This window comes from Tumidithrix elongata BACA0141, from assembly GCF_036349135.1.
In the GTDB taxonomy this organism is placed as follows: domain Bacteria; phylum Cyanobacteriota; class Cyanobacteriia; order Pseudanabaenales; family Pseudanabaenaceae; genus Tumidithrix; species Tumidithrix elongata.
Map to the genome: position 1 here is coordinate 1 of NZ_JAZBJZ010000042.1, position 42,043 is coordinate 42,043.

A 42,043-nucleotide genomic window follows, 5' to 3' on the forward strand; every position below is an offset into this window, starting at 1 on the left:
CTTAAACGATGAATGGCTTTTTTTCTCTATTTTCTAAAACTGTCCGAAGTATTGACATAAGTATCACCTATAAAACCTAGCAGATTCCTACGCACATCAAAATCCTATGTTGCAGACATGACTTCAGATGAAAAAGTCAGATTAAAAAGTCTATAGATAACTTCCGATCGCAAGTCTGGCTCGTGATTACTGCCTGAATATCGACTCCAGTTCGTTGCGTAAGGATTTCAAATTGCCCACTCTGGCAACAACGAGGCTTTCACCGCCTGCGTCCGACAGTCTTTCCCGCCAAAGCCCCACACGTTCGGGATTATTTACCCAAAAATCGACGATCGCTTGCACGAGGCGATCGAAGTCCCAGCCTCTCTGGGCAGGCACAATTTCTGCCGATTGGATAAAGGCATCTAGCGTACAGCGATGGGCGCCAAGATACTCTACACCCTCATGGGTAGATTTTTGGATTGCTTCCTGTTGATGATTAAAGAAATAAAGAATCGGCGACACACCTAAAATTTCAAATGTGTATTCCATATTTATCTCCTAATAGCTAAAAGGTAAATTGAGAAGGAGTAATTCCTAAATTACCCCACTGACAAATCCAATAGAATTACTTTACCAATAAGACTAAAATGCTGGCACTCTTAGGCTTAGACTGCTAACTTTTAGGATTTATTAGTGCTTAAATCATTCAACATTTAAAACCAAAAATAAGTTCCTATAATTACAATTTTTAACCTTTATTTCTAGCTTTTCACACCCGCCCCAGCATCCGTAGGAATTATACCAATTTCCTCAATATTTGCGACAGATCAGGTTTTAGATTCCGCGCTGAGCGCGGTTTTTTCAAAATGGTATTACATAACGCTGTAATTCCCGCAGGGAATGCTTAGTTCCTAAAGTTATACAGATTGTTGAGCGACATATGGCATACAATCGCTACGGAATTATTGATTTTGCGGCGGAACACATCCCTAAGAGGGGAATCGTGTACTTCTCAATTCCGCGATTTCTGGTAGGCTCAGCCCAGTCGCACGAACAATGGCATCATCATCGAGCATATCCAGCAATTTCCCAGCCATTTCTAGCTTTGCCTCTATTTTGCCTTTCTCTAATCCTTTTTTCTCTCCTTGCCCCAACGCCTTTACGATCGCGTTACGCTGATCTTGAATAAAGAATTCTTGATGTTCTAAATCGTCCAATTCTTCAGGTGAGAGATTCCCTTCCCTCGCAAATTCAAACGCCTGCTTAATCTCTGGTACTAGATTCATACTCTCTGGTACAACATCTAAATCTCTGGCGTGCTTGAGAAAATACAACCACTTGTCCGCCAAAGTTTCTAGATCGGAGATCGCTTTATGGAACTTTGGCAGCTCTACAAACACTAATTCAAGATCGTAAATAGGATAATCAATCAAAAAGTCTTTCTCTTTTAAAATGAACCGAGAAGTTAAGCGATCAAGTTCTGGGAACATCTGAAAATCTGTAATCGTGAGCGCAATCACAGGGTTGAGTAGCGAATAGGATTGCCCGACACCAAGTTGAATGGAATAAGTTTTTGCCGCGTTGTAAAGAATGCGTTTTTCAAATCCTTCGATATTCAATACCTGCATTTCGATAATTACGCTTGTACCGTTATCGAGTTTGGCTTTGACATCGAGATAAGTATCTTTAACACCTCGGATGCGTGGAGCTAAATAAGGATTGAGAATTTCTAGTTGCGTGATAGTCTTCTCACCATTGTAAAGCAGGGCATTCAAAAAACCGATCAAAACATCATGACTTTGTTCGGAGCCAAAGATTTTCTTGAATGCAAAATCAGTTTTAGGACTAATAAATCTCATATTCTCATGCCAAGATTGCCCAACTTCATTTTAGCAAAAATTCATCCTTTGATGCCAGCGCCTGCGTCAGTGGAAATTACATAGCGTTGCAAAAAGATAAAAAACACAAAGATAGGAATAATCGAAATCACCGAGCCAGCGGCAATCAAACGCCAATCTTCCGAAAAGGCACTGGCTAAATTTGCCACACCCAAAGGTAATGTATAGAATTCTGGCTTGTCTACGATCACCAAGGGCCAGAGAAAATCGCCCCACATGGCGACAAAAGTAAAGACCGCTAAAGTGGTGAGGGCGGGACGGTTTGAGGGCAGCATCACATGCCACCAAACTCCCAAACTAGAGCAACCATCCATGCAAGCCGCTTCTTCTAATTCTTTAGGCACGCCTTGAAATGCTTGCCTGAGTAGAAACACCCCAAACGCCGAAACAACATAGGGAAAAATTAAGCCAGCATAGGTATTTTTTAGGTTGAGCTGTACTGCCAAAACATAAAGGGGAATCATCGTAATTTGAAATGGGATCATACTTGTCCCCACGATCGCCCAAAAGAAAAATGCCTTACCTTTAAAGTCATATCTTGCCAGTGGAAATGCCGCAAGAGAACAAAACAATAAATTCAAAATAACGGTGATACTTGCTACGAAAACACTATTCAACAAATAGATATGAAAGGGATTGTTTTGCCAAACCTTAATAAAGTTATTAAACGTAGGATGCGCAGGAATTAGTTGCGGTGGAAACCGAAAAATATTTTCATCGGGAGATTTAAAAGCCGTACTAACCAACCAAAGTAAGGGTGCGATCGTGACCACAGCAATCAAACTGAGTAACAAATATCCCCAAAATTTCTCTATATAGGAACTCTTGAAGTTAAATAATTTTTTCTTACGCAGATATCTATCCATTTAGGCACGAGTACTAGGGGAAACAAATTTTACTGTCAAAATTGAGATCGTAAAAATAATCAGAAATAAAACGACACCGATCGCGGAAGCATAGCCCATTTCTAAGCTGTCAAATCCCTTCTCAAATAGATAATAAACCACCGTTTTGGTACTATTCGCAGGACCGCCTTTGGACATGATATAGACCTCTTCAAAGATTTTCATCGAAGCGATCGCCGAGAGAATTGCCACAAGAATAATGTAGGGCTTTAGCAGGGGCACGGTGATATCAAAATGCTTTTGCCAACCATCCGAACCATCGATCGCAGCGGCTTCGTATAAATCTTTAGGAATTGCCTGTAGCCCCGCCAGATAGATCACCATGTAATAGCCTAAACCTCGCCAAACCGTCACCGCAATAATCGAAAAAATTGCCGTCCGCGAATCTGTCAGCCAAGCAATTTTGATCGTTTGAAATGAAATCAGCGAAGCGAAGTAATTTAAGATGCCATTCTGGGCGTAAACCCACTTCCAAGCAATGCCCGCCACAACCACAGAGACAACCACAGGAAAATAATAAATCGCGCGGAAAATCTGAATTCCTTTGAGGGCTTGATTGACTAAAATCGCCAAAATCAATGGCAAAACCACCAAAAAAGGCACGGCAAACACTAAATAAACGATCGTGTTGTAGAGAACTTGCCAAAATAAGCGATCGCGCCACAACAGATTGTAATTCTTCCATCCAACCCAATTGGGACTGCCCACAAAGTCATAACTGGTGAAGCTCAAGTAAACCGCTTGAATCACGGGCAAAAACGCAGTGATACCGAGCAGTAACACGGCTGGCAACAGAAAGAAATAAGGCGTCCAGTTAATATTCCTAAGTTTCTGCTTAAAGCTATTTTTTTTCGGTTTCACGATCGTGGGGCGTTGAGATGGGCAAGGCTGACGTCACTAGATGCTTAAGGCAATCTTACACGCACAATTCTCTGGCGATCGCGCTGCGCAAGGCAATCGAAAATTTTGATTTATGTTGGGATTAAATGTCCCATAAATATTGCTAATATGTTACATACCGAAACAAAAGTAAATACTAGCAATCATCCATTCAATAAAGGCAGCACGAAAGATATGACAGGTTTTATTAGGGGTTTATTCAATAAAAAGAAAGCAGATAAAACGGAGACAACTGTTTTATCAAGCGTGGAGTCTGAAGATTCAAATGCCTTTTTCTTAGATGCTGATTCGGCAAAGACTTACGGGGATATTGACTACATGCGTACAGCCAAGAGTGTAAAAAAATCCTTCCCTAAAATGGGAAATAGTACCGAAGGGGCTGAGTTGATTGAAGCGGTTTCTTCTATGGAGAAATTAGAGCTTACGAGTGGTGAATCGGCTACCTATGCCTCTAAAAAGGAAGCTGAAGCGCCTAAAGCAAGCGATCGCCGTACGATCTCTTCAGATACAAGCATGGACATGTTCCGCAATATGGCAAAAGATATCAAGAAAAAGTAATCTAGCCGAGAATTCATAGCCCCCTCATCTCACCAGTAGGGGGTTTTGTTTTGCTTGCTTTACGCACCACCCAGCGCCTTACAGTATTTTTGACCTAGAAAAATTGTTTGATGCTGTCAACTATATTTTCCAACAGTGCGAGACTCAATTAGCTGCTTACCTCAACGCGGCTGCTTGATAATGTGCGATCATAACCCATGCAAACTTCTTAGAAAAATCGTTTACTTGGGGGTTGAGAGCTAACACCCAATCGCAAAAAAGTTAAATCTATGGAATATTTACAGGCATTTATCCTTGGGATCGTGCAGGGCATTACGGAGTTTTTGCCAATTAGCAGCACCGCCCATTTGATTGTTTTTACGAAAATCTTGGGTTGGGAGCAGGTTGGCGAGAAAGCCTTTGTGGACGCAATTCAACTCGGTAGTGTTTTTGCCGTGATTTTGTATTTTTGGCTAGATATACGCCACATTGTCACGGGTGCGATCGCCGCCTATCGTGAAAAGGATTGGCAAAAAGAAGAGTGGAAGCAGATTGTTGGCATTGCGATCGGTGCGTGTCCGGCCTTGATCGTGGGCTATTTATTTAAAGATGTGCTACCCAAGAGCATTCTAGTCATTGGGATCGCCTCGATTGTGATGGCATTGATCTTAGGGGCAGCAGAAAAGTTTTGCTCTCGCAAACGGGGCTTTGACTCTTTGCAAATTCAAGACGGAATCCTGATCGGTTTGGGGCAGACCCTAGCATTAATTCCGGGCGTGTCGCGATCGGGCTCAACCCTGACTACAGCATTATTTTTGGGGCTGAAACGAGCTACCGCTGCAAGATTTTCGTTTTTACTAGGTATCCCCACGCTCACCGTGGCAACGGTATACGAGTCCTATAAGGTTTTAAAAGATCTCAAATCCTTTGGCCCATTGGTGGTCGGAATTGTTTCATCTTTCATATTTTCATATCTTGCGATCGCTTTTTTGATGCGCTTCCTCAAAACCCAATCTACATGGGTCTTTGTGTTTTATCGTCTCCTGTTTGGAAGCGCGTTGCTGTTATGGGTTGCTTAATTTCAAAAACGCTAAATTTAAAACCATTGCAGTAAGCTAAACCTACGTTCGTAGCTGGTATTTGTAGCTGGCATTTTTATTAAGCATGCAAAAAACTTATAGCAATCCTAAAAGAGTTGTAATAAGAGAGTGTCTGAGAAGTCTAGTATTTCGTATAAATTTCTACTTTTACTCCCCTTAATCCCCCCTTGCAAAGGGGGGAAACTTAAATCCTCCTCCTACCCTGCGGGAAGTCGCTTCGCGGAAGTGTGCAAGGGGGAGCTAGAGGGGGTAAAAACTTCTCTAACACGCTCTAATTTGTAGCAGGCAAGATGCCTGCCTGTGCGGAAGCCTGTACTACGTTCATAAACAACTAAAGATCGCTATAGTTCTGGGATACATTCATTAGGTAGAAATGCATATTCAGTTTAAGTAAGTCTGAATAATTCTAGGGATTCAATTTAGACCTAGTTACAATGTCTGAAGTTAGTGGGTAGGTAATTAAACTGATTATTTGTAAGTATGCTAAATCTTGAAAATTTTCCTTGGCTGACTTTCACAATTATCTTCCCGATAATTATGGCTCTGCTGATTCCCCTCGTACCCGACAAGGGGGATGGCAAGATAGTTCGCTGGTATTCATTAGTCGTCGGTCTAATTGACTTTTCGGTGCTGGTTTACGCCTTTTGTACGAAGTACGACTTCTCTAAACCAGGGCTACAGCTATCAGAAACCTATGCTTGGGTGCCACAGATCGGACTAAATTGGTCGGTGGGTGCAGATGGTCTTTCGATGCCCCTGATTTTACTTACTGGCTTTATCAGCACATTGGCAATCTTGGCTTCTTGGCCCGTAACCCTCAAGCCGAAATTATTTTATTTCTTGATGCTTGCTATGTTTGGCGGACAAATTGGTGTGTTTGCCGTTCAGGATATGCTTCTGTTCTTCTTTATGTGGGAGCTCGAACTGATCCCTGTCTATTTGCTGCTGTCAATCTGGGGTGGCAAAAAAAGGTTATATGCAGCCACTAAATTTATCCTCTACACCGCAGGTGGTTCTCTCTTCATTTTGGTAGCTGCTTTAGCCATGGCATTTTATGGCGATGTCCCCACCTTTGATATGAGAGCATTGGCTGCCAAAGACTATCCTCTCACATTCCAACTCTTTGCCTATGCTGGCTTCTTGATTGCCTATGGGGTGAAGTTACCAATTTTTCCTTTACATACTTGGTTGCCAGACGCTCACGGCGAAGCTACTGCCCCCGTTCACATGTTGCTGGCAGGGATTTTGCTGAAGATGGGTGGTTACGCACTATTGCGGATGAATGCTGGCATGCTTCCTGATGCCCATGTTTACTTTGCGCCTGTTTTGGTGATTTTGGGGATCATTAATATTATTTATGCTGCCCTCACCTCCTTTGCCCAACGTAGTTTGAAACGCAAGATTGCCTATTCGTCCATCTCACACATGGGCTTTGTCTTGATTGGGATTGCTTCCTTTACCGAACTAGGAACCAGTGGCGCCATGCTACAAATGATCTCCCATGGTCTGATTGGAGCCAGTTTGTTCTTTTTGGTAGGAGCTACCTACGATCGCACCCATACGCTGATTTTGGATGAAATGGGTGGGGTTGGTCAAAAAATGCCCAAGATCTTTGCCATGTTTACGACTTGCTCTTTGGCTTCCCTAGCCCTACCGGGCATGAGTGGATTTGTCGCCGAGGTTATGGTCTTTGTGGGCTTCGCAACCAGCGATGCTTACAGCGATACATTTAAAGTGGTAACGGTGATCTTGGCAGCCGTGGGTGTAATTCTCACACCCGTGTATTTACTATCGATGTTGCGCGAAATCTTTTACGGCGCTGAGAATAAGGAACTTATTTCTCACGAGGAACTGATTGATGCAGAGCCACGGGAAGTATTTATTATTGCTTGTCTGCTCGTACCGATCATTGGTATCGGACTATATCCCAAGTTGATGACGCAGGTTTATGATTCGACGACATCCAGTCTGGTATCAACGCTTCGGGCGGCGGTTCCAGCTTTAGCCAATAAACCCGTGGGAAGTCCCTTAGGATTTTTGCAGCCCAGCTTAACTCACAATACAGCGACTCTTGTTGCACCAGCGCTCTCGAACGTAGAATAAAGCAAACCTAGAGACTATTCTCGCTTTATACCCCCCCCACGGGGGTATTTTGCTTTATTTCGCACCTATGGTAGCCATCAATGTTCTCTATCGGCAATAAATTTCAAGCAAGCACTTAGCACAGTGGAAAATCAGAATGTCATCAGAATCGCAAAAAAATAAAGTGGTGGTGGTTGGAGCAGGTTGGGCAGGTTTAGGCGCGGCCCATCACCTTGCAAAACAGGGCTATGATGTCACGCTACTTGAAGCAGGAGCCTACCCAGGAGGATTAGTCGCAGGTTGGAAAACGAGCGGCGGTCGCTCTGTCGAAGCGGGTATTCATGGCTTTTGGTATCCCTATAACAATATCTTTGGTCTGGTTGAGGAGTTGGGTATCCATCCATTTACGCCTTGGACGCGTTCCGCTCAATATTCTCCTGCGGGACTAGAAGTGGAATCTCCCATTTTTCAGGATCTCCCGCGATTGCCAACACCCCTAGGTACGTTTCTTTATACCAGTTTTAAACGATTGCCCCTCAGCGATCGCCTCTCTGCCTTACCCCTGCTTTATGCCTTATTAGATTTTGACAATTCCGAGCAAGCTTGGCAGCGTTATGACGGAATGACAGCGAGGGAACTGTTTAAACAGTATGGGGTATCGGCTCGCTTATATCGCGAATCGTTTGAGCCGATGTTACTAGTTGGGCTGTTTGCCCCTGGCGAACAGTGCTCGGCAGCGGCAGCTTTGGGAATGCTCTATTACTTTATTTTGGCGCACCAAGCAGATTTTGATGTGGTGTGGTGTCGCGGGACGGTGGGCGAAAAGATCTTCCGTCCTTGGTGCGATCGCATTGAGAAGGCGGGCGGGCGAATTCTGACAAATCGTAGAGTTACAGATGTAGTTCTGAAGCCTCAAGGGGAATCGAGTCAGCCCTCTATTCAAGGAGTCGTTTGCGGCGATGAAGTATTTGAGGTTGATGCTGCGATCTTTGCAGTTGGGATTACGGGAATGCAAAGAATTATTTCTGCGAGTCCTTCTTTGCAAAGCCTTAAGGAATTTAGAGATGTGATGAACTTAGGCGCAGTGGATGTCTTGGCAACAAGGTTGTGGTTCGATCGCAAAATATCTATACCTCGCGCCTCTAATGCCTGCTTTGGCTTTGATACGACAACGGGCTGGACGTTTTTCGATCTAAATGCTTTACACGATGAATATCGCGATGAGTCTGGAACTGTAATTGAAGCAGATTTCTATCATGCCAATCAGTTTTTGCCCCTAAATAACGATCGGATTGTATCAATCGTGCAGAGCTATCTCACCACTTGTATTCCTGCGATCGCAGACGCAAAAGTAATTGACAGTAGTGTGATTCGCTTACCCCGTGCCGTTACCCATTTTTCTCCCGGTAGCTATCCATATATGCTGCGAGCAAAGACCAGCATTCCCAATCTTTATATGAGTGGAGACTGGATTGTCAATCGTCATGGCTCTTGGTCGCAAGAGAAAGCTTTTGTCACAGGCTTGGAAGCCGCTAATGCCGCGATCGCCTACTTAGGTGACGGAAACCCAGCCCAAATTTTGCCAATAGAAGCTGACGAACCCCATATTCAGTTGGGACGATCGCTCAATCAAATTGCTCGAAATACGATTGGAGCCCTATTTCCTAAGTTCTGGCTCCCCTAGCTTTTTAGAAATGCGATCTATCGGGATGAAGTGAGCGATCGCGATCGCAACGCAAACTTTGGCGCAATAATGACTTTAACCAGTAAAGGTAGAGCATTATGGAAAGCGAATAGGCGATCGCTCTCAATCATGCAAATACTTTTTAACAAAATCTTGTGGAGTTAAACATTCAAATTCTCCAGTTTCTTGAGCTAGACTCCGAATCAACTTATGATTAGCCGAAATAAAACATTGAGATTTACCTTTGCTTGCTGTCAAATAGATTCCCACATCTTCACGAGGAATAATGCCTAATGCTTCAACTCTTGCCAATTCCTCAGCTTCAAGAGAAACATTATGGACATTAAAGTTTTGCCACATATTTGCTACAATTTGACTACCCCAATCTTTGTTTTTTAAGCGTTTAGAAACTCGTAAAATCTGATCGAATAGTTCTTCAGAAACTACCACTTTAACTGAGTTCGTTCTCTTTTTGTCAAATCCCGCCCATAATAAAATCTCCCATTCAGAACTCAACGAATCTGCAACACCAATGATGTAAATATTAGTATCAAGAAAGATACGATTGGGGAAAGTCTTCATTGAGGTTTAAAACTTTCTCTTTCATTTGCTATTTCTTTCTTAACTTCTTGGACTAGTTCAATAATCTTTTCCCTAGAGTCATAGCCAGATTCTTTCAATGATTTTTGCACTGACTGCTGTAAATCTTCTAAAGGAATCAATGGTAAATTCGCCGCAAATTGATAGGGGTTTAAAACGGCTGATTCAATTAGGTATTTTAATTCAGCTTCAAGCGATCGTCCACGCTGAACTGCTTGCTTTTGTAGCTTTTTGATAACAATAGGATCTAGGTCTGTAATGATTACTTTAGTCATATTGTTAGACACAGAAGAAAGGCTGGGTATGATTTGAGTATAGCATCGCAAAATCAATCTAGTTCGACTGTGTGAGTGAGCTAGTTGGCGATCGCGATCGCAACGCAAACCAGACATTGGCGCAATAATCGTTTTATTAGTTGAGGCAAATCATCATGAAAAGCGATCTGGCACAAGCTAAAAAAGCAGGCCAATCACCTCTCCGCAAAAGAAATAACAGATGGAGTCTCTGGATTAGATTGCTGATTTATCCACCTATGGCTGTAATTGTTGCTGCGTTGATTTTGCCGTCTTTTCTTTGCAAAGCTAATAAAGCCCATCAATCTGGGGCGCGAGCCTATGTAGGTGCATTAAATAAAGGGCAACAAGCCTACTTTACAGAAAATAGGAAGTTTGGTTCTAATATTGACGTGTTGGGCGTTGGGCTTAAAACCGATGCGGAAGATTACATTTTCTCTACTCGTGTAGCCACAGTAAAATCAGCCAAAGAACAATCAGCCTTAAATTACGGTATTTCTAAAAAAGCAGACTATCGTAGCTATGTTGGTGCAGTCTTTCTCTCGCAGGTTACCGCATCAAGTGATGTGACAACTTTAGCGATTCTCTGTGAGGCAAATGCTCCTGGAGATACAAAACCACCCGATCCGATCGTGAAAAATGGAATTCCTACTTGTGGAGCCAACACCCAGCCCGTAGGACAGTAAGCCAAGCTACCTGATTAAAGTTCTATTGTTCTCAAAAGCTATCGCTGGCAAACATAAGTGCGATCGCAACACAAACCAAATTTTGGTGAAATCATCGTTTTGTCAGTTGAGGTTTATTGCAATGGATATCGATTACAGAACAGCTAAAAAGGGATGGGACATCTGGATTAAATTGTTAAGTGCTATATCTTTTGTAGGAATTGTTACTGCGATCGCGCTACCTTCATTTCTAAATCAGCCTTGCAGCTCTACGACATCTAAAGCAATAAAATTTGTAGGTGCATTAAATAAAGGACAACAAGCCTTCTTTAAGGAAAATAACCATAAATTTGGCTCTAGTATTGATGTGTTGGGAGTAGATACTAAAGTTGAATCAGTTGCTTATGATTATTACTCTATTGGTGTCAAATCAAAGGCGGCATTTAGTTATGCTATTTCCAAATATCAAGGGCTACGAAGTTTTGTTGGTGGAGTTTTTGCTGTGCCTGTTCCAAACACAAGTGGTGTAACAACTTTAGCGATTCTCTGCGAGGCAAATGCTCTAGGAACTATAAAGCCATCTGAGCCATTCATGAAAGCTGGAGTTCCTACTTGTGCGCCCGACACCCTGCTTGTAGGAGGAAATCCCTGTCAAGCAGGGAATGTTTACACGACCATTGAAGGCGTTTCTACTTGTGTGCCCGAAACCTAACTTGTAGGAATGAGATCGATTGGTATACAAGCCTGCGATCGCGATCGCACCGCAAATCAGACATTGGCGTAATAATCGTTTTATTAGTTGAGGCATATCATGATGAAAAGCGATCGGACACAAAGCAAGTCTGAAGAACAACTAGAGCCAAATAGCTTGGATCTACCTGTAGATCCTACTTCCGAGGAATTGAAAAGTGATATAGCTCGCCAACAAAAAGCAAGCGTAAAAGCCAGAGCGATTGGATGGTCGATTTCTTTATCTCTAATCGCTGTACTTGGCGTGATCGCGATACCTTCATTTCTGAATACACCCTGTAAAGCTAAGCAAACTGAAGCAAGAACATACGTCGGTTCTTTAAATAAGGGACAACAAGCGTATTTTACAGAAAACAGCAAGTTTGGTTCTAATATTGATGTGTTAGGAGTGGGTATAAAAAATACTACGCCAAATTATAGTTACTCTACTCATGTAGCTACATCAAAATCAGCATTTAGTTACGGTATTTCTAACAATGCAGACCAACGAAGCTATGTTGGCGCAGTTTTTGCCGTGCCTATTCCAAAAGCAAAAAATGTAAAAACTTTAGCGATTCTCTGTGAGGCAAATGCTCTAGGAGCTATAAAACCGATCGATCCATTCATTAAAGATGGAATTCCTACTTGTGGAGCCAATACGCAGTCCGTAAGCGAGTAAGCCATGCTACCTGATTAAAGTTCTATTGTTCTCGAAAGCGATCGCTGGCAAAGATAAGTGCGATCGCGATCGCAACGCAAACCAAACTTTGGCGCAATAATCGTTTTATTAGTTGAGGCATATCATGATGAAAAGCGATCTGGCACAAGCTAAAAAAGCAGACCAATCACCTCTCCTCAAAAGGAATAATAGATGGAGCTTGTGGATTAGATTGCTGATTTATCTACCTATAGCTGTAATTGTTGCTGCGTTGATTTTGCCGTCTTTTCTTTGCAGAGCTGATAAAGCCCCAACATCCGAGGCGCGAACCTATGTGGGTTCATTAAATAAAGGACAACAAGCCTACTTTACAGAGAATAGCAAGTTTGGTTCTAATATTGATGTGTTAGGAGTTGGGCTTAAAACCGATACGGGAAAAAATTACATTTACTCTACTCGTGTAGCCACAGTAAAATCGGCAAAGGAACAATCAGTTTTTAATTACGGTATTTCTAAAAAAGCAGACTATCGTAGCTATGTTGGTGCAGTCTTTCTCTCGCAGGTTACCGCATCAAGTGATGTGACAACTTTAGCGATTCTCTGTGAGGCAAATGCTCCTGGAGATACAAAACCACCCGATCCGATCGTGAAAAATGGAATTCCTACTTGTGGAGCCAATACCCAGCCCGTAGGACAGTAAACGATGATACCCGATGTACTAAAAGGTTTTATGGTTCTCGTGTTTGTCTTCATTCCCTTGGAGAGAATGTTTGCGCTGCACGGGCAGAAAATCTTTCGGGTGGGTTGGCAGACCGATCTAACCTACTACTTTACGGGGTACTTTATTGGCAAGGGTGTCCTTCAAGTTCTCTTGGTTTTCTCGCTACTGAGTTTGCAGACAGTACCTGTTCTATCTAATCTCGTGGCTTCACAACCTGTATGGCTGCAATTTCTCGAAGCAGCGGCGATCGCTGACTTTTGCTATTACTTTGCCCACAAACTTCTCCATACTGTCCCTTGGTTGTGGAAATTTCATGCCGTACACCATAGCACAACGCACCTAGACTGGCTGGCAACCGTGCGCGTGCATCCATTCGATCAGGTGTTTACCAAAACCTGTCAGATCGTTCCACTCTATTGCCTCGGCTTTTCCAGTGAAGTCCTCGCAGCATATGCCTTGTTTTGCAGTGGAATCGCCTTCCTGATCCATTCCAATATACGCATCCAGTTTAGATTCCTTAAGTGGTTGATAGCCACACCCCAATTCCATCACTGGCATCATGACGATTCTCCAAAGTTCTATAACAAAAATTTTGCCGCCCAATTTCCTTTTATAGACTTGCTGTTCGGCACGCTCTATATACCCAAAGATAGAATGCCAGAGCGTTACGGTCTAGAGATTTCTGTTCCAACCAACTACTTCAAACAATTGGTCTTTCCATTTAAAATTCGCAGACATTTTCCGTTCCTTAATAAATCACAACTATGAAACTCAATCCTACTCTTATCGCCGCTATACTGCTCGGTGTTACGGTTATCGGCACGGCTGGATTTATCAGCATTGGTGCAATTACACACAGAATGGATATTCCCACATTCATTTCCAGTTGGAGTACACCCCAGATCTTAGTCAGCGACTTGGCTCAAGGAAAACTAAAGCCCGTTCTGCTGATTGACGTGCGATCGCCCGAAGAATTTGCCGAAGATCGCATCGGTCGCAGCCAACTGGTTCCCCTGACAGAAATCGAGACAGGTTTGGGGATAAGCCAAGTCCAGAAAATCGCCCAGCAATACGAACAGAAACATCAAACCCAGCCCACGATTGTTCTCTATTGCACGTCGGGGATGCGATCGACAAAAGCTTACAAACTACTGGCAGGCACAGGCTTAAAATTTGTAGTCCTAACAGGTGGGATCGAAGCATGGCGACGCGACATCCCAGCCGTAAAGGATGCTGGAATTTTTGCAAAAGTAGAATAGCTGGAATAGCCATTCGTTATTAACCTATAGCTTCGACTCCACTCAGACAGCGGCAATCGAGATTCCAGATTGTAAATTCTACCTACACTAACACCTCTTGTTTGGGAAGGTTGCTAAGCCTTGTCGTCAGTGCGATCGCGACACCCGCTAATAAGAGCGCGATCGCTGCCATCAGAATCGCATTGGGGAAGGTAATCATTTGAGCAGGTTTGGGGAATAGATAGCCAAATAAAGCAGATGCTCCAGAAAAACCACCAAAATACATTCCTATACCTAACCCACCCCATCGTTGTGGCATGATAGTTAGCGCCAGTGGAATCGTTCCGTTAAACACAGCACTCATACATGCCACTAGGGCAATCGCGATCGCCACAACGGCAAATTCACCATGACTGATAGATAAAAGTCCCAAACAAGCCGCAGCAAACCCCAAACTCACAATCATGACAGGGGTGTTGCCAAATCGAGTCGCGATAAACCCTGAAGTGATCGCCAATACTGCTAGAGCAATCGAAAGCGAACCCATAAGAATATCTAGATTTCCATTAGGAACTTCCACCTTCAATATTCGAGGAAAAACTTCTCCGAAGATTAACCTTGCTGCGCAGCCGATGGCTACCCCACTCGCTCCCAATAGAGTCGAGGTCAAAAATGGTGGAGGAAGTTCCTTGGGCTCTTTCTCTCTAGTTACTTCAGGGGATTCCAAGGAGTTTAGATCGGGTTGAGGTGCGATCGCTTGCCGATCGACAACCATTCGCAAAACCGCAATCGCTCCTATTAAAACCATAGAACCAATGGTGAATGTCAGTGCTGCACCAAGACTAAGAATAAACTTAGAGGATAGCGATCGTAAAGAGCCAGCAATGCCGCCAACAAAGGTTAAAATGCTAGCAGCTTGAGGCAGGTTCGTGGCAAAGGCAAACTTACCCAACAGGCACATGGCAGGGCTGCGAAAGACCGTCATCGCGATCGCCCAAGTAATAATCACACCCAGAAAAATCCAGCGTGTCATGTCACTAGCTCCACCAAAAATCACTACCGATGGAATGGCAATAAATAGTACTGAAGCAAGGATTGCCCCAAATGTGACAAATGGAAGTCTCGTGCCAAATTGATTTTGTGCCCGATCTGACAACCCTCCCATGAGCGGTTCCATCAGCACTGCGATCGCACCTTCGATCGCAAATATCGCACCAATCACAGTAGGTAAACCTATCTCTTGCATGGCAGCAGGCAATCCAACCTGCTTCAGCAATTCGGGGAGATATAGCCCATAAATTACCCAAGCCATTGTAATGGCACCTTGGATGGATGCAAGCCCCCAAACCTGTAACCATTGGGTTGGAAACAACTGTGATATGTTCATAAATATTTTTTGTATCTTAAATCGTTGACTAGACTAGCTTCTACCCCAAAATGTGAAACGCTAGGTAAATCAGTCTGGGAAAAGTATCGATCGTAGCTCTCTAATTTTCCTTTGCACTATAAAATACCTTTACTCGACTATATAAAGATAACTGGTCACAAAAACCTATCAAATCTTCTAATACATTACAGTAGCTCGATCTCGTAGCTCGATCTCATAGATTTGTGATGGCTTCTGCTTGCTCTGATTGTGCCATGTGGCTTTAAATTTAAGTAGTGATATTTCCCCCCTTAGCTATGTCTCAAAATCTTCCAGACAACTCCAAAGATCGTCATGTTCAAGGAACATCTAGCGATGATATCCTTCATGGGACAGATCGTGATGATGTTATTTTTGGCTATAGCGGTAACGACGTAATCACGGGTGGCAAAGGGAATGATACCCTCTATGGGGGTAAAGGGAACGATTTTTATATCTATCATCCAGGGGATGGATACGATCGCATTGAGGATGAAGAAGGGACAGACACTTTGATTTTAAAGGAAATCTGGCGCAATGAAGTGACGCTCAAACTGCGCGAAGATGGCTTTCATATCGTGTTTTACAAAGGCGAGCCAATTGTAGAGATGCGCGGCGTTGACTACGTGCAAACCGAAGACGGTTGTTGGAGCGTAGAGAGACAGTGGGGACTGTGAGGTTTTTAGTCGTCAGTTTTCAGTAGTCAGTTTTCAGCGATCGGTCGTTCTGGATTCCAAATAACCGATAACTACTATTCCCCATCGGGTTTTCGATCTAAGCAACTAGATTTTGTAGCATTACGAGCGGCATCGCGGAAGGTTTGGATGCCTTCAACCGTATTTTCGTGCCCGCAGTAGGGACAATAGACAATTTCGCCAAGCTGGGGCTCAATGTCGGCACGGCTCCACCACTGCGTGCAGCGATCGCAGCGAAAATGATATAAAAACTCAAGAGAAACTTTCATAGATCGCTCGCACCAATCACAACTGTTTTGAAGCTTGCAATTCGTTGAGTTGGAGGTTTTGGCTGCGAATGCGGCGCGAGAGCAAGCGAATAATATTTACGGCAATACCCGGTGTTTCGTCGATCGCTTCGTAAAGTTGCTGTTGTGTTAAAACTAAGCATTCACAATAGGCAACCGCTGTCACCGAAGCCGAGCGAGGCTCCGCATCAAACAGAGACATTTCACCGAAACAACTCCCTTTGTCTAAAATCGCTAAATCTTTATGCCCCAGGTGTACGCGTACGCGCCCCGCAATGACGATATAGAGCGACCGTCCTTCCTGTCCTTCCGCAAAAATCGTTTTGCCAGCAGGAAACGAGATCTCGTTCATAATTGAAGCTAGGCGTACCAAAAAGTCATCTCGCAATTCCTTAAAAATTGGTACACCCCGCACAAGTAGCAGTCGATCAATACTAGTTAGCATCGTTTCTCCCCGTCAAACTTGAACGCGAGTTCGGAGCTTGTAACTCACTGTTTGGATTAATATCGTTCACATCTGCCATACCCATTTCCCACCCGAGGTAATGGGCAATTGCTTTGGTTTGACTGCGGATTCTCCCTGATAAAAAGCAAATAATATTTACAGCGATATCAGGTGTTTCGTTAATTGCTTCGTAAAGCTGCTGCTGGGTTAGAACTAAACAAGAACAATTGGTAATTGCTGTAACCGATGCCGAACGAGGCTCAGCGTCAAATAGAGACATTTCTCCAAAACAGCTACCTTTCTCTAAAATCACTAGGTCTTTATTACCAATATGCACTCGTACCTTCCCCGCAATTACGATATAGAGCGATCGCCCTTCTTGCCCCTCTGTAAAGATCGTCTTGCCTGCTGGAACTGCGATCTCATTCATAATCGAAGCTAGCCTTACTAAAAAATCAAGACGTAATTCTTGGAAAATGGGTACGCCTCTCACCAGTAATAGCCGATCGATTCTAGTTAGCATTATCCCTCCCGATCGCCCCCAAAGGCGGGGAAGGATCTTGCAGTTGGTTGGCTTGGATGTTCCCATCAACAATATTCAAGCCAAAGTAGCCAGCGATCGCCTTGGCTTGGGCTCCCACCAGTGAATTTCGATCTTGGGTTAGCATGGGCAACATTTTTTGCAGCGATCGGGGTGATACCACCTGTAAATAAGCCAGTACAGCTTCTCGGACAAACCCAGTAGGGTGGCTCAAGCATTGTAGAGTAATTTCCGCAGGTAAGCTCCATAGCTGGCTTCGTCCGACATGAAAACAGCAAGCCAAGGTCCAATCAGAAAAACAGTAGCTAATTTCAATTAGGTTGCGCAGGCGCTTCACACTGGACATGGGTTGGTAGAAGTAAACTTCTGATAAAATTCTTAGTTTTTCCGCGATCGAGCGTTTATCTAACACGGATAGAATAATCTGCTTTTTACTCAGGTCAACGGTGTTGTCCAAAATTTCAATACCCCTTGCTAAACTCCCTTTCGATCCAGACATAATGTTAAAAGCAGCAGCTTGAATTGCCGATGGCGTATAGAGCAATTTCATCAGTAAAAATAAGCGTTCTAAGCTATCTTCAACTTCAGCCAGTAGCGCTTCTTTGAGCAGTCCAGCCTCTAAAGAAGCAATTTGCTCGGCAGGGATATCTTCGATGCCTACCCAAGCCTCTGCCATCACGATCAGCTCTTGCTCGACCATTTGCTCAACACCATTACGCCCGATCAGCTCTAGGACAGTTTCAATCCCCACTTCTTTGGGAATGCGGATTAGCGTACGCAAAATTGTACGCCGATGCTTGCCCCAAGATTTGGATAGAGAATTTGCCAGCACTGAGACAGCTGCTGGAGTACCGATATCGCCCATGATTTCCCATGCACGCAGCCTTACATTCTCAGGGCTAGAATAATTTTCAGTTAAGCCGACCAAAGAATCTAGCGCATAATCTCCTAATTCTACGAGGGCATCATAGGCAGCTTTACGGGTGGCTTTGTAGTGCAACCCTCGAATTATTGAGGGAAAGTATTCGGAAGCACGGGTGGCAGCGATCGCTTGTAATAAGGCACAACGCACCTCTATGGATGAATCTTGCAATAATTGCGGCACATAAAAGCGCAAGGATTGCATGTAGGTAGCTTCTGCCAAAGCGCGACAACCCAACACCCGCTCGGGTTGGTGGGGACTAGTAATCATCTGCCTTAGGGTATTGGTTGCCTCAGCAACTTGTGGGGGCGTACCGAGGCGCATCATCAGCGCTACAGCCGTGCCTCGAATGATTGGATTTTGCTCTGGGCCTAAGTAGGATCGCAAACTATTAACATTACGGTTATGTTCGTCGGCAAGTAATACATAACGCAGACATAAAGATTGTACCTGTGGCGAAACATTGGGCGATTGTAATAAATCCTTGACATTTCTGAGATAACGAATATCTGGCTTGATCAGCATTGCCTCTAGACTTTGCTTTTGAATATCAGGAGCCATCTGGACTAGCAAAGGAGCAAGGGACTCACCGACAGTCTGGGGTGCAACCTGTGAAAGTAACTCAATACAGACCGATTGATCGAGATCTGTTTCTGCCCGAACCAGAGACTCCGTTACAGCCCGACGTACTTCCCGAATATCGACTTCTGTGAGGCTAAGTTGCCCCCGCTCTACACTCTGAATCAAAAGTTGCAGATAGCCGCGCCGCAATAACCAAATAATACAAATCCAGATCGCTGCAACCACCACTACCAGTCCCGCAAATAAACGGGCGGATACTTCCACATGTACGCCTTGCTGATGTAGGACTTGACTCACGAGCCAGATCAAAATTCCTGCCCCACCAATCGAGAGCGGATCGGCAATGCCACGGACTAGAGACTGCACGCGGCTGCGAAACTGGTCGGGCACAGCTTGAAATAGGGTCGGTGCAGTTGAGGCAACAATCGTAAAGCGAAATAGCTCGTCAAAAAACTTGAGAATGACAAAGCCGATCAGCAAACCAAAGGGGGCAAAGCCTGCCAGCAAACCAGTGATCACCGTACCAATTGGCGGTATTAAGACTGTGAGAAAAACGCCTAAGCGCTCAATAATGCGACTAGAGCCAAACAATTGTAAGCTCAGCTTAAAGATGCCCATGACACCGCCAAAGATGCCAACAAATTGGGCGATCGCTTCTTCGCTTTTAAGTTGAATTTCTAGCTGGGCGTAATACTGATAGTCAATCAAGAAAAACAGAATTTGGGCAGCGATAAAAAAGCCAAACAGCAAGGTTACGTAGCTTTGGAGATTACCTTGCAGGCGGCGGGTTGATAGCTCCCCATCCTCAGTATTGCTGTAAACTGCATTGGGAAATGCTTGGCGATAACGGGCGCTGAGATAAAAAAGTAAAAAAGCCCCTAACAGCAGCATTGTAAATGCAGCCAGTGTGACTCCAGAAATGCCAAAGATGTGAATGATTAATGGCAAAGAAAAGCCGCTGACGATTTCGGCAATAATAATGCCCGTACTAATCAGGGGGAAGGCTCGTTTGATTTCTCGAATGTTAAATAGCTGGTTAGCGGCAATGTCGTTGTTGATCGTGCCCAGTACATAGACGGCTTCGACCCACAACCTTAGTGAAAATATCGCCACCTTAAAGAATATGCCTGACTGATGTAAGCCAAACCATCCAAAAGGTAAGGGAAATGCCAGCAGTAAGGCTACCCCTAACATGACTCGCCGCAATGGCAGATGTTTTTGGAGCCAAGAATAAAATACACCAAGACCCGTGACGATCGCGGCGGTTGCCATATAGACCCAAGTGAGATTTTCAGCGCCAAATTCACCTAAAAATAAGGCGGCACTGCTTGCTTCTAGCCATACTGCCCCGATCGAAGTTGCAGCATAAAACAAGAACATGAGTAAGGTGCGTTCTGCTTCTTCAGGACGCAGATTGACCCATTTCAAGACTCGGCGTGATAGAAGTTCGGGGGTGGGACTAGATGCCGTGTTCATGCTGCTTACTGTGTGATTTTTTCCTAGATATGTTTCTAAACTTGCTTCTAGATTAGTTTCTAGACTGATTTCTAGTAAGTAGACACTAGCTTTGCCATAGATTAAAGAATACAGAGTATCAAGGCTACATATATTCCAAATATTTTGACGTTATGGTACTACAACAGACTTTTTTTGTTTCTCATTAAGCCGTAAAAGTTTTCCATTTGTTTTGTGAGGGCAAGTTTAGCCCGAATCGTTAATTGTTTAGCAAGTATTTCCTAAATATCGCTCCTAGATCCCATGCCCGAAAAAACTGATTTCTTGTCTATTTCCTCTGTTTCTCAAGGACATCTCAATGTTTGGATTACCTGCCAACGCAAGTTTCAACATCTATTTATTGATGGCTTAAACTTGTCTGCAACGGAACAACAGGACAAACGGCTGTTGGGGGAAAGATTTCACCTGTTAATGCAACAACGAGAACTGGGACTGGATGTAACAGAACTTGCAGAAAGCGATCCCAAGTTGCAAAAATGGTTGCTGACCTTTTTAACCGAGCCACCCACCACGATCGCTGGCGATCGCCTGTGCGAACACCGCCGTACCTTAGAGCTAAATATTCAAGATCGCGCCCAAGCACGTTGCTATGTAATCACGGCAATTTATGACTTGCTCATTTTAGGCGATCGCAAGGCACAGATTTTAGATTGGAAGACCCACGCCCGTCCCCTATCGTTTGCTACCCTGCAAGCAAATTGGCAGACGCGCCTTTATCTATATATCTTGGCAAATACCAGTGATTACCTCCCCGAGCAGCTATCCATGACCTACTGGTTTGCCAATACTGCTGAATCTGTAGCGATCGCCTATGACAGTCAACAACACCAGCAAACCCACCAAGAATTGCTGCGCATACTCTCAGAAATGTCAAAGGTTATGCCTGATGTCACGCCAGCGATCGTCAAGCCCCACTTTGAGCAACTACCTTTAGGCAGCGATGAATGTATGAGATGCGAATTTGCCTATCGTTGTCAGCGCCGAGAAACGATGGGCTCAGAAGAGTTACTCGCAAATAGTTTAGAAGCATATCCAGAAGTGGTGATTTAGTCTGGCGATTCTAATCTAGTCTCGCTACACAAGCTAAGTGCGCAAAGGTGGGCTATTCTTTAACCCTCTTTGAACATACAACCCATATTTCGCTTTGGTTAGAGAATAGGTTCCTGCGTAGGATGAGAAGTAATTCGCAAAGTGATTTAATAGGTTGCGTTCAGTCTTATGTTTACCTTTACTGCCATCTATCTATGAAACTTTCACAACTTGCGGTTGGACTCTCAAACTGTCAGTTAGACCTGCAAGGAGACGATCCTGAAATTACGGGTGTCGCCGCCATCGATCGGGCGCAAGCAGGCGAAATTACCTTTTTAGGTTCATCTAAATACCTAGCAGAGATCGAGCGTACCCAAGCCAGTGCGGTGATTTTAGATCTCAATACCCCCTGCAAACTCCCCTGTTTGCGTACCAACAATCCTCGGTTGCTATTTGCCAAAGTACTCGAGCGGTTTCACCAGCCCCTTAAGCTATCTGTAGGGATCCATCCCACGGCAGTTTTAGGAGAAGGCGTACAACTCGGAAAAAATATTGCGATCGCCGCAGGCGTCGTGATTGGCGATCGCGTCACGATCGGTGATGGGGTATCGATCTTCCCAAATACCGTAATTTATGATGACGTGGCGATCGGTGCGGACACTACGATCCATAGCAATTGTACGATCGTAGATCGTACGCAAATTGGCGCAAATTGTCTGATTCATCCCGGAACAGCGATCGGGGGCGATGGCTTTGGTTTTGAACTACAGGCGGATGGCAGTTGGTACAAAATTCCTCAGACGGGTTACGTGATTTTAGGGGATAAGGTGGAAATTGGCTGTCTAACTGCGATCGATCGCCCTGCTGTGGGCACGACACGTATTGGCACAGGCACAAAGATCGATAATCTCGTCCAAATTGGGCATGGGGCGAATATTGCGCCTCACTGTATTTTGGTGTCTCAGGTTGGCTTAGCGGGTGGTGTGACCTTGGGACATCATGCAGTTTTGGCAGGACAGGTGGGCGTTGGCGATCGCGCAGCGATCGGTGAGGGAGCGCTGGTGGGAGCAAAATCTGGTGTGATCAGCCATGTCGATGCGGGGGCAAAAGTATTAGGCTTTCCTGCCATACCCGAACGAGAACGGAAGCGCATTATGGTTGCAGAACTCCAACTTCCAGAGATGTTACATACAATTCGTAAATTAGAGAAGCGTATTGCTGAGTTGGAGAGAAAGATAGAAGGAGGGAACTAGCCAAAGATCTCGGCAGGGTCAGCGGAATGGACTTTACGCAGAGAGATAAACCCAGAAATACAACACATGACAACAGTCAGTGTTAAAACAAACCAGACTTTCCACCAGTTGTCACTATTCATAGAAAGAGGCAAACGGGTGGCATTTCTGGTTAAGTCGTAAAGAAGCGTGCAGATGATTAATCCGGGGATAAAACCTAGAAAAGATAATGCAAAGGCTTCTTGGATCACGACCTTAGAAAGATAGAAGTTACTATAACCCATTGCCTTGAGGGTGGCATATTCGGCCATGTGATCGGAAACATCGGTATAGAGAATTTGGTACACGATCACAATGCCTACGATAAAGCCCATGATCGTGCCCAATGTAAAAATAAACCCGATCGCCGTGCTCTTTTGCCAGTAACTCTTTTCAAAGTTTCTAAACCCCTCCATGGTCAGAATGCGGGTATCGTCAACTGCAACATCAGCAGCTTCTTTAATATCATCAAGAGTCAAATCTTTCTTATCAATCGCAACACGATCTGGATCGGAAGGAACCTGCTTGACTCTCTTGCCATCGGCTTTGAGATGCCCTTTTTTTGTTAATACAACCGTTTCACCAGGTAGACCTTTGACAATATCTGCGATCGTGTTGAATGGAGATGCATTGGGCTTCAGGTTGATCAAGGCAACATTAATTAGCCCTGCTTTACGTTTATCTAAAATTCTAAGAAAGTTGGTGTCGCTGGTAATGATTGCCCCATCAGCCGCAAAAGATGAACCTAACTCAAATAGACCACCTATCTTGATTTTTCGGTTATCGATCTCTCTTGTTACGATATTTTTGCATTGAAAAGCCTCAGCCGTATAGAGAGTCTTTAGAGCATCTACACCGCACTCTGAAACGATTGGACCAAACTCAATACGCGAACTGCGATCGAATAAAATCACATCCTGCTGTTGAACCTGACTCATCCCCTCTACAGTTCCTGGCATCTTAAACACATTCGCCGCAGGGTTCGCGCCCAATACAAGGATATTGCGGGTTTTACCTGCTGGGTCTTCTTTGACTTTCCATGCGGACAAGCCAATGTAAAGCGCATTGACCGACTCGACACCTTCATACCTTAGAGTTTGGTACATCCGCCGTTGTGAAAAATTGCGCATTCCTACGAGATTCGTCGATTGGGGGCTAATTAAAACAACATCCCCCACCAAGCTACTTTGCAAGCGGATGGCACTGGTAAACAGGGCGTCTTGGAAGCCGACCTGCATAAACATCAGCACTACGGCAAAGGTAATACCCGCGATCGCGACCAGTAAGCGACTTTTCTCGTAGGTTAGTTGCAGCCAAGCAAGCGGAACAGCAAAGATCATAACTTTCAGGTTTTGCGATAAGAATTACAAGTTGCTAGGATCTTCACCTAGTTCTAGGAGTCTGGCAGCTAGGCACTACTGTGTGGTGGCGGTTTGTTTCCAAGGGTTCACCATCATCAAAAATTAAGTCTGTAGGAGGTGGAGTTGGTTCCCAACCCAAAATAACTTCAGAGGGCAAAACTTCTGATTGCGTAGTAGGTTGTATCGTAATTTCTACTGACATACGAAACATCTCCTTGTTTGAGTGAGCGCATCTAGCCTGAATTTAGCGCGTGTTGATCTTGACAGAAATTTGAGAATTGGTCAGTCCAGATACCTTTTTACTATCATCTAAGCGAATTTTAACTTCGATAATGCGTACATCGGTCTTAGCCGCAGGGTCAGTCCCCAGCACATCATTTTTAGCAATGCGCAAACCGATCTGCTCGACCGTGCCTGAGATTTCACCCTCAAAAGCTCTACTGTTAGAAGCGATCGTGGCTTTTTGCCCAATCTTGATTTTGTTGATATCGGTTTCGTACACTTCTGCTACAGCGTACATTTGCTGGGTATTGCCTAGCTCTACCACACCATCTGAGCCGACTACCTCACCAACTTTAGAATGAACTTTCAGCACTTGTCCGCTAATGGGGGCACGAACTTGAGACAAATCTAAATCGACTTGGGCACTTTTCACTTTAACAATGGCTGACTGCAACGCTGCCTCTGCAACACGAATATCCACTGGTCGGACTTCGGCTGTACTGCTGAGTAGTCCCTGGGCCTGTAAAAATTGTTGCTGCGCTTGGTTGAGCTGTTCTCCTAGGGATTTGACCTTAATTGCAAAACTATCCAGCGTAAAAGCTGAGGCAGCACCCTCTTTATAGAGAATCTCATAGCGCTTGTAGTCAATTACAGCCTTGTCAAATTCCACCTTGGCCCGTTCTACATTTGCTTTTGCTGCCAAAACATTACTCTGTTGCGCTTGAATGTCGCCTGACTTTGCCCCAGCTCTTACCTGTTCTAACTTTTCTGCTGCCTCCTGCGCTTGACTCTGGGCTTGCGCCAAAGCTGCTTGGTTTTTAAAGTAACTGTCGAGAACGGCAATGACATCGTCTTGCTTGACTGTATCGCCTTCTTTAACCATCAACCGTATAATACGAGAAGTGCCCAAGGCTGATGGCGAGGCAACTTTAATTACTTCACCCTGTGGCTCTAAACGTCCCAAAGCACTGATGGTCGCATCTGCTTCAGTTTTAGTTTCTAGGACTTTTGTGTCTCCCGCAGATGGCTGCGGCTTACTGCCGAGCAGCCCGATCGCATACCAAGTTCCCAGCCCCAAGGATGCAGCACCCAAAAGGATCAGGGGAATAAGCCATTTATTCCTATTTTTGGGCAAAGAAGGGGTAATCTTGCTATTAGGGAGAATTCCCGTTGGCTTGGTGGGCTGAATTTCTGACGGACTGTCGTTTTCGCGCTCAATCTGAGTATCCAAGTAGCACACTCCTTTGACTTAGGTGAGAATGTATTAACACACAACCACTGTTTTTTGGAACAGATTGATTGAAACTACTACATTTTAGTCAATCTCTTAAACAAACTAATTTGTCACTCATGAGTGACAAATTAGTTTAATCATAAGTTAAGTCATTGTTTTTTGCGGATTAAAATACTTTGTCTATTCAGTAAATCGCCCATTGATTAGGTCTAGGTTGTGTACTCAGCATTGATCTTGACGTAGTCGTAGCTCAGATCGCAGCCCCAAGCAGTGCCGACACCATCCCCATCCCCCACACTGACTGCAATCTGAACCGTAGGATTTTTAAGATAGTTACTGGCGGCGTTGCGATCGTAATCTTGGGGCGATCCATCTGCCATCATCACAAACTCGCCAAGGTGAATATTGAGCTTGTTTTGATCGAAATATACACCCGATCGCCCTGCGGCGGCGGCAATTCTGCCCCAGTTAGGATCGCGACCAAACACGGCTGATTTAACCAGCGAGGAACCCACAATGGTTTTGGCAATTTGTCTGGCGGCAGCTTGGTCAGAGGCTCCACTGACAGTCACTTCGATCAAACAGGTTGCACCTTCACCATCCCGCGCGATCGCTTTGGCAAGATAGACACCCACTTCTGTCAACATCGCCTCCAATTGCTTTGCTTCAGGGGATGCGGCATCCGTAATTTCTGGAGCGCCAGACTGACCGTTATTGAGGGCAACCAGCATATCGTTCGTACTGGTATCGCCATCGACGGTGACTTGGTTAAAGCTATTGTCCGCGACGCGGCTTACCATGTCTTGCCAAAGTGCGGGCGCAACCGCCGCATCACAGGTGACAAATGCCAGCATCGTCGCCATATTGGGATGAATCATGCCCGAACCTTTGCAGATTCCTCCAATCCGAATTGTATGACCCGAGATCGTACCTTCGAGAGCAATGGACTTGGTGACGGTATCGGTAGTCACGATCGCTTTAGCTGCATTGTCTCCCCCCTCTGCCGAGAGTGCCTCAGCCACCTTCACAATTCCTGGGCGCATTAAGTCCATGCGTAGTTGTTTGCCAATTACGCCCGTGGAGGCAACCATTACCCCTTCTTCAATCCCCAAAGCTTTTTGCACGAGTTCGGCACATTCCACGGCATTGCGCCAACCTTCTTCGCCAGTGCTGGCATTGGCTTGCCCCGCATTAACGAGAATGGCTTTTACCTTTACGCCTGATTGCAATACTTGGCGATTAAAGTCTACGCAAGCAGCCCGAACGCAAGATTTTGTAAATACGCCTGCGGCGATCGCGGGCACATCAGAGACAATCAGTGCCAAATCGGGCGCACCGGATGGTTTTAGTCCTGCTGTGATACCTGCGGCTTTGTAGCCTTTTGCTGCCGTCACATTCCCAGAAATCTCACGCCACTCTGACATAGGTCTTTACTCAAGAATTTACAAAGGTCTATCAGATTATACGCAAGCCTGAAAAGGCGAATGAATCAAAAATATCAATCAGGAATCTCAATCTCCAGTAGGCTGCAAACGCCGTACAAAATCCATATCCGTAAAATAACCAGTTAAATTACGAATAGATTAGACTAGGCAAGCGATCGCAACCTACTGAATCGCAACATCCTTGAAATAAAAATGTCAATAACCCCAGTTCACCCAACCCAATCGATCGAGTGTCTAACTCATGGATAATCTGCTGAAAGATCGACCCATCGCCATGGGTGTTTCTGGGGCATCAGGTATGATCTATGCCGTCCGATCGCTCAAGTTTTTACTCGCAAATCACTACAGGGTAGAACTCGTTGCCTCTAAAGCCGCCATCATGGTGTGGCAGTCCGAAAATTTAGGCGCAATGCCCAGTAATCCCAAGCAGCAAGAACAATTTTGGCGCGATCGCTGTCAAGAAAATAGCGGTCAGCTCACCTGTCATTCTTGGTCTGATGTCGGGGCTAATATTGCTAGCGGTTCATTTCGGACTTTGGGGATGGTGGTCACACCATGCAGCATGGCTACCGTGGCAAAAATTGCCCATGGGTTAAGTTCGGACTTGCTCGAACGGGCTGCCGACGTTCATCTCAAGGAAGGTCGTAAGTTGGTGATCGTGCCGAGAGAGACCCCCCTGAGCTTAATTCACCTCCGCAACCTTACCGCCCTAGCAGAAGCAGGCGCGAGGATTGTGCCTGCGATTCCCGCTTGGTATCATCAGCCGCGTACAATTGAAGATCTGGTAGATTTTGTGGTGGCACGCACCTTTGACCAGTTAGATATCGATGCCGATATCATTAAGCGTTGGCAAGGCAGAACCAGTTCAGATCCCGTCGATTCAGTCGATCCAATTCATGCAATCTCAGCTATCCCTCAAGATCGGCGAATAGAGGAATACACTTAGAACTATGGCTAGAGATCGATTCGCTAAAACCTCACTCCCCATCGGTCGCCTCATCCTTTTAGGTTGTGCGATTACCTTCTTGGCTGCGATATTTATCCAGAACTTACAACCCCTGGTTAGCATATTCTTCTTGGGGCAAGCTACAATGCCGATACCCCTTAGCCTAGCAATGCTCGTCGCATTTATCAGTGGCGCGATCGCAGCAGCAGCGATCAACTGGATTGCCGATTGGTTACGTCGTCGGGCGATCGCAGCAGTAAGAGATGAGTACGAAGAAGATGATGACGAGGATTACGAAGAAGATGACGAGGAAACGGTTAAATATGGAAAGACAAATCAACAACGGGAAACCACTCGAAAAGCGAACAATGATTTTCTTCGGTATGATGACGACGAACAGGTAATTGATGTCAAATATATAAGGGATATCGAGCGTCCAGATGATTTTTAATCTTCCTGTTGGCTGAAAGAAAAATATGAAGGGACAAGTATTAAAAGGGCGTTACAAGATCATCCGCGACCTAGCAGAGGGGGGGTTTGCCCAAACCTATCTTGCTGAAGATCTACAGTTGCCTATACCGAAACATTCAAAATGTGTGGTTAAGCATCTCAATCCCAATAATAAAGACCCGCTATTTACCAGTAAAGCGCTAGAACTATTTAAAATAGAAGCAGAAACACTGCAAGCGCTTGGAAAACTCAAGCACGATCAGATTCCCCAGTTATATGCTTCCATTCAAGAAAATGATGAATGGTATCTCGTTCTAGAATTTATTGACGGGCATCCAATTAGCAAAGAGATTCCACCCGGCAGTCAAATGGCTGAATCTAGAGTCGCCAAACTAGTTAGGGATGTTTTAGAGATTTTAGTTTTTGTGCATAGCCGTGGTGTAATTCACCGTGACATCAAGCCTAGCAACCTGATCAGACGACATGATGACGATAAAATCGTTCTAATTGATTTTGGGACGGTGAAACAGGTGCAAGTAGAAGCGAACGATATCGATAGCTCCCATAAAGGAACCCTGCCAATTGGAACCCCTGGATATATGTCTATCGATCAGTCCCATGGAAAATCTTCTACCAATAGCGACATCTTTGCATTGGGAATGGTGGCATTACAAGCATTGTCGGGAATGCATCCTAGTCAATTTTTGCGCGGAGACTTTGGTGAGATCGAATGGCGCTCCCATGCCAAAGTTAGCGACGAGTTTGGGGCAATTCTTGACAAAATGATCAGCTACAACCCTAAACTTCGCTACCAAACGGTCGATCAAGTTCTCAATGATTTACAGCACCTACCCTATTTACTCTTGTTGCAACCTTTCGATCAAAATTCCATTCAGTTATCTCCATCTCCCTTGCCAATCTCTTCTGTTCTGCCCAGCAATACTAAACCACGTCCTACTTACAACCCTTGGCAAATCATAACGGGTGTTGGGGTATCTGTAATTGCCGCGATCGCAGTGATCAATTTCTTAAATCCCCCTTCCCCTCCCAAAGAGGTAGGAAGTTCCAATCCAGTTGCGAGTTCCTCTTCTACTTTTGCACCTGATAATAATAGCTCACCTGCTAGTATTGCCAAACCTCAGTTACCAAAGGAGGCAGTGGACTACGATCGATTACGGAGCTATCTCAAGCAAAGCAACTGGCAAGCAGCCGATGCAGAGACCTACAATCTTATGCTGAGACTTGCTGGGGATAAATCCTATGGGGATGGAACCTTCCACCCAGATGAGTTAAATAATCTTTCCTGTGCAGGCATCGTTTTAATCGATCAACTTTGGCTTCAAGCCAGTAATGGCAATCTGGGTTTCACTGCTCAAAAAAAGATTTACGAATCAGAAGGAAAAGATTGGCAAAAAATGTATAGTAAGGTGGGTTGGCGATCGCTCACAGGTGAGTGGTTGCTCGATACGCGCTACGATCGTCAAAAATATCGCTGGGAATATGTAGACGGGCGTCTGCCCAATTTCCAAACACCTCCACCGGGGCATTTACCTTTTGTGTTTAGAGAGGAGTCAGGACAAAGTCTCAATAGAAATATTTTTTTACAGAAATGCTTCTAGGCAAAGATTTATACATTGCAATTTTAAACCCTCTGACTCCAAACTCACTGCCCCCGTTTCTCATGGAGCAAGGGATCGAAGACTTTGACGTTATTTACAACTCTAGGAGATCGTTCCCATGGCTTATGTATTTCTACTCGTGCCCCTGATAGTTCTATTGCTGGTCTGGTACTTACTCAGCAATCGTCCTCGTAAAGTGACAAAACCATTGATTCCAGAGGAGTTTGATACAGGTCGGGGACGCAGATTGCTTGTGCTTCTCAAAGGAAATGTGCCGTCAGCAAAACGAATGATTGAAGAGACGAGAAGTAAGCATCCTGGGAAAGATCGTGAATGGTGCATTGGCCAAGCGATCGCTGAGATAGAAAGAGATCGCAAATAACTGCTTATTTAGCCTCCTCGCGATTAATATTGTGTTATTTTAACTTTTTCAAAACCTCTCTTGCCATATTTAGATAGTCTCGATCGCGATTTAAATCAAGGGTTTTAGGTACTAAGGGTATCGCTTCGGGTTTAACTTCAATCGTGACTTCGCTATTCCCTAACTCCGCCAACTGCTCGGGTTCAAGACTAGGAGAGTCGGAATTGCTGGGAAGCAGAACTCTAGGAGTATGCATTAGATAGATAATCCGATCGCCATTTTCCCAAGTAATATTTGCAGGGACGATTTGCAGGCGTTCCTTTCGTTCAAACAAGAGAGGGAGTATGGTTCCAGTGTTAAATAGTTGGTTAAAGCGGCTGAGTTGGCGATCGAGTTCTTCTGTTTCAAGCGTAACTTCACCAATCCGAATTTCTCTTTGGCTGACATATTGGTTCCAAGTCTTGATCGGAACGCGACTGCCAAACGCCTGCTGAATCTCGGAACCATTGACTTCCTTTTTGTCTCCATCTTTTACATAGACAGCAAAAACCTTGGGCGGACGAAATTCTTCTACAACCAACTGCGAAATCACCAAATTGATATCGGTATTCACCGTCAAAGCCAAGAAAGTGCCGACCGAATCTAGCCCTGCCTCTGCCAAGGCTTTGGCATCAAAACCATTACTGACAAAGGCAGGAATATTCTGGGCGATCGCCAATTTACAGGATTCAGCACTGGTATCGACCAGCGCCACCCGCTGACCGTTGTTTTGAAACAGTCGCGCCACCAAAATCCCAATCGGATTACTGCCAACAATCACCAATCCTGAAGTCTCCAGTTCGCTCAGTCGCAGTAATTTGGCGATCCATTTTGCCGTTAAGCCCTGTAAAAATACGGTCATGGCGATCGTGAGAAACACCAACGCTTTGATCGAGTCTCCGCCATTGACGCCGCGATCGGTTAGCAAAATCGCAAATAAAGAAGCCACCGAAGCTGCCACAATGCCCCTAGGGGCGCACCAAGCTAAGAAAGCTTTTTGCCGCCAACTAAAACTGCTATTCCACGTACAAACCAGAATATTGAGCGGACGCACCACCAGCATCATCAACAGTACCGTCTGTACGCCCCCCCATCCCAGAGCAAATAAACTCGGAATCGAGAGATTGGCTGCCAATAACACGAATAGAACTGATACGGTCAGTACGGTTAACTGACTTTTAAACTTTAACAACAGCCTCTGATCGGGAATCGCGGCGGCTCGGACGACAATTCCTGCGAGTACCGCTGTTAACAGCCCCGATTCGCTTTGAATCATTTGCGCTAACCCAAATAGCCCCAAGACAGCAGCAACCACGACCGAACTTTTGGTATCTTCGGCAAGAAACTGCGATCGCTTTAAAAACTGACTCAGAAACCATCCCCCTGCCCCGCCGATTGCGCCACCAATGCCAAGCCGCACCACCAAGCCTTGAACCACCTCTGAAGCATTGGCGTCAACATTCAAGACAACATCTAAGACCACCACGGCAAGCACAGCACCAAGGGCATCGATCAGCACTCCCTCACCCTCAAGAATCGTGGCGAGTCGTCGTTCGAGCCCCACCTCTTGCAAAATTGGGTTGATCACCGTTGGACCCGTAACTACCACCAAAGCCGCATATAAAAACGCGATCGGCCAAGGAAATTCGCTCAACCAATGGGCAGCAACGCCACCCCCCACCAGGGTAATTAAAGCCCCCACCGTAACCAGATTGCGGAGGCTGGCAGAAACCTTGCTCAGTTCTCGCAGTTGTAAGTTTAGCCCCCCTTCAAACAAAATCAGCGCGACCGAGAGCGAGACGATGACTTCAAGCCCATCGCCGAGCAAACGAGGATGAATGATATTTAAGCCATTGCCCCCCAAAGCCACGCCAAAAATCAGCAAAAACACGATGCTTGGTACTCTAAAAAAGTTAGCAACCACCTGTGCTAAAACTCCAGCCCCAATTGAGGTGATAATTAGCAGTGTGAGAGCAAAAGACCCTTCCATCAGTCTGTGCGTTGGTATTTGGTCATTAGGCTGAGGCAGTCAATCAATTCATTTAAAAACAATTTTAGGGATGGTTGCGATCGCGGGACTAACGCCAACAGATAAACTCGGTCAAGTTATGTAGCCTTAACATATCTGATTGCGATTCATTTTGCCAACTTTCTCAAGCAGGTTGTTGTTGCCATCCTCAATCAGTTATGAAGTTTTAACGAACACGAGATTTCCATCTACAATTCTCCATATTGTTACAAACTAATACTTAAAATCTATGAATAAATGCCATTTTAGAATGAGCTTAGTCGCGATCGCTGCGATCGCTTTCTCTACAGGTTGTACGCCTAAACCTTTAGCCAACAGCACGCCCAGCCCATCTCTAGCCAGCCCATCTCCAACTAGTACAGATGCAACCGTACCCAATCTCAACAAAGCCTACGAATCCTCTGGCAAACTTTACAGCAATTCCGTAATGAGAGGGCAACAAGCATTTTTTCTGGAGAAAGGTAAGTTTGCTAGTACAGTCGATGAACTCGGGCTAGGCATTAAAACCGATACGGAAAGTTATAAATTTGAGGTAGCTGAGGTCAAACCCAAACAGGTCAAAGTCACAGCTACTGCGAAAAAGCCTGAAATCAAAAGCTATACTGTTTCAGTATTTGTGGTTGGGGAAACTGGCAATGAATTGACCATGGGGATTGTCTGCGCCACCGATCAGCCCTCTCAAACCCCACCCGAAGTTTCTACTCCACCAAAGTCAGCCACGGATGTACTCACTTGTCCTACGGGCTCGTCCGCCGCAAATTAAGCTGTTGAGAATCGTCTAGGGTAGATTTTTTAGATTGATCTATTTGCTATCCTAGCTACAGTCACATCTCATAAATACCTCGCGCTAAACTTCCATGACTCAGACACCACTCAAACCCAATGCTCAGCCCAACTCCCTTGCTAGCCGTCCCGATGCGCTAGGGCGATTTGGTGTTTTTGGTGGGAAATACGTGCCAGAAACCCTCATGAGTGCGCTGAGCGAACTAGAAACAGCGGCGAAGTTTTACCAAAATGATGCGAGCTTTACACAAGAGCTAGATGGTTATTTGCGCGATTATGTGGGCAGACCCAGCCCTTTGTATTTTGCCGAACGGCTTACGGCTCACTATGGCACTGCCCAAATTTATCTAAAACGTGAAGATTTAAACCACACAGGTGCGCATAAAATTAACAACGCCTTGGCACAAGCCTTATTGGCATGCCGCATGGGTAAAAAACGCATTATTGCCGAAACGGGTGCAGGCCAGCATGGGGTTGCCACAGCTACGGTTTGTGCCAGATTCGGGCTTGATTGCGTGATCTACATGGGCGTACAAGATATGGAACGCCAAGCCTTAAACGTATTTCGGATGCGTTTGATGGGTGCTGAAGTTCGTCCCGTCTCGGCTGGCACCGGTACGCTTAAGGATGCCACCTCAGAAGCCATTCGCGATTGGGTGACGAATGTAGAAACAACCCACTATATCCTTGGTTCTGTTGCAGGCCCTCATCCCTATCCCATGCTGGTGCGCGATTTTCATGCCGTAATCGGTCGCGAAACCAGAAAGCAATGCCTTGAAAAATGGGGTGGATTGCCAGATATTCTACTTGCCTGCGTTGGCGGTGGTTCCAATGCCATGGGCTTATTCCATGAGTTCGTAGATGAAAAGACAGTGCGCTTAATTGGGGTTGAAGCCGCAGGGGAAGGAGTGGATACCGAGAAACATGCCGCAACCTTGACCCACGGTAGAATCGGAGTTTTGCATGGAGCCATGAGCTATTTGCTCCAAGATAGCGATGGTCAAGTCCAAGAAGCCCATTCCATTAGTGCAGGCTTAGATTACCCCGGTGTAGGTCCAGAACATAGCTATCTCAAGGATGCTGGCAGAGCCGAATACTATAGCGTCACCGATGCCGAAGCCCTCGTCGCTTTCCAACGTCTATCTCAACTGGAGGGAATTATCCCTGCCTTAGAAACCGCCCATGCGATCGCTTATCTAGAAACCCTCTGCCCTCAACTCACCGCCGACCAACGAATTGTACTCAACTGCTCTGGACGTGGTGATAAAGATGTAAATACGGTAATTCAGCACTTAAAGCTGGAATAAATCAGCTAAAGGTTCTACATTGAAAGAATTCAATTTGGGGACAGTCATGGGAAGACTGCCCCCAAATTGGATTTGGACTAAATCAATATCGAACCTGGCGCATAAATCCCCTGAGAAATGGCGCGATCGACAAGAGAATTCGCTCCAATAATCGTGTTTGCTGGAATATTCGCATTTGCGCCGACCTTGACGCGATCGCCAATATAGCAAGGAGATGCCAATGTCGCTTGAGGGTTGACTTCCGCCGTCTTAGCGATCCAGATTCCCTGTTCGGTGGACTCATTAGATTCAGAAAGTCCAAAAGGCATCGCTCCTTCTAGAATATCCACATGTGCTTGACAATATTTTTCTGGGGTTCCCAAATCCATCCAATAACCATCCCAGACAAATCCCATCATCTTCAATCCTTGAGATAATACATTTGGAAATACTACCCGTTCAAAACTCAGCGGTTCTCCTTGAGGATAGGCATCAAAAATGTGAGGTTCCAAAATGTAGGTTCCCGCATTAATCGTATTGATGCCTTGCGCCAAAAATTCCACGGCTTGGGCTGCTGTGGGCTTTTCTCGAAATGCTTGGACTTGGTGATTTGGATCTATCTCAACCAAACCAAAAGGTGTGATGTCTGGAACCCTTGTCAGGGTGAGCGTAGCATCAGCTTGATTAGCCTTATGGAACTTAATCACTGCGTTTAAGTCTAAATCGGTAAGTACATCCGCATTAAACACAATCAGAGACTCGCCCGTTAGGTAGGGCTCTGCCAATTTAATTGCGCCCGCTGTATCTAAAGGCGTAGATTCTTCGATGTAGCGAATTTTTACGCCAAAGCGATCGCCTGTTTCAAAATAATCTGTGACCTGTTGGGCTTGATAATGCACATTCAGCAAAATGTCGTAGACGCCTGCATCTCGGCAGCGATCGATCATCCATGCTAAAAATGGTCGATCTAAAAGAGGTAGCATTGGTTTAGGACAGCCATAAGTCAAGGGTCTTAGGCGTGTTCCTTTGCCTCCGGCAATAATGATCGCTTGCATAGTTATTGGCTTGCAGTATATGTTACTAGTGTGAATTATAGAATTAGGTTGTGTTGAGTGACGAATAGACCTAGGTCAGAACAGCAAACTGGAGGTCAGGGTATTACGCCCCTGCAAACAGTTCACACCCTCAGGCAGACTCCTCAGTCGCCGATTGAATCTCTATCCTCCCAGTCAATTCAACGACCAATGCCGCAGCCAGCCATAAAGCCTGTTGAGCCATCTACGCAATCAGACTCGGGATTCCCCCCCTTTACCGAAGCGAAAACCGAAGCCGCGTTCACCCCTAATTTTTCACCATTAGAACAAAATCCGTCTAATCAAATAAAACCCAAGCAGCGCAAAATTCCTTGGGGGAAAATTACACTTGCCACGATCACCGCGATCGCAGTGGGTGGGGGCATTCTTTTAGCAAAATTTGTCCCAATCAATAATCTGGACTGGATGGGGCTGCTCAAGGGACGTAACCCCGAAGAAGTCTTTGTTGAAGCCTTGGGTCGCAAACTAGATCGCCCCTTGCAGATCTTAGTCTTAGGGATCGATCGCGTCCCCGGGGCTCCCCTCGATTCGCCAGAGTCTTTTAACGGTCGTAGCGACACCATGCTACTGATTCGGTTTGACCCCTACGATCGCTCTCTCACCATCCTCTCTGTCCCTCGCGATACGCAAGTACCCATCCCCGGCGCAGGACGCACAAAGATCAATGCTGCCAATGTTTATGGCGGGGCAGCTTTAGCCAAATCAACGGTGTCAGAGACGCTCAATGATGTCAATATTGACCATTATGTCCGCATTGATACAGCAGGTTTAGTCGATTTGGTCGATGTCTTGGGTGGCTTGGAGGTAAACGTTCCCAAGCGCATGCGCTATGTCGATAAGACGCAAAAACTCGACATCGATCTTTACCCCGGCGTGCAAGTGCTGAATGGCAAACAAGCAGAAGGATTTGTACGATTTCGCCATGACGAAGAAGGGGATATTGGGCGGATTAAGCGACAACAAGTTCTGCTAAAAGCGCTCAAAGCCAAATTAAGTAACCCAACCCTCGTCCTAAAGCTCAACGATCTGGTGACGGTGCTGCGGCGACATGTGGATACCGATCTGAGCTTTGATGAAATGTTGGCACTGGGGACTTTTAGTCTCAGCCTCAAACCCAACCAAGTTCAATCTTTCACCTTGCCCGGCAGACCGAGCGACCCGAATGAATTTCGCTACAGCTATTGGATTACCACGCCTGAGCAAGCTGCTCAAGCGATCGACGGCAAATTTCAGGTCAAACGTCAAGACACTTCAAATAGTCAGTCAACTAATTGAAACACCCATGACAAGCCCCCCCATTCACCCTGGAGAGATTTTAGCAGATGAGCTTGTAGAACTAGGATTGAGTGCATCTGAACTGGCGCGATCGCTTCATATTCCCACCAACCGTGTGACTCAAATTTTAAACGGACAAAGAGGCATAACGGCTGATACTGCTTTACGTTTGGGGCGATGGTTTGGTACGGGTGCTGAATTAGGGCTTAATTTGCAAAAGTCTTATGAATTGAGATCGGCTGAGCAGTTAACAGGAGAAGAGATTCAAAAAACGATTAAGCCTCGTTTGTCTTTGAATAATCAGCAACCAATGCAAGTTTAGTGAAAATGAAAAGGGGGATCTGAGGCTAGTATGCATGGTAGTTTTGGAGAAAAGTTTTTATCAAACAGCAATTTCATAGGGAATTACAGTTAGTCTCCGATCTCGATCTGCCGCAAAGGCAAAACAGGCTTGGATGTCTTCTTTTTGTCGCATACTAGGTTAGTAATATTCAGTCACAATCCAAAGTCATCATTTGCTATGGCAACGATCAATAGTAACTATCTCAAACTCAAGGCGGGTTATCTTTTTCCAGAAATTGCTCGGCGGGTAAATGCATATGCCGAAGCAAATCCTGATGCCAAAATTATTCGGTTGGGCATTGGCGATGTCACAGAGCCACTTCCTGAAGCCTGCCGCACGGCAATGACGCTAGCCGTTCAAGACATGGGCGATCGCGCTAGTTTTAAAGGCTATGGGCCAGAGCAAGGCTATGCTTGGTTGCGAGAGAAAATTGCTGCCCATGATTTCCAAGCGCGAGGCTGTGCGATCGATGCCTCTGAAATTTTTATCTCGGATGGCTCTAAGTGCGATTGTGGCAATATTCTCGACATTTTTGGACATGACAACGCGATCGCGGTAACTGACCCCGTTTACCCTGTGTATGTAGACACGAATGTGATGGCTGGTAACACAGGGGAAATGAATGACAAGGGCGAATATGGCGGCTTAGTCTATTTACCAATCTCAGCGGAGAATGACTTTGTCGCCGAGATTCCCTCTGAGAAGGTTGATTTGATTTATCTCTGCTTTCCTAACAACCCTACAGGGGCTACCGCTACAAAGGAATATCTAAAGGCGTGGGTTGACTATGCCAAAGCCCATGGTTCGATTATCTTTTTTGATGCTGCCTACGAAGCCTTTATCACCGATCCAGAACTGCCCCACTCGATTTATGAGATAGAAGGAGCGAGAGACTGTGCGATCGAGTTTCGTTCCTTCTCAAAAAATGCAGGCTTTACTGGAACTCGTTGTGCGCTTACCGTTGTGCCTAAAACCTTAACAGCCAAAGCCTCTGATGGTTCGGATGTGGAACTATGGAAACTCTGGAATCGTCGTCAATCCACGAAATTTAACGGAGTTTCTTATATTGTCCAGCGAGGCGCTGAAGCGGTCTATTCTGAAGCAGGGCAGGCACAGATTAAGGCATTGATCGGTTTCTATATGGAAAATGCCAAGATAATTCGCGAACAACTCACCGCCGCAGGGTTAGCGGTCTATGGTGGCATCAATGCCCCCTATGTTTGGGTAAAAACGCCCAATGGCTTATCCAGTTGGGACTTTTTTGATAAGTTGCTACAAACAGTAAATGTAGTGGGAACTCCCGGCTCTGGTTTTGGCGCCGCAGGGGAAGGCTATTTCCGCATTTCCGCATTCAACAGCCGCGAAAATGTAGAAGAAGCGATGAAACGGATTCTAGACAAGTTGAAGTAAGTTAAGAACCTCTCTCCTAGCCCCTCTCCTTTAAGGAGAGGGGAATAAGATCTAGGTGAATTCTTTTATCTAGCCCAAAAATAATTTGTAAGCAGGGTTTTCGTTCTCATCCCAATAGTGATAGCCAAGGGTATCGAGAAATTCATGCCATGCTTCCATCTCATGGGGTGGCACTTGAATGCCAACCACAATGCGCCCGTAGTCAGCACCGTTATTGCGATAGTGAAACAAGCTGATGTTCCAGTTGGGACTCATGGAATCGACGAACTTCATCAAAGCTCCCGGACGTTCGGGGAACTCAAAGCGATAGAGTAGCTCGTTATGGGCAAGAGGCGATCGCCCACCGACCATGTGACGCAAATGTAATTTCGTGAGTTCGTCATCGGTAAGATCGACAGTTTTAAGCCCGCTAGCTTCAAAGGTTTCTAACATCTTGACCGCATCCGCCCGATTCTGAATTTGCACCCCTACAAAAATATGGGCTTCCTTCGCATCGGCAATGCGATAGCTAAATTCGGTGAGATTGCGTCTGCCAATACTTTCACAAAACCGCCGCAAACTTCCAGGTGACTCGGGAATTGCCACAGCAAAAATTGCTTCGCGATGTTCCCCTAACTCCGCTCTCTCTGCTACAAAGCGAAGGCGATCGAAGTTCATATTAGCGCCACAGGCAACGGCAACAAGGGTTTGCCCTGTGATTTGTTCGCGTTCTACATAGGCTTTTGCCCCCGCGATCGCTAAAGCCCCCGCAGGCTCTAAAATGGAGCGCGTATCTTCAAAGACATCTTTGATTGCCGCGCAGATATCATCGGTTCCCACCAGAATGACTTCATCCACAAATTGCTGGCACAAACGGAAGGTTTCCACACCGACTTCTCTCACCGCCACCCCATCAGCGAATAAACCGACTTGAGGTAGACGCACCCGATGTCCTATTTCTAGCGATCGCGACATCGCATCGGAATCGATCGGCTCAACCCCAATAATCTTAATTTCAGGACGTAATTGTTTGACATAGGCAGAAATCCCAGAAATCAAGCCCCCTCCCCCGATCGCAACAAAAATTGCATGAATTGGCTTCTGGCATTGCCGCAAAATTTCCATACCAATTGTGCCCTGCCCTGCAATCACATCGGGGTCATCAAAGGGATGAATGAAGGTCAGTCCTTTCTCGGCTTCTAGTTTTCGAGCATAGGCATAGGCGTCGTCATAGGTGTCACCATGCAAGATCACCATACCGCCGCGTGCTTTGACAGCATCGACCTTGACCTGCGGCGTGGTCATGGGCATGACAATAATCGCGCGCGTTCCTAGCTGACGCGCAGAGAGGGCAACGCCTTGGGCATGATTTCCTGCTGAGGCAGCAATTACCCCTTGTGCCAAGAGTTCGGGCGTTAACTGAGCCATCTTGTTGTAAGCACCCCGCAACTTAAACGAAAATACCGACTGCATATCTTCGCGCTTGAGCAAGATTTTATTATTCAGTCGGGCTGATAGGTTGGGAGCTACCTCTAGGGGTGTCTCTTGGGCAACATCATAGACACGGGCAGTCAAAATTCGTTTTAAATAGTCAGAGGACATGACAAACAGGGGAGAAAGTGCCGTAGGGGGATAATCATTTTACTCTACTCCAGTGTATGACTGAACCCATCGAAGAACCCAAATAATCACCGCGATCGCTGGTCTTTTTCTAACAGCCCACAAACTTAACGAGCAAGCATTCTATTCAGGAATATCACTGAAGCGATCTCTGTATTTTTTTAGCAATGCTTCGGCTTGTTCTTTCGCAATTTTCTCTCGCTCAGCGATCGCTTCTGCCTGAAATCTAGCTTGTTGTTCTAGCGATCGCTCTTGCCCCTCCTCAGCATACGTCGGAACTCTCTAAATGCTTATCTATAGCGTTCTCAATCAAATTGGTATAATCTTTACCAGTTTGAGAGAATCTCTTTCGGTTTGTGAGATTGGCGATCGCTCCAATAAACATGGGAAATACTCCAATTACAGGAGCATTTGGAGTAATTGCATTACCTTTCAAAATTGCGCGTTCAGTCCCCCCGTAAGGGTTCTTTTAAACCATATTAATCTAGAGGTTATTATGTCAGATTTAACAAATGCATTAGATCGAATAATGGTTCAACTGATAAAGAAAGAGCTATCTATTACTGAATGCTTTCAGCAAGGTTTGACATATTCTACAATTCAGGAGTTAATCCGTGGTTACGAATTCAAATTCTCCGAAGAGGTATACGAACTATTTCAATGGTATAATGGTATCGCCTCCAAATGTCTAGAGAACAATATACTTTATCCAATGTTTGATAATTTTAATTCATTAGAAAGAGCGTTAGCTTTGTATAACAAGTTAGTAGAATTAAATAGTCCAGAATTTAAGATATGGAATATTAGATGGCTCCCAATCTTCAGTCTGGATATTAAAGAGCATCATTTCGTAGATTGTAGCGAAAGTAACTCAAAAGTATCACCAGTATTTAAGTACTTTATGGAAAGTGGGAGTTGGATGAAATACTCTAGCCTTACCAATATGATGTTAACAATAGCTGAATGTCATGAATCAGGTATTTATTCAGTAGATCAGCTTGAAGATGGAGAGATAAATGAAAGTGACGAAAATGCTATACGCAAAAAACATAATCCAACAGCTATCTTTTGGGAGTAATTTCTATCCAAATTCATCTAGATTTTAGTAGCGTAGAGAGTGTTCATAAAATGAAACGCACCAAATAAATCTACTTGGAAACTATCCTATCGTTCTAGACATCTTTATCCAAACAAGCAAGCGATTTTCTCAAACTTGTGAGCGATCATTTGAGCTATGGATTGACTCCTTCTCAAATACCCTTGAGATGATAAAATTCCACGATGATCGACAACATCTGTAAATTCCTCGCAGAGACATTCCCCACCGACTTTGCCAATTGGCTACTCGGCAAAGCGATCCTTCTAACCAAACTCGAACCCTCCGAACTCTCAGTCGAGCCAATTCGTGCCGATGCCGTGATATTTCTCGAATCAGCAGAAATCATTCTGCATATTGAGTTCCAAACCGAGCCAAATCAAAATATCCCCTTCCGCATGGCAGATTATCGACTGCGGCTGTATCGTAAATTTCCCGATAAACAAATCCATCAAGTCGTCATCTACCTTACCCCCAGCCAATCCCCCCTAGTCTATGAAACCACATTTAACATTGGCACGCTAAACCATCAATTTAACGCGATCAGACTATGGGAGCAGCCCACAGAAATATTTCAGCGATACCAAGGACTCTTCCCCTTTGCCACATTATCTCAAACCCAAAATCCTGAAGAGACATTAAAACAAGTTGCAAGGCAAATTGAAAATATTGCCGATAAGCAAGTACAAAGCAACGTAGCCGCATCGACCGCTATAATAGAGTTGTTGGGAAATAAAAACAAGTTGTGGACAGGGTTTTCCTCTTCC

Annotated in this window: 42 protein-coding genes and 2 pseudogenes; 24 read left to right on the forward strand and 20 right to left on the reverse strand. The window is 45.2% G+C overall.

Going from position 1 to position 42,043, the window contains the following annotated elements; translation table 11 throughout:
* Positions 1–186: 186 nt before the first annotated feature.
* From V2H45_RS11845 to V2H45_RS11860, 4 genes are all read right to left on the reverse strand, one after another.
* Complete coding sequence (locus V2H45_RS11845) at positions 187–531, reverse strand: hypothetical protein (RefSeq protein ID WP_330483862.1); 345 nt, start codon at positions 529–531, stop codon at positions 187–189.
* 440 nt (positions 532–971) lie between these two features.
* Positions 972–1,841, reverse strand: coding sequence for an Rpn family recombination-promoting nuclease/putative transposase (locus V2H45_RS11850; protein ID WP_330483863.1), 870 nt, complete (start codon positions 1,839–1,841; stop codon positions 972–974).
* Between the two features lie 41 nt (positions 1,842–1,882).
* Entirely contained in the window at positions 1,883–2,746 is an 864-nt protein-coding gene (locus V2H45_RS11855) for a carbohydrate ABC transporter permease (protein WP_330483864.1), read from the reverse strand.
* A complete protein-coding gene (locus tag V2H45_RS11860; RefSeq protein WP_330483865.1) occupies positions 2,747–3,646 on the reverse strand; it encodes a carbohydrate ABC transporter permease in 900 nt (299 codons plus the stop codon). It abuts the gene before it with no gap.
* 147 nt (positions 3,647–3,793) lie between these two features.
* Between V2H45_RS11860 and V2H45_RS11865 the strand changes: the two genes are divergently transcribed.
* From V2H45_RS11865 to V2H45_RS11880, 4 genes are all read left to right on the forward strand, one after another.
* Complete coding sequence (locus V2H45_RS11865; protein ID WP_330483866.1) at positions 3,794–4,243, forward strand: hypothetical protein; 450 nt, start codon at positions 3,794–3,796, stop codon at positions 4,241–4,243.
* A 269-nt stretch (positions 4,244–4,512) separates the two neighbouring features.
* A complete protein-coding gene (locus tag V2H45_RS11870) occupies positions 4,513–5,301 on the forward strand; it encodes an undecaprenyl-diphosphate phosphatase (RefSeq protein WP_330483867.1) in 789 nt (262 codons plus the stop codon).
* Positions 5,302–5,802: 501 nt separating this feature from the next.
* Entirely contained in the window at positions 5,803–7,425 is a 1,623-nt protein-coding gene (locus V2H45_RS11875; protein WP_330483868.1) for an NAD(P)H-quinone oxidoreductase subunit 4, read from the forward strand.
* Between the two features lie 136 nt (positions 7,426–7,561).
* Positions 7,562–9,088 (forward strand): hydroxysqualene dehydroxylase, encoded by a 1,527-nt coding sequence (locus V2H45_RS11880; protein ID WP_330483869.1) that lies wholly within the window; start codon positions 7,562–7,564, stop codon positions 9,086–9,088.
* Between the two features lie 123 nt (positions 9,089–9,211).
* Here the strand turns inward: V2H45_RS11880 and V2H45_RS11885 are convergent, their stop codons facing one another.
* Both V2H45_RS11885 and V2H45_RS11890 read right to left on the reverse strand, forming a co-directional pair.
* A complete protein-coding gene (locus tag V2H45_RS11885; protein WP_330483870.1) occupies positions 9,212–9,670 on the reverse strand; it encodes a PIN domain-containing protein in 459 nt (152 codons plus the stop codon).
* Entirely contained in the window at positions 9,667–9,963 is a 297-nt protein-coding gene (locus V2H45_RS11890) for a FitA-like ribbon-helix-helix domain-containing protein (RefSeq protein WP_330483871.1), read from the reverse strand. The genes V2H45_RS11885 and V2H45_RS11890 overlap by 4 nt, the downstream gene beginning before the upstream one ends.
* A 155-nt stretch (positions 9,964–10,118) precedes the next feature.
* On the opposite strand from V2H45_RS11890, the gene V2H45_RS11895 reads away from it, so the two are divergent.
* The 6 genes from V2H45_RS11895 (at position 10,119) to V2H45_RS11920 (ending at position 14,013) form a co-directional block, all read left to right on the forward strand.
* The gene (locus tag V2H45_RS11895) at positions 10,119–10,667 is read left to right on the forward strand and encodes a type IV pilin-like G/H family protein (RefSeq protein ID WP_330483872.1); all 549 of its coding nucleotides are present in this window, start codon (positions 10,119–10,121) and stop codon (positions 10,665–10,667) included.
* A 121-nt stretch (positions 10,668–10,788) separates the two neighbouring features.
* Positions 10,789–11,358 carry a type IV pilin-like G/H family protein gene (locus V2H45_RS11900; RefSeq protein WP_330483873.1) on the forward strand — a complete coding sequence of 190 codons (570 nt, stop codon included), beginning with the start codon at positions 10,789–10,791 and terminating at the stop codon, positions 11,356–11,358.
* A gap of 102 nt (positions 11,359–11,460) precedes the next feature.
* Positions 11,461–12,054, forward strand: a complete 594-nt coding sequence (locus tag V2H45_RS11905) for a type IV pilin-like G/H family protein (RefSeq protein WP_330483874.1) — start codon at positions 11,461–11,463, stop codon at positions 12,052–12,054.
* A gap of 127 nt (positions 12,055–12,181) precedes the next feature.
* On the forward strand, positions 12,182–12,733 hold the full coding sequence (locus V2H45_RS11910; protein ID WP_330483875.1) for a type IV pilin-like G/H family protein: 552 nt from the start codon (positions 12,182–12,184) through the stop codon (positions 12,731–12,733).
* 3 nt (positions 12,734–12,736) lie between these two features.
* On the forward strand, positions 12,737–13,522 hold the full coding sequence (locus V2H45_RS11915) for a sterol desaturase family protein (protein ID WP_330483876.1): 786 nt from the start codon (positions 12,737–12,739) through the stop codon (positions 13,520–13,522).
* Positions 13,519–14,013: a rhodanese-like domain-containing protein gene (locus V2H45_RS11920; protein WP_330483877.1), complete on the forward strand. Its 495-nt coding sequence runs from the start codon at positions 13,519–13,521 to the stop codon at positions 14,011–14,013. Before V2H45_RS11915 ends, V2H45_RS11920 begins: the two co-directional genes overlap by 4 nt.
* A gap of 82 nt (positions 14,014–14,095) precedes the next feature.
* On the opposite strand, the gene V2H45_RS11925 is transcribed toward V2H45_RS11920, so the two are convergent.
* Positions 14,096–15,379 carry an MFS transporter gene (locus tag V2H45_RS11925; RefSeq protein WP_330483878.1) on the reverse strand — a complete coding sequence of 428 codons (1,284 nt, stop codon included), beginning with the start codon at positions 15,377–15,379 and terminating at the stop codon, positions 14,096–14,098.
* A gap of 296 nt (positions 15,380–15,675) precedes the next feature.
* Between V2H45_RS11925 and V2H45_RS11930 the strand changes: the two genes are divergently transcribed.
* On the forward strand, positions 15,676–16,074 hold the full coding sequence (locus V2H45_RS11930; RefSeq protein WP_330483879.1) for a calcium-binding protein: 399 nt from the start codon (positions 15,676–15,678) through the stop codon (positions 16,072–16,074).
* Positions 16,075–16,148: 74 nt separating this feature from the next.
* On the opposite strand, the gene V2H45_RS11935 is transcribed toward V2H45_RS11930, so the two are convergent.
* The 4 genes from V2H45_RS11935 to V2H45_RS11950 are packed head-to-tail and all read right to left on the reverse strand — an operon-like array spanning position 16,149 to position 20,345.
* Entirely contained in the window at positions 16,149–16,361 is a 213-nt protein-coding gene (locus V2H45_RS11935) for a hypothetical protein (RefSeq protein ID WP_330483880.1), read from the reverse strand.
* A 16-nt stretch (positions 16,362–16,377) separates the two neighbouring features.
* Complete coding sequence (locus V2H45_RS11940; RefSeq protein WP_330483881.1) at positions 16,378–16,824, reverse strand: Crp/Fnr family transcriptional regulator; 447 nt, start codon at positions 16,822–16,824, stop codon at positions 16,378–16,380.
* Complete coding sequence (locus V2H45_RS11945) at positions 16,814–17,347, reverse strand: cyclic nucleotide-binding domain-containing protein (protein WP_330483882.1); 534 nt, start codon at positions 17,345–17,347, stop codon at positions 16,814–16,816. The genes V2H45_RS11940 and V2H45_RS11945 overlap by 11 nt, the downstream gene beginning before the upstream one ends.
* Positions 17,337–20,345 carry a hypothetical protein gene (locus V2H45_RS11950; protein ID WP_330483883.1) on the reverse strand — a complete coding sequence of 1,003 codons (3,009 nt, stop codon included), beginning with the start codon at positions 20,343–20,345 and terminating at the stop codon, positions 17,337–17,339. The genes V2H45_RS11945 and V2H45_RS11950 overlap by 11 nt, the downstream gene beginning before the upstream one ends.
* Before the next feature lie 282 nt (positions 20,346–20,627).
* On the opposite strand from V2H45_RS11950, the gene V2H45_RS11955 reads away from it, so the two are divergent.
* Together V2H45_RS11955 and lpxD are read left to right on the forward strand one after the other, a co-directional pair.
* Positions 20,628–21,434 (forward strand): PD-(D/E)XK nuclease family protein, encoded by an 807-nt coding sequence (locus tag V2H45_RS11955; protein WP_330483884.1) that lies wholly within the window; start codon positions 20,628–20,630, stop codon positions 21,432–21,434.
* A gap of 194 nt (positions 21,435–21,628) precedes the next feature.
* Positions 21,629–22,666: a UDP-3-O-(3-hydroxymyristoyl)glucosamine N-acyltransferase gene (lpxD, locus tag V2H45_RS11960; protein WP_330483885.1), complete on the forward strand. Its 1,038-nt coding sequence runs from the start codon at positions 21,629–21,631 to the stop codon at positions 22,664–22,666.
* On the opposite strand, the gene V2H45_RS11965 is transcribed toward lpxD, so the two are convergent.
* The 4 genes and pseudogenes from V2H45_RS11965 to argJ form a co-directional block, all read right to left on the reverse strand.
* On the reverse strand, positions 22,663–24,024 hold the full coding sequence (locus tag V2H45_RS11965) for an FtsX-like permease family protein (protein WP_330483886.1): 1,362 nt from the start codon (positions 24,022–24,024) through the stop codon (positions 22,663–22,665). The genes lpxD and V2H45_RS11965 overlap by 4 nt on opposite strands.
* Positions 24,025–24,109: 85 nt before the next feature.
* Positions 24,110–24,247 (reverse strand): annotated as a pseudogene (locus V2H45_RS11970) (Uma2 family endonuclease); the annotation flags it as partial.
* 42 nt (positions 24,248–24,289) lie between these two features.
* Complete coding sequence (locus V2H45_RS11975; protein ID WP_330483888.1) at positions 24,290–25,498, reverse strand: efflux RND transporter periplasmic adaptor subunit; 1,209 nt, start codon at positions 25,496–25,498, stop codon at positions 24,290–24,292.
* Positions 25,499–25,710: 212 nt separating this feature from the next.
* Positions 25,711–26,925, reverse strand: a complete 1,215-nt coding sequence (gene argJ, locus V2H45_RS11980) for a bifunctional glutamate N-acetyltransferase/amino-acid acetyltransferase ArgJ (RefSeq protein ID WP_330483889.1) — start codon at positions 26,923–26,925, stop codon at positions 25,711–25,713.
* A gap of 262 nt (positions 26,926–27,187) precedes the next feature.
* Here argJ and V2H45_RS11985 point away from each other — a divergent pair, with 262 nt between their 5' ends.
* The 4 genes from V2H45_RS11985 (at position 27,188) to V2H45_RS12000 (ending at position 30,343) form a co-directional block, all read left to right on the forward strand.
* Positions 27,188–27,892 carry a flavin prenyltransferase UbiX gene (locus V2H45_RS11985; RefSeq protein ID WP_330483890.1) on the forward strand — a complete coding sequence of 235 codons (705 nt, stop codon included), beginning with the start codon at positions 27,188–27,190 and terminating at the stop codon, positions 27,890–27,892.
* Positions 27,893–27,896: 4 nt separating this feature from the next.
* Positions 27,897–28,343, forward strand: a complete 447-nt coding sequence (locus V2H45_RS11990; protein WP_330483891.1) for a lipopolysaccharide assembly protein LapA domain-containing protein — start codon at positions 27,897–27,899, stop codon at positions 28,341–28,343.
* Positions 28,344–28,368: 25 nt separating this feature from the next.
* On the forward strand, positions 28,369–29,961 hold the full coding sequence (locus V2H45_RS11995; protein WP_330483892.1) for a serine/threonine-protein kinase: 1,593 nt from the start codon (positions 28,369–28,371) through the stop codon (positions 29,959–29,961).
* Positions 29,962–30,079: 118 nt separating this feature from the next.
* Complete coding sequence (locus V2H45_RS12000) at positions 30,080–30,343, forward strand: hypothetical protein (protein WP_330483893.1); 264 nt, start codon at positions 30,080–30,082, stop codon at positions 30,341–30,343.
* A 34-nt stretch (positions 30,344–30,377) separates the two neighbouring features.
* On the opposite strand, the gene V2H45_RS12005 is transcribed toward V2H45_RS12000, so the two are convergent.
* On the reverse strand, positions 30,378–32,351 hold the full coding sequence (locus tag V2H45_RS12005) for a cation:proton antiporter (protein ID WP_330483894.1): 1,974 nt from the start codon (positions 32,349–32,351) through the stop codon (positions 30,378–30,380).
* Positions 32,352–32,619: 268 nt separating this feature from the next.
* Between V2H45_RS12005 and V2H45_RS12010 the strand changes: the two genes are divergently transcribed.
* Both V2H45_RS12010 and trpB read left to right on the forward strand, forming a co-directional pair.
* The gene (locus V2H45_RS12010; RefSeq protein ID WP_330483895.1) at positions 32,620–33,153 is read left to right on the forward strand and encodes a type IV pilin-like G/H family protein; all 534 of its coding nucleotides are present in this window, start codon (positions 32,620–32,622) and stop codon (positions 33,151–33,153) included.
* 94 nt (positions 33,154–33,247) lie between these two features.
* Positions 33,248–34,480 carry a tryptophan synthase subunit beta gene (gene trpB, locus V2H45_RS12015; protein WP_330483896.1) on the forward strand — a complete coding sequence of 411 codons (1,233 nt, stop codon included), beginning with the start codon at positions 33,248–33,250 and terminating at the stop codon, positions 34,478–34,480.
* Positions 34,481–34,557: 77 nt separating this feature from the next.
* Here trpB and V2H45_RS12020 read toward each other — a convergent pair whose 3' ends face one another.
* Entirely contained in the window at positions 34,558–35,514 is a 957-nt protein-coding gene (locus V2H45_RS12020; RefSeq protein ID WP_330483897.1) for an NDP-sugar synthase, read from the reverse strand.
* Between the two features lie 57 nt (positions 35,515–35,571).
* On the opposite strand from V2H45_RS12020, the gene V2H45_RS12025 reads away from it, so the two are divergent.
* Positions 35,572–36,828 (forward strand): LCP family protein, encoded by a 1,257-nt coding sequence (locus V2H45_RS12025; RefSeq protein ID WP_330483898.1) that lies wholly within the window; start codon positions 35,572–35,574, stop codon positions 36,826–36,828.
* Positions 36,829–36,835: 7 nt separating this feature from the next.
* On the forward strand, positions 36,836–37,150 hold the full coding sequence (locus V2H45_RS12030; RefSeq protein ID WP_330483899.1) for a HigA family addiction module antitoxin: 315 nt from the start codon (positions 36,836–36,838) through the stop codon (positions 37,148–37,150).
* A 60-nt stretch (positions 37,151–37,210) separates the two neighbouring features.
* Here the strand turns inward: V2H45_RS12030 and V2H45_RS25810 are convergent.
* Positions 37,211–37,291, reverse strand: a pseudogene (locus tag V2H45_RS25810) (DUF433 domain-containing protein); the annotation flags it as partial.
* 57 nt (positions 37,292–37,348) lie between these two features.
* On the opposite strand from V2H45_RS25810, the gene V2H45_RS12035 reads away from it, so the two are divergent.
* Positions 37,349–38,581 (forward strand): LL-diaminopimelate aminotransferase, encoded by a 1,233-nt coding sequence (locus V2H45_RS12035; protein ID WP_330483900.1) that lies wholly within the window; start codon positions 37,349–37,351, stop codon positions 38,579–38,581.
* 69 nt (positions 38,582–38,650) lie between these two features.
* Here the strand turns inward: V2H45_RS12035 and ilvA are convergent, their stop codons facing one another.
* Both ilvA and V2H45_RS12045 read right to left on the reverse strand, forming a co-directional pair.
* The gene (gene ilvA / locus V2H45_RS12040) at positions 38,651–40,162 is read right to left on the reverse strand and encodes a threonine ammonia-lyase, biosynthetic (protein WP_330483901.1); all 1,512 of its coding nucleotides are present in this window, start codon (positions 40,160–40,162) and stop codon (positions 38,651–38,653) included.
* A 280-nt stretch (positions 40,163–40,442) separates the two neighbouring features.
* Positions 40,443–40,616 carry a hypothetical protein gene (locus V2H45_RS12045; RefSeq protein WP_330483902.1) on the reverse strand — a complete coding sequence of 58 codons (174 nt, stop codon included), beginning with the start codon at positions 40,614–40,616 and terminating at the stop codon, positions 40,443–40,445.
* A 60-nt stretch (positions 40,617–40,676) separates the two neighbouring features.
* Here V2H45_RS12045 and V2H45_RS12050 point away from each other — a divergent pair, with 60 nt between their 5' ends.
* Both V2H45_RS12050 and V2H45_RS12055 read left to right on the forward strand, forming a co-directional pair.
* Positions 40,677–41,258 carry an SMI1/KNR4 family protein gene (locus tag V2H45_RS12050; RefSeq protein ID WP_330483903.1) on the forward strand — a complete coding sequence of 194 codons (582 nt, stop codon included), beginning with the start codon at positions 40,677–40,679 and terminating at the stop codon, positions 41,256–41,258.
* 203 nt (positions 41,259–41,461) lie between these two features.
* Positions 41,462–42,043, forward strand: a 582-nt coding sequence (locus V2H45_RS12055) for an Rpn family recombination-promoting nuclease/putative transposase (protein WP_408648772.1), incomplete at its 3' end; no start/stop codon positions are given.

What these genes read in the sequence shown, in the direction of transcription:
- V2H45_RS12000 (WP_330483893.1), top strand. Translation starts at nt 30,080, where the DNA reads ATGGCTTATGTATTTCTACTCGTGCCCCTGATAGTTCTATTGCTGGTC.
- V2H45_RS11920 (WP_330483877.1), top strand. Translation starts at nt 13,519, where the DNA reads ATGAAACTCAATCCTACTCTTATCGCCGCTATACTGCTCGGTGTTACG.
- trpB (WP_330483896.1), top strand. Translation starts at nt 33,248, where the DNA reads ATGACTCAGACACCACTCAAACCCAATGCTCAGCCCAACTCCCTTGCT.
- V2H45_RS11925 (WP_330483878.1), bottom strand. Translation starts at nt 15,379, where the DNA reads ATGAACATATCACAGTTGTTTCCAACCCAATGGTTACAGGTTTGGGGG.
- V2H45_RS12050 (WP_330483903.1), top strand. Translation starts at nt 40,677, where the DNA reads ATGTCAGATTTAACAAATGCATTAGATCGAATAATGGTTCAACTGATA.
- V2H45_RS12010 (WP_330483895.1), top strand. Translation starts at nt 32,620, where the DNA reads ATGAATAAATGCCATTTTAGAATGAGCTTAGTCGCGATCGCTGCGATC.
- ilvA (WP_330483901.1), bottom strand. Translation starts at nt 40,162, where the DNA reads ATGTCCTCTGACTATTTAAAACGAATTTTGACTGCCCGTGTCTATGAT.
- V2H45_RS12035 (WP_330483900.1), top strand. Translation starts at nt 37,349, where the DNA reads ATGGCAACGATCAATAGTAACTATCTCAAACTCAAGGCGGGTTATCTT.
- V2H45_RS11895 (WP_330483872.1), top strand. Translation starts at nt 10,119, where the DNA reads ATGAAAAGCGATCTGGCACAAGCTAAAAAAGCAGGCCAATCACCTCTC.
- V2H45_RS12020 (WP_330483897.1), bottom strand. Translation starts at nt 35,514, where the DNA reads ATGCAAGCGATCATTATTGCCGGAGGCAAAGGAACACGCCTAAGACCC.
- V2H45_RS11865 (WP_330483866.1), top strand. Translation starts at nt 3,794, where the DNA reads ATGTTACATACCGAAACAAAAGTAAATACTAGCAATCATCCATTCAAT.
- V2H45_RS11900 (WP_330483873.1), top strand. Translation starts at nt 10,789, where the DNA reads ATGGATATCGATTACAGAACAGCTAAAAAGGGATGGGACATCTGGATT.
- V2H45_RS11985 (WP_330483890.1), top strand. Translation starts at nt 27,188, where the DNA reads ATGGATAATCTGCTGAAAGATCGACCCATCGCCATGGGTGTTTCTGGG.
- lpxD (WP_330483885.1), top strand. Translation starts at nt 21,629, where the DNA reads ATGAAACTTTCACAACTTGCGGTTGGACTCTCAAACTGTCAGTTAGAC.
- V2H45_RS11950 (WP_330483883.1), bottom strand. Translation starts at nt 20,345, where the DNA reads ATGAACACGGCATCTAGTCCCACCCCCGAACTTCTATCACGCCGAGTC.
- V2H45_RS11850 (WP_330483863.1), bottom strand. Translation starts at nt 1,841, where the DNA reads ATGAGATTTATTAGTCCTAAAACTGATTTTGCATTCAAGAAAATCTTT.
- V2H45_RS11880 (WP_330483869.1), top strand. Translation starts at nt 7,562, where the DNA reads ATGTCATCAGAATCGCAAAAAAATAAAGTGGTGGTGGTTGGAGCAGGT.
- V2H45_RS11845 (WP_330483862.1), bottom strand. Translation starts at nt 531, where the DNA reads ATGGAATACACATTTGAAATTTTAGGTGTGTCGCCGATTCTTTATTTC.
- V2H45_RS11870 (WP_330483867.1), top strand. Translation starts at nt 4,513, where the DNA reads ATGGAATATTTACAGGCATTTATCCTTGGGATCGTGCAGGGCATTACG.
- V2H45_RS11940 (WP_330483881.1), bottom strand. Translation starts at nt 16,824, where the DNA reads ATGCTAACTAGTATTGATCGACTGCTACTTGTGCGGGGTGTACCAATT.
- V2H45_RS11890 (WP_330483871.1), bottom strand. Translation starts at nt 9,963, where the DNA reads ATGACTAAAGTAATCATTACAGACCTAGATCCTATTGTTATCAAAAAG.
- V2H45_RS11905 (WP_330483874.1), top strand. Translation starts at nt 11,461, where the DNA reads ATGAAAAGCGATCGGACACAAAGCAAGTCTGAAGAACAACTAGAGCCA.
- V2H45_RS11935 (WP_330483880.1), bottom strand. Translation starts at nt 16,361, where the DNA reads ATGAAAGTTTCTCTTGAGTTTTTATATCATTTTCGCTGCGATCGCTGC.
- V2H45_RS12030 (WP_330483899.1), top strand. Translation starts at nt 36,836, where the DNA reads ATGACAAGCCCCCCCATTCACCCTGGAGAGATTTTAGCAGATGAGCTT.
- V2H45_RS11945 (WP_330483882.1), bottom strand. Translation starts at nt 17,347, where the DNA reads ATGCTAACTAGAATCGATCGGCTATTACTGGTGAGAGGCGTACCCATT.
- V2H45_RS11915 (WP_330483876.1), top strand. Translation starts at nt 12,737, where the DNA reads ATGATACCCGATGTACTAAAAGGTTTTATGGTTCTCGTGTTTGTCTTC.
- V2H45_RS11995 (WP_330483892.1), top strand. Translation starts at nt 28,369, where the DNA reads ATGAAGGGACAAGTATTAAAAGGGCGTTACAAGATCATCCGCGACCTA.
- V2H45_RS12005 (WP_330483894.1), bottom strand. Translation starts at nt 32,351, where the DNA reads ATGGAAGGGTCTTTTGCTCTCACACTGCTAATTATCACCTCAATTGGG.
- V2H45_RS11955 (WP_330483884.1), top strand. Translation starts at nt 20,628, where the DNA reads ATGCCCGAAAAAACTGATTTCTTGTCTATTTCCTCTGTTTCTCAAGGA.
- V2H45_RS11910 (WP_330483875.1), top strand. Translation starts at nt 12,182, where the DNA reads ATGAAAAGCGATCTGGCACAAGCTAAAAAAGCAGACCAATCACCTCTC.
- V2H45_RS11875 (WP_330483868.1), top strand. Translation starts at nt 5,803, where the DNA reads ATGCTAAATCTTGAAAATTTTCCTTGGCTGACTTTCACAATTATCTTC.
- V2H45_RS11930 (WP_330483879.1), top strand. Translation starts at nt 15,676, where the DNA reads ATGTCTCAAAATCTTCCAGACAACTCCAAAGATCGTCATGTTCAAGGA.
- V2H45_RS11885 (WP_330483870.1), bottom strand. Translation starts at nt 9,670, where the DNA reads ATGAAGACTTTCCCCAATCGTATCTTTCTTGATACTAATATTTACATC.
- argJ (WP_330483889.1), bottom strand. Translation starts at nt 26,925, where the DNA reads ATGTCAGAGTGGCGTGAGATTTCTGGGAATGTGACGGCAGCAAAAGGC.
- V2H45_RS11990 (WP_330483891.1), top strand. Translation starts at nt 27,897, where the DNA reads ATGGCTAGAGATCGATTCGCTAAAACCTCACTCCCCATCGGTCGCCTC.
- V2H45_RS11855 (WP_330483864.1), bottom strand. Translation starts at nt 2,746, where the DNA reads ATGGATAGATATCTGCGTAAGAAAAAATTATTTAACTTCAAGAGTTCC.
- V2H45_RS11965 (WP_330483886.1), bottom strand. Translation starts at nt 24,024, where the DNA reads ATGATCTTTGCTGTTCCGCTTGCTTGGCTGCAACTAACCTACGAGAAA.